Source organism: Aureimonas altamirensis (assembly GCF_001463885.1).
Lineage (GTDB): Bacteria > Pseudomonadota > Alphaproteobacteria > Rhizobiales > Rhizobiaceae > Aureimonas > Aureimonas altamirensis.
Genome location: NZ_BBWQ01000025.1, coordinates 114,218 through 169,099, shown reverse-complemented (window position 1 = coordinate 169,099; position 54,882 = coordinate 114,218). Strand labels below are relative to the sequence as shown.

Genomic DNA, 54,882 nt, shown 5'->3' with positions numbered 1-54,882 from the left:
ACCGTTCGGAAAAATTCTAAATTCGGCCAATCATTTCAAGGCGATGCTCAGCGCGCTTACGCGTCACCGTCCTGTCATCCGGACATTCTGGGGATGCCCGATTCTATCCAAACGCGGCCATCCAAGGCGAATCCCGGTGGAATCGGCCGGGTTGAGGCGGGAATCGCGCTGAGTGGCAGCTCATCACAATTCACATCGCAATTCGAAACCAGTATGAGAATCGGCATGAGTGCGTCGCAAACAGACAAGAGCCGCGCCTACGAGGCGATCCTGCGGGAAGCGGGCGTGCGTATCACGCGCCCGCGCAAGGTGATCCTGTCCATCGTCGGCGGGCATGCCGACCATCCGGATGCACTGGAAATCTATCGGCGCGCGGTGGCCATCGACCCGGCGATCTCGCTGTCGACGGTCTATCGGACCATGAAGCTTCTTGAGGAAAAGGGAGCGATCCACCGCCATGCCTTCGAGGGCGGGCCATCGCGCTTCGAGCATGCCGCGGCCGAGCACCATGATCATCTGATCGACATGGACACCGGAGAGGTGGTCGAGTTCCACTCCGAACGAATCGAGGCGCTACAGGAAGAGATCGCGCAGCGCCTCGGATATGAGATCGTCTTTCACCGCCTGGAGCTTTACGGGCGCAAGCGGCGGTCCGGCTGATCAGACCAGTTTGGCGTCCAGCGTCACCTCTATGGCGCCCAGCGCCTTGGAGATGGGGCAGTTCTCCTTGGCCTTGGTGGCCAGCTCCTGGAACTTCGAATCGTCGATGCCGGGAACCTTACCTTCCAGCGTGATCGCCGAAGACTTGACCTCGAAGCCACCGGCAGCCTGCTCGACGCTGACGACGGACCGTGCCTTCAACTCGTCGGCAGGGGTACCGTTCTCGGCCAGGAAGTGCGACAGTTGCATCGCGAAGCAGCCGGCATGCGCTGCGGCAAGGAGCTCTTCGGGATTGGTGCCGGATTTGCCGCTTTCGTCTTCGAAACGCGACTTGAACGAGTAGCCGTGATTGTCGAGAGCGCCCGACTGGGTCGTCAGCGCGCCCTTTCCATCGGCAAGGGCCCCGTTCCAGATCGCGGTTGCATGGCGTTTCATGCGTCGTCTCCCTTCTGGTCGCCGCGGGTCGCGGCGTTTGCTGCCCAAAGATGGTGTTGCGACGCTGCCCTTCCAGCCCGGCTTTCAAAAATGCGAAACCTTTTACCCGGATGCTGGCGCCCGAACGCGCAAGGATGGCGAGAATGACCGGCGAAATCCTGACCCATGCCGAGCCGGGCCTGCTGGACCGCAAGGCCGAATGGCTGAATTGCTTGGAAGGCCAGCGCGGCGTGAGCGCGAATACGATCGAGGCTTACGAGCGGGATGTGCGTCAGCTTCTGGTGTTCCTGACGCGTCATCACGGGCGCCCGGCCCGCCTGACCGATCTTGCCGATCTGCCGCAAGCCGACATCCGCAGCTTCCTGGCATCGCGGAAAGCCAATGGGGCCGGGGCCCGGAGCCTGGCGCGGGGCCTGGCCGGAGTGCGGTCCTTCATCCGCTTTCTGGAGCGTGACGGGCAGGCATCGAGCGCGTCGGTGCGCACTGCGCGCACGCCCCGCCTGCCGCGCCGCCTTCCGCGACCGCTGAGCCCGGCCGACGCCGTGACCGTGACGGACGAGGCCGGCGCCATGGCGACCGAACCGTGGATTTCCGCCCGCAACGTGGCCGTGCTGACGCTGCTCTACGGCTGCGGCCTGCGCATCTCGGAGGCGCTCGGCCTGCCGGGAGACAGCCTGACCGACGCAGGCGCCATATCCATGCGGATTGTCGGAAAGGGCGGACGGGAAAGGCTGGTGCCGCTGCTGCCGGCCGTCCATCAGGCCGTCCAGGCCTATCGCTCGTCCTGCCCATGGCATCTGGACGCATCCGGGCCGCTTTTTCGTGGTGCGCGCGGCGGCCCGCTACGGCCGCAGATCATCCAGGCCGAGATGCAGCGGCTGCGCGGACTGATCGGCCTGCCCGATTCGGCGACCCCGCACGCCCTGCGCCACTCCTTCGCGACGCACCTTCTGGCCGGCGGTGGCGACCTGCGCACCATCCAGGACCTGTTGGGGCACGCCTCGCTTTCGACCACCCAGGCCTATACAGGCGTGGACTCCGCCCGCCTGATGGCCGCACATGCGGCTGCCCACCCCCGTGCCCGGAGATCCCGCAATGTCCCCTCCCCGGAAGCCTAGCGCCGGTTTGCGCCGCATCGGCGCCATCGCGCTTATGGCAGGCCTTTTGACAGCATCGGGGCTCGCCGTCGCCGCCGAAGGCTGCCCCTCCGGAAGCGACCTGACGGCCGGGTTTTCGCCTGCCCAGCGTGCGGCGGTCGCCGCCGCGGCGGCCAAAGAGGCCAATGGCGAGGGCCGGCTGTACCGGCTGACCCGCAATGATGGCGCGGCGAACTTCCTGTTCGGCACGCTGCATGTCACCGATCCGCGCGTGCTGGCCTTGCCGACCGCCGCCCGGGAGGCTTTCGATTCGGCGACCACGATGGTGATCGAAACCACCGATCTGCTCGATGAGCGGAAGATGGCGGCGCTGATTCTGTCACGGCCCGACCTGATGAACCTTCCCGACGGCCAGACCCTGCCCGATCTTTTTTCCGGCAGCGATGCCACGCTTGTTCAAAACGGCCTGGAAGCGTCCGGCATGCCGGCCGCGACGGTGCGCACCATGCAGCCATGGTTTCTTGCGACCGGGCTAATGATGCCGGCCTGCGAGCAGCGAAGGATCGCCGATGGGGCGACGATCCTGGACATGGATCTTGCCGCCCGGGCACAGGCTGCGGGCAAACCCGTGCTAGGCCTCGAAACAGGAGCGGAGCAGTTGGAGGCACTGGCCTCCATGCCAATGCAGGATCAGGCCGACATGCTGCTATCGGTTCTGCAGAACCGCGACCGCATGGACGACCTGTTCGAGACGATGACGGCGATCTACCTGCGCGGGGAGATCGCCACCATCGTACCGGCCCTGGAGGAGATCGCGCCCACAAGCGAGGATTCGGCGCGTTCGGCCGAAATCTGGCAGGCGTTCGACGAGCGCATCGTGCGCCAGCGAAACCACCTTATGCGCCAGCGCGCCGAGCCGATCCTGGCCAAGGGCGGGGCGTTCGTGGCCGTCGGCGCCCAGCATCTGATCGGCGCGGAAGGGCTTGTCGAATTGTTTCGACAGGACGGCTGGACCTTCGAGCGCCTCGACTGACCCGAACATGAAAGGGCCCGGCCGCACGATGGCGGCCGGGCCCTGTTCAATCTGGATGAAGATCGATCCTTACATGTGGATCGGCTTGGCGAAGGTGGCGAAGGCCGCTTCGCGCACGGCTTCCGACATGGTCGGGTGAGCATGGCAGGTGCGTGCCAGATCCTCGGACGAGCCGCCGAACTCCATCAGGACGGCCGCCTCGGCGATCAGCTCGCCTGCGCCATAGCCGACGATATGGACACCCAGCACCCTATCGGTCGCCTTGTCGGCCAGAACCTTGACCAGACCGTCGGTGTGCTGCATGGCGCGCGCCCGGCCATTGGCCGTGAAGGGGAACTTGCCGACGCGATAGTCGACCCCGGCTGCCTTGAGCTCTTCCTCGGTCCGGCCGACGGAGGCAACTTCCGGCGCGGTGTAGACCACCGAAGGAATGACGGCGTAATTTACGTGGCCGGCCTGGCCCGCCAGGATTTCGGCCAGGGCAACGCCTTCGTCCTCGGCCTTGTGGGCCAGCATCGGGCCCTTCACCACGTCGCCGATCGCATAGATGCCCTTGACGTTGGTGGCATAGTGCCCGTCGATCTCGACGCGCCCCGCCTTGTCGAGTGCGACCCCGACCTCTTCCAGGCCAAGGCCGGCCGTGTAGGGGCGGCGTCCCGTCGACACCAGCACGACATCGGCCTCCAGCGTTACGGCATCGCCGCCATTGACCGGCTCGAACGTCACGCGGCCCTTGCCGCCCTCGGCCGAAACGCCCGTCACCTTCGAGCTGAGGTTGAATTCCAGTCCCTGCTTGGCCAGCAGCTTCTGCAGGGTCGAGGAGGCTTCCGCATCCATGGACCCGAGGATCTTGTCGAGATACTCGACCACGGTCACCTTGGCGCCGAGACGCGACCAGACCGACCCGAGTTCCAGCCCGATGACGCCGCCGCCGACGACGATCATCGTGCCGGGAACCTGCGGCAGCGCGATAGCGTCGTCCGAAGACACGACGACCTTGCCGTCATAGGACAGGTCGACGCCCGGGATACCCGCCACTTCCGAACCGGTTGCGATGACGATCGACTTCGTCTGCAGGGTCTCGGCCGTGCCGTCTTCCTTCGTCACCGAAACCTCGGTTGCGGAGACGATACGTCCGGCGCCGATATAACCGGTGATCTTGTTCTTCTTGAACAGGAAGGCGATGCCGTCGACATTGGCCTTAACGGTCTTGTCCTTGTGCGTCAGCATGGCACCGAGGTCGAGCTTGGGGTCCACGATGACACCCAAAGTGCCAAAGGAATGCTGCGCCTCGGCGAACATTTCCGACGCATGCAGCAACGCCTTGGACGGGATGCAGCCGACATTGAGGCAGGTGCCGCCATAGGTAGCGCGCTTTTCGACGACAGCGACCTTGAGGCCAAGCTGTGCGGCCTTGATGGCGCAGACATAGCCGCCGGGCCCGGAACCGATCACAACGAGATCGAAAGTTTCAGCCATAATGGAAAGTCCAGTCCGATGTTCAGAGGAAGCGAATGAGCATGAGGAACAGCCCGACGCAGGACGCCACGAAGGCGAGGCTGCGAAGATAGGGAATTCCGTAGATGTAAAGCGGCAGGTAAACGAGGCGGGCGATGAACCACAGCCACGCGCCGAAAGCCGCGACGCCGCCGCTGCGGGCGGTGACGGCAAGGCCCAGCGCAAGCGCGATGAAGGCGGGCCAGGTTTCCAGATAATTGCGAAGGGCGCGTTCGGCACGCCCGGCCTTGGGCCCCAAGGGCTTCATCTCCCCGTCGCGCGGGCCTGCGTTCCATTCCAGCCCACGCTCGCGTGTCGCCAGACGCCCCTGCAACAAAATATGCACGAACAGCAGCACGACCGAAAAGCCGAGCACGAGAAGCTCTGATGTCAGGGGAAGCTCGGTCATGTCCGCAACTCCTTGCCGACCCGTTCGGGACGGTCGATCTTCAGGGAAGTATGGCCCGTCCGCCGCTGACATCCAGAATGGTGCCGGTGGAATAGGACGCCGAGTCGGAAACGAGCCACAGGATCGCTTCCGCCACTTCGTCGGCCGTGCCGGGCCTGCGCATCGGCAGGTTGGGGGTCATCTGCGCCACCCGGTCGGGGCGCCCGCCGGACGCATGGATATCCGTATCGATGATGCCGGGGCGCACGGCCGTGACGCGGACGCCGTCGGCCGCAAGCTCGCGCGCCAGACCGATGGTGAACGTGTCGATTGCGCCCTTGCTGGCCGCATAGTCGATATTCTCGCCGCCGGCGCCCAGCTTGGCGGCTGCCGAGGTGAGATTGACGATCGACCCGCCCTGGCCGCCCCGCGACTGCGCCATGCGCCGTGCCGCTGCCCGGGCGCACAGGAAACTGCCGAGGATATTGATGCGGAACGTGCGCTCCAGCCGCTCGGCGGTCATATCGGCCAAAAGGCTGGGCTGGTCGAAGACACCGGCATTGTTGATCAGGGCCGAAAGCGGGCCCATCGCGTCGGCTGCGGCGAAGATGGCCTCGACGTCGGCCTCGCTGCCCACATCGCCCCTGACGCTGTCCGCCGTGCCGCCCGCCTGGCGGATCCGCTCGACGACCGAGCCGGCCGCCGCCGCGTTGCCCGCGTAATTGACCAGCACCGCGTAGCCGGCTGCGGCCGCCTTGAGGGCGACCGCGGCGCCAATGCCCCGCGATCCGCCCGTAACAACCATGACGCGCTCGACCATGATGTCGCCCCGATCAGAGATCGAGGACGAGGCGTTCCGGATCCTCAAGCGAATCCTTGACGCGCACGAGGAAGGTGACGGCTTCCTTGCCGTCCACGATGCGGTGATCGTAGGACAGCGCCAGATACATCATCGGCCGGATTTCCACCTTGCCGCCAATCGCCATCGGCCGCTCCTGGATCTTGTGCATGCCGAGAATGCCCGACTGCGGCGCATTCAGGATCGGCGTCGACATCAAGGACCCGTAGACGCCACCGTTGGAGATGGTGAAGGTACCGCCCTGCATGTCGGAGACCGACAGCTTGCCGTCGCGTGCCGCGATGCCCAGGCGGCCGATTTCCTTTTCGATCTCGGCGATGCCCATCTGGTCGGCATTCCGCACGACCGGCACGACGAGGCCCTTTTCGGTGCCGACCGCCACGCCGATATGGGCGAAGTTCTTGTAGATGAGGTCGGTGCCGTCGATCTCGGCGTTCACGGCCGGGATCTCCTTCAGGGCATGGCAGACGGCCTTGGTGAAGAAGCCCATGAAGCCAAGCTTCACGCCGTGCTTCTTCTCGAACAGGTCCTTGTACTTCTTGCGCAGCTCCATCACCGCGGTCATGTCGACCTCGTTGAAGGTGGTCAGCATGGCTGCCGTGTTCTGGGCATCCTTCAGACGCCGCGCGATCGTCTGCCGCAGGCGGGTCATCTTCACCCGCTCCTCGCGGGCGGCATCCGCCTCGCCCGAGGGCGCGCGCGCCGCTGCCGGGGCCGCGGCGACAGGAGCCGAAGACCCCTTCGCGATGGCATCCAGCACGTCGCCCTTCAAGACCTGGCCGCGCTTGCCGGAGCCCTGGACGTCGGCAGCCGCGATGCCCTTGTCGGCCATCATCTTCTGCGCCGACGGAGCGGCAGGCATGGCATCGCCATGGCTGGGGTTCGGCAGCGTGGTGTCGGAGCCGTCTTCGGCGCCTTCCTTGGGTGCCTTCTCGATGGTTTCGGCCGGCTTGCCGGAGGCCTTGGCCGGCGCGGCGGCGCCCGCACCGTCGCCTTCACCGATGACGCCGATCAGCGCGCCCACTGCAACGGTCTCGCCTTCCTGAACGACGATCTCCTGCAGGACGCCGGCCGACGGAGCCGGCACTTCGACGGTGACCTTGTCGGTTTCGAGCTCGGCGATGGTCTCGTCCTGCTCAACCCGGTCGCCCGCCTTCTTGAACCACTGGCCGATCGTGGCTTCCGTGACGCTTTCGCCAAGGGTCGGAACTTTGATTTCGGTGCTCATGGACGTTTCGTCTTCTCTTCCGGATTGACTTGATCTGTTCAGTTGCGGCCGGCCGGATCGCCGTTACCGAGTGCATCCTCGAGGAAGGCCCCGAGTTGCTCCATATGCTTGGACATGGTGCCCGCCGCCGGCGACGCCGCGGCCTGCCGGCCGGTGTAGCGTGCGCGGCGCTTGTCGGTGCCGATCCTGTCGAGAACCCATTCCAGATAGGGGTCGATGAAGCTCCAGGCACCCATGTTCTTGGGCTCTTCCTGGCACCACACGATCTCGGCCTGCTTGAAGCGCGACAATTCGTTGATCAGGGCCTTGGCCGGGAACGGATAGAGCTGCTCGACGCGCAACAGATAGATGTCGTCGATGCCGCGCTTCTCGCGTTCTTCGAGAAGGTCGTAATAGACCTTGCCGGAGCACAGAACGACCCGGCGGATCTTGGAATCCTTGACCAGCGAGATATCGCCGATGCCGCGCTGCGCATCGTCGTGCAGCAGGCGGTGGAAACTCGCCTCGCCCGAGAAATCGGCCAGCGACGAGACCGCCCGCTTGTGACGCAGCAGGGACTTGGGCGTCATCAGGATCAGCGGCTTGCGGAAATCGCGCTTCATCTGCCGACGCAGGATATGGAAGTAGTTGGCCGGCGTGGTGACGTTGGCCACCTGCATGTTGTCCTGCGCGCATTGCTGCAGGAAGCGCTCCAGCCTAGCCGACGAATGCTCCGGCCCCTGGCCCTCGTAGCCGTGCGGAAGCAGCATGACCAGACCGGACATGCGCAGCCACTTGGCCTCGCCGGACGAGATGAACTGGTCGATCACCACCTGTGCGCCGTTGACGAAGTCGCCGAACTGGGCTTCCCACAGCGTCAGCGCATTCGGCTCGGCCAGCGAGTAGCCGTACTCGAAGCCAAGGACCGCCTCTTCCGAGAGCATCGAGTTGATGACCTCGTACACCGCCTGGCCCTTGGCGATGTTCTGCAGCGGGATATAGCGGTTTTCGCTGTCCTGATCGTACAGCACCGAATGACGCTGGCTGAACGTGCCGCGCTCGGAGTCCTGCCCGGACAGGCGGACCGGATGCCCTTCGGCGACGAGGCTGCCGAAGGCCAGCGCCTCGCCCGTGGCCCAGTCGATACCCTCGCCCGTCTCGATGGATTTGGCGCGGTTGTCCAGGAAGCGCTGGATGGTGCGGTGAACCTGGAAATCCGACGGCACCTCGGTCAGGCGCTTGCCGATCTCCTTGAGCGTCTTGACGGGCAGTCCGGTCGTGCCGCTGCGCGGCTCGTCGTTGCTTTCGGCGCGGCGCAAGCCTGCCCACGCGCCGTCGAGCCAGTCGGCCTTGTTGGGCTTGTAGCTCTGCCCGGCGTCGAACTCGGAATCGAGCTGGGCGCGCCACTCGGCCTTGCGTGCGTCGACTTCCTCCTGCGAGATGACGCCCTCATCGATCAGCTTGCGGGAGTAGATCTCCAGCGTCGTCTGATGATTGCGGATCTGGCGGTACATGATCGGCTGGGTGAAGCCCGGCTCGTCGCCCTCGTTGTGGCCGAAGCGGCGATAGCAGAACATGTCGATGACCACCGGCTTGTGGAAGGTCATGCGGAATTCGGTCGCCACCTTGGCGGCATAGACGACCGCCTCCGGATCGTCGCCATTGACGTGGAAGATCGGCGCCTCGACGATCTTCGCCACATCCGACGGGTAGGGCGAAGACCGCGAAAAGCGGGGATTGGTCGTGAAGCCGATCTGGTTGTTGATGATCACGTGGATCGAGCCGCCGACGCGGTGCCCCTTCAGGCCCGACAAGCCGAAGCATTCGGCGACCACGCCCTGCCCCGCAAAGGCCGCATCGCCGTGGATCAGCAGCGGCAGAACCTGGTTGCGCACCTCGGGCGGCACCACCTCGGTGCGGGTACGGCCGCCACCGAGCTGGTCCTGCTTGGCGCGCGCCTTGCCCAGCACCACGGGATTGACGATTTCCAGATGCGACGGGTTGGCCGTCAGCGACAGGTGAACCTTGTTGCTGTCGAACTCGCGGTCCGAGGACGCGCCGAGGTGATACTTCACGTCGCCGGAGCCTTCCACGTCGTCCGGGGCGTAGGAGCCGCCCTTGAACTCGTGGAAGATGGCGCGGTGCGGCTTTGCCATGACCTGGGACAGCACGTTGAGGCGGCCGCGGTGCGCCATGCCCAGCACGATCTCCTTGAGGCCGAGCTGGCCGCCGCGCTTGATGATCTGCTCCAGCGCGGGGATCAGCGATTCGCCGCCATCCAGACCGAAACGCTTGGTGCCCTTGAACTTGACGTCCAGGAACTTCTCGAACCCTTCGGATTCGATGAGCTTGTTGAGGATGGCGCGCTTGCCCTCGCGGGTAAACTCAACGCCCTTGTCCGGCCCTTCGATGCGCTCCTGCAACCAGGCCTTCTCGGCTGGGTTGGAGATGTGCATGAACTCGATGCCGATCGTGGAGCAATAGGTGCGCGACAGGATATCGACGATCTCGCGCACGGTCGCGAATTCGAGGCCGAGCACGTTGTCGATGTAGATCTTGCGATCCATGTCGGCAGCGGTGAAGCCGTAGGCCTCCGGCGACAGTTCGTTGTAATCGTCTTCGGGCTGGGCCAAACCCAGCGGGTCCAGCTTGGCGTGCAGATGGCCACGGACGCGGAACGCGCGGATGAGCATCAGCGCGCGCACCGAATCGCGCGTTGCCTGGCTGACCTGCCCGTCGGAAAGCTCGACGCCGTCGGCCTTGGCCTTTTCGCGGACCTTCTTCTCGACGCGGATTTCGGCCTGGCCCCAATCGCCGTCCAGCGCCGAAACCAGATCGCCGTTCGCCGCGATCGGCCAGTTGCGCCGTGCCCACGAGGCGCCTTCCGCATTCTTGCGAACCGTCGCCTTGTCGTCCTTCAGCTCGCCGAAGAAAGCGCGCCATTCCTCGTCCACCGAGGCGGGGTTTTCTTCGTAAGCGGCGTACAGCTCCTCGATATAGTCGGCATTGCCGCCATACAGGAAGGAGGTAAGCGCGAAGGTTTCGTTCGCCGGATTGCGTGCCATCTCGTCTTCGCGGCGCATGCCTGGTGCGCCGTCTCCCAGATTGTATTGCGCTGAAGGGCCGTCATGGCCCTCTTTTCACGCTGACGCCGGCGTAGCCGCCGCCACGCCGGTTATGCTGAACATTCCGGCCGAAGATAGGTCTTCGGCCGGCGATTTTGAGGGGCGTGCCGTTTCAGCCCTTCAACACTTCGACAAGCGTCTTGCCGAGGCGGGCCGGAGAAGGCGACACGCGGATGCCTGCTGCCTCCATGGCCGCGATCTTGGATTCGGCGTCGCCCTTGCCGCCGGAAACCACCGCGCCGGCATGGCCCATGGTGCGGCCCTTGGGCGCCGTGCGGCCGGCGATGAACCCGACCATCGGCTTCTTGCGACCCTTCTTGGCCTCGTCGGCCAGGAACTGGGCGGCGTCTTCTTCGGCAGAGCCGCCGATCTCGCCGATCATGATGATCGAATGGGTCGCCTCGTCGGCCAGGAACATCTCCAGAACGTCGATGAACTCGGTGCCCTTGACCGGATCGCCGCCGATGCCCACCGCCGTCGTCTGCCCAAGGCCCTCATTGGAGGTCTGGAAAACGGCCTCGTAGGTCAGCGTGCCGGAGCGCGAGACGATGCCGACATTGCCCTTGCGGAAGATGGAGCCCGGCATGATGCCGATCTTGCATTCCTCGGGCGTCAGGACGCCCGGGCAGTTGGGGCCGAGCAGCCGCGACTTGGACTTTTCCAGGCGCGCCTTCACGCGCACCATGTCGAGAACGGGAATGCCCTCGGTGATGCAGACGATGAAGGGAACCTCAGCCTCGATCGCCTCGATGATCGCCTCGGCCGCGCCGGCCGGCGGCACATAGATGACGGAGGCATCGGCGCCGGTGCGCTCGCGCGCCTCGGCGACACTGGCGAAGATGGGCAGTTCCTCGCCCTTCGAGCCGTGCCAGGTTTCCCCGCCCTTCTTGGGATGGATGCCGGCGACCATCTGGGTGCCGTAATAGGCAAGCGCCTGTTCCGTATGGAAGGTGCCGGTCTTGCCGGTAAGGCCCTGAACCAGGACCTTGGTGTTCTTGTTGACGAGAATGGACATCGTGTTTCTTTCGAACTCCGGAGGGGTCGATGGGCTGGTTCAGGCGACAGCCGCGACGATCTTCTGGGCGGCGTCGTCCAGATCGTCTGCTGCGGTGATGGCAAGGCCCGATTCGTTCAGGATCTTCTTGCCCAGCTCGACATTGGTGCCTTCGAGCCGCACGACGAGCGGAACCTGCAGCCCCACCTCCTTGACGGCCGCGACCACGCCTTCGGCGATGATGTCGCACCGCATGATGCCGCCGAAGATGTTGACGAGGATGCCCTTCACGTTGGGATCGGCGGTGATAATCTTGAAGGCCGCCGTGACCTTCTCCTTGCTCGCGCCGCCGCCGACATCGAGGAAGTTGGCCGGCTCCTTGCCGTACAGCTTGATGATGTCCATCGTGGCCATGGCCAGGCCGGCGCCGTTGACCATGCAGCCGATATCGCCATCGAGGGCGACATAGGCGAGGTCGTACTTGGACGCCTCGATTTCCTTGGCGTCTTCCTCGGTCGTGTCGCGCAGCTCGCGGATGTCCTCATGACGGAACAGCGCGTTGCCGTCGAAGGACACCTTCGCGTCGAGGACGCGCAGGTGCCCGTCGGTCATGACGATCAGCGGGTTCACCTCCAGAAGGGACATGTCCTTCTCGACGAAGGCCTTGTACAGCGCCGGGAACAGCGTCTCGCCGTCGGTACGCGCGGCGCCTTCCAGGCCATAGGCATCGCTGATGCGGGCGGCATCCTCGGCCGTCACGCCCGTTGCCGGGTCGATGGCGACGGTGATGATCTTTTCGGGGGTGTCGTGCGCCACCGCCTCGATGTCCATGCCACCTTCCGTCGAGACGACGAAGGCGACCCGGCCGACCGAACGGTCGACGAGCAGCGAGAGATAGAGTTCGCGGTCGATGTCGGCGCCGTCTTCGATGTAGAGGCGGTTGACCTGCTTGCCGGCGTCGCCCGTCTGCGCCGTCACCAGCGTATTGCCGAGCATTTCGCCGACATTGGCGACGACGTCCTCGACGGACTTGGCCAGCCGCACGCCGCCCTTGGCCTCGGCGCCGAGTTCCTTGAACTTGCCCTTGCCGCGTCCGCCTGCGTGGATCTGGCTTTTCACGACATAGAGGGGGCCCGGCAGCTGACGGGTCGCTGCCTCGGCCTGCGAGGCTTCCGTTATGACCACGCCCTCGGCAACGGGCGCGCCGAAGCCCTTGAGAACCTGCTTGGCCTGATATTCGTGGATGTTCATTGAAGATGGTCCTCGTGTTTCGCCTGGCGGCGCAACGAATGGAAAAACCGCCGCCCGGTCCGGGCGGCGGCAAGGTCTTTACTTGAGGTTCGGCGCGATGCCCTGGCAGGCTTCCATCAGGCCCTTCACGGAGCCGACCGATTTTTCGAAGGCGGTCTTTTCGTCGCCGTTCAACTCGATCTCGATGATCCGCTCCACGCCTTCGGCGCCGATGACGACAGGCACACCGACATACAGATCGTTCTGGCCGTACTCGCCCTTCAGGGCCGCAGCCGCCGGCAGCACGCGCTTCTTGTCCTTCAGGTAGCTCTCGGCCATCACGATGGCCGATGCCGCCGGCGCATAATAGGCCGAGCCGGTCTTGAGCAGACCGACGATCTCGGCGCCGCCGTCACGCGTACGCTGGACGATCTCTTCCAGGCGCTCGGCCGTCAGCCAGCCCATCTTGACGAGGTCCGTCAGCGGAATGCCGGCAACGGTGGAGTAACGCGTCAGCGGCACCATCGTGTCGCCATGGCCGCCCAGCACGAAAGCGGTGACGTCTTCCACCGAAACCTTGAACTCTTCGGCCAGGAAGTGGCGGAAGCGCGCCGAATCGAGCACGCCGGCCATCCCGACGACCTTCGCCTTGGGCTGGCCCGAGAACTTCTGCAACGCCCACACCATGGCGTCGAGCGGGTTGGTGATGCAGATGACGAAGGCGTTCGGCGCATATTTGGCGATGCCCGCGCCGACCTGCTCCATGACCTTCAGGTTGATGCCAAGGAGGTCGTCACGGCTCATGCCGGGCTTGCGGGCCACGCCGGCCGTCACGATGCAGACATCCGCACCCTCGATGGCAGCGTAGTCGTTGGCGCCGGACAGGCGGGCATCGAAACCCTCGACCGGGGACGATTCCGCGATATCGAGGGCCTTGCCCTGCGGGGTCCCTTCGGCGATGTCGAAGAGGACGATGTCGCCCAGTTCCTTGAGGCCGGCCAGGTGAGCCAGCGTGCCACCGATCATGCCGGAGCCGATAAGAGCGATCTTAGAACGTGCCATGTTTCCCTTGTCCCTGCCGGTGATGCAGCGGGCCCAATACCGCCCGTGTGCCGGACGCAATAGACGTATGCGACGGCAAACACAATCTCTGAACCCCTGAACTCAATGCATTCAACCGTTTAGAAGATGTGGGGGTTACGTAAACGTAACTCGATTTCCCGTGCGCAGGGAATGCGCTGGCGCCGGATACCCCTTTGGAAAGTTTTTTGCGCTGCGGGACGCGTCAGGGCGCCATTCTGCGCCTGGCTGCATCGCCGGCATGCTCACGATAATCTTCCGAACGCATCTCGGTCAGGCGAGATACGGTCCGCGCAAATTCGAAGGCTTCCGTTCCGCCTTTCGCCTCGTAAAGGTCTTCCGCCGGGACGGCCGCCGATAATACGACATCCTTGCCGGCATCGTAGAAGGCGTCCACCAGGATGATGAACCGCTTGGCCTCGTTGCGCTCGGACCGCGTCAGACGCGGCACGTCTTCGATGATGATCGTATCGAAGCTCTTTGCCATCTCCAGATAATCACGCGGACCGAGAGGGCGTTCCATGAGATCGGCAAAGGAAAAGCGCGCCGCCCGGTTGCCCGACCGGGGCACCTCGATCGTCCGCCCGGTCACGGACAGCGAAGTTGCGCGTTCCGGCGTACCGGCAAGGATGCGTGTCCAGATGGCATCGACGGCCTTGTCAGCCTCGGGCCCGAGCGGCGTGACGTAAAGCTCGTCCCCGCCCAGCTTGGTCATGCGGTAATCCTGCGGCGCATCCAGCTCGAACAGGTCGGCATTGCGTTTCAGGATGTCGATGAAGGGAAGGAACAGGCTGCGATTGAGCCCATCCCGATACAGATCGTCCGGAGCGACGTTGGATGTCGCCACAAGGATGACGCCGGCGTCGAAGAGTGCCGTAAACAGCCGGGCCAGAATCATCGCATCGGCGATGTCGGTTACCGTGAACTCGTCGAAGCACAGGAGCTGCGCTTCGCGGGCAATCGCCTCCGCCACCGGCGGGATCGGATCGTCGCCCTTCGCCCTGCCGTCCTTGACGGATTGCCGGTGCGCCTTGATGCGGTCCTGCACGTCGGACATGAAGGCGTGGAAGTGCACGCGGCGTTTCGGCGTGCCGGACACGGTGTCGTAGAACATGTCCATCATCATGGACTTGCCACGACCGACCTGCCCGTAAATGTACAGACCCTTGACCGGCTCCGGGCGGCTGCGCCCGAAGAGCCAGCCGAGCGCGCTCTTTTTGGAAGAAAGCGAGCGGCTCTTGATCGCGCGGGCGAGCACGTCGAGCCTGTCGGCAAGGCGGCGCTGGATGTCGTCCGGCGCGATCGTCGCGTCGCGGATCCGGCGCTCGAGCTCGGCCCTGACCGGACCGCGCTCGCTGCCCGGTACCCCGTATCCGACGTTCTGCGGCATCTGCCCTCGCGGCTCATGCGGGCGTCGCGCACGGCGACGCCCTGCGGGTTCGCGTCAGCGGTAAAGGCTGATCTGCGTTCCGCTGGAGGTGCTGCCCTCGAAGCGCGTGCCACCCGTATTGTTGAGCGTCGCGACGGTGCCGCCCTGGTTGTCCTTCAGCACGACCTGGCTGCCGGACACGTCCCATGCGGAAATGTCGGCCACCTGGCCGGGGCAGCCGCGGGATGCGGCGCGGTAACCGCCCGTCCACTGCGTCAGCGCCATGAAGATCTGGCAATTGCCGCCGCCGGCCGAAACGCGCCAGGCGCCGACCAGGCCTTCCCGCGTCACGGGCGCGGTTGAGGCCGACTGCGCAGGCGCTGCGCCCGGCGTGGCCGAAGCGTCGGTCGGCAGCGTGCCGGCTGCCGGCGCCGGTGGCGCGGGGGGCGGCGGGAGCTGGTTGGAATAGACCTGTCCGGTAGGCGCGGGCGTCAACGGGGCCGGCTGGCCATAGCCACCGCCGCCGAGCGAAGGCCCGGCCGTCTGCGTGCAGCCGGCGAGCATCGCCAGAGCCAGAGTAGCCGCACCCATCTTGATCCATTGCGTCATACGCCGATCCCTCTCTATCGCGTCCGCCCGACCAGACCTTGGCCTGACCGGGACGTAACCCTTGCGTCGACCCTTCAAGATAATTTTTTCGCGGGCTTCGCAAGGGGCGGACACCCCAAACCCGAATCGACGAGCCGCATTTTGTTGCCCTGCCGCCACAAAAGATACACTCAGGGCTGTTCGGCCGCGACCGGTTCAGGGTCGACATCCACCAGTGGCCGATGGAAATCGCCGGTCTGGGCGTCCATCGCCCAGAGTTCCCCGGTGGAAATATCGAACCACGCGCCGTGCAGCGACAGGCGCCCCTTGCCTTCCAGAATGGAAACGCATGGGAAGGTGCGCAGATTGGCCAGCGACATCCGGATGGAGACGCGTTCCAGCGCGGTCTGCTTCTCGCTGTGGGTCAGCATATCGTTGCCGGCCACGCTTTGCGCCAGCGGTTCGATGAGGCTCATCCACTTGCCGATGAAGTCACCGGGCGACAACGGCTCGGTATCGGGATGGAGCGCCGCGTTGATGCCGCCGCAGCGGCCATGGCCCATGACGACGATATGCTTCACCTTCAGGGCCTGCACGGCAAACTCAAGTGCGGCCGAAGTGCCATGGAACTCTCCGGTTGGCGTATAGGGCGGCACGAGGTTGGCGACGTTACGCACCACGAACAGTTCGCCGGGCGCCGATCCGAAGATGGTTTCGGGCGCCGCGCGCGAGTCGCAGCAGGCGATGACCATGGTTTCGGGCGCCTGACCGTCCCTCGCCAAAGAGCGATAGCGCTGCGTTTCCTGGAGATAACGGCCTTCAATGAACTGGCGGTAGCCGTTCAGGAGGTGTTCGGGCAGAAGTGACATGAAAGGTGCTGCTCCCTGCATGGCGTCCGGCTTCGTCTACCTGCTTTTCGGGCGCAAACACAACCGTCCGCTTTCAGGCGCGGCGACCCCCCGCCCCTGCCAGACGCCGCATCTGCACCATCGCAAGCGGCGAGCGCAGCGCATCGGCGTCGGTTTCCAGGGTCAACTCGTCGGCGCCCCGCTTCGTCGTCCGGGCGAGGATCTCGTACACCGCCGCCGTGGTGGACTGCAGCGCCTTTTCAGGGGATGCACCGCCAAGCAGCCGGGCAAGGAAGACGGCCGACGTCAGGTCACCCGTACCGCTGGGCGCCCCCTCGATATGGCGATGCTCGGCCAGCGTTGCAGAGAACCCGTCCACGAGGAGGTTGGCGATCCCCCCGCGCAGGAGCGCGAAAGCGGAGGTAACCAACACCAGACGCGGCCCCAATGTGGCTGCTGCCTCGATCAGGTGCTGGTTCGTATTCAGCTCAAGCCCCGTCAGGAATTGAAGTTCGAAGCGGTTGGGTGTCGCGACATCGGCGAGTGGAATAAGCAGTTCGCGGATCGCCGCCAGCGTTTCTGCCGGTTGATAGAGGCGGCCACCCCCGCTTTGCCCGCCATCACCCAGCACTGGATCGCAGACGAAAAGCGCGTCCGGGCTTTGTGCCTTCACTGCCTGCACCAGCCGCGCCATATCCTCGACCTGGCCCGGTGCGCCGAAGTAGCCCGTGACCACGGCGCCGATTTCGCCGAGCTTGGGCGAGTTGCACAGATCCTCGATGAAAGCCGAGAATTGCTCCGGCCCGGGCACCAGCCGCGTCGCAGGGCCGTGTCCCGGGTGCCATGGCAATGTCACGGTCGGAACGGACCATACCGGATGCCCGAGCGATTCGAGCGCGAACACCATTGCGCGGTTGCCGACGGTGCCGCGGACGACATGGCTGGAGACGGCGATGACCGCAGCTTTATCGGTTCCGGAGCTTTCGGGATTCGAACGGAGCGCCATATGGACGTGTCACGGGATGAGATAGGTGACGATGAGGGACCCGGCGAGAAACAGGAAGAATGCCAGACCGGCCAGCCGGCCGATCCGCGTTCCCAGCACTTCCATCCTGTCGGACTGGTCCGCGTCGCCCGCGCCGAAATGCCGTCGCGCGTCGAGCACGATGCGCTCGATGCCGGCTCCGGCCTGGGGCTCGGTCTCCTGCCGGACACGGGTCAGGATAGCGTCGGACTGGCGCCGGCGCTCGTCTTCCGGATGCTGTTTCTCCATGCGCGCGAGCCTGACCGAAAACCCCGCCGAGGGCAATGGCCTTGCAGTCCGGTGGACTTTAGCCGGCGCGCGCCGTATGTGCCGCCCCAAAGAGCTGATTCCCATAACGTTCATGGGAATTCGCTTGAGGAAACAATAATACGAATGACCGGAAACGACCTATGATCACTTCCCAGAAGGCCCGGATAATCGAGGATGTCCTGAGAGAGACTCCGGAGGGGCCCGCAAGGCGGCTGGTTCCGATGCTGCTTTCGCGTCCACCCGCAGAGGATCTCGGTGCCTTTTCGGCCAAGGCCCTCGCCATCTCCGCGGAACGGGCCTTCGCCGCGCTCGACGCGCATCGCTCGGGCAGGCCGCTGGTGGTCACCGAACAGCCGGACGAGTTCGTTCTCGATGGGCGCAAGCTGCTCCTGATCACACTCGTCAACGACGACCGGCCGTTCCTCTTCGACAGTGCCGTCGCCGAGGTGGCGGATTCGGTCCCGGCCATCCACTACATCTCGCATCCGATCCTGGACATTCATCGCAATGGCGAGGGCCGGATCATTTCGTTCGAGGCGTCGCGACCAGAAGCGGCAAGCGACCAGGATTCCCGCGTCAGCCTGATCCAGTTCGCGCTGGAAATACCGCTGGAAGCTGCATCCATCACCGGGCTCAAGGACCGGCTCGAAGCGATCCTGAACCAGGTTCTCGTCGTCAACAGCGACTTCGATGCGATGCTGGCCCGCGTGCGCCATGCGGCGGTGGAACTGCAGGCGCGGGCAGACCAGATCGACAACCACGAAGACAAGGCGACCGCCGAGGAGGCCGTCAGGCTGCTCGAGTGGCTGCTCGACAACAATTTCAGCTTCTTCGGCATTCGGGAATTCACCTACCACCGCGATGCGGAGGGTGAAACCATGTCCCGCGTCGAAGGCTCGGAACTGGGCATTCTGCGGGATCGGGACGTACGGGTTCTGCGCAAAGAGCGTACGGCCCAGGTGACGAGCCCGGAAATGCACGCCTTTCTGGATGAAGCGAACCCGCTTCTGGTTGCCAAGGCCAATACGCGATCGCTGGTCCACCGCCGCGTTTACATGGATTATGTCGGGGTCAAGGAGTTCGACCGGGACGGCCGCATCGTCGGCGAAATGCGGATCGTGGGTCTGTTCACGTCAAGCGCCTACACGCAGTCGATCCGAACCATACCCTTCATCCGGCAGAAGGCCGAGCGTGTCATCAGGCGCTTCGACTTCCGCCCGCATTCGCATTCGGCCAAGGCGCTCCTGAACATATTGGAGACCTATCCGCGCGACGAACTCTTCCAGATCGACGTGGACACGCTGGAAAACTTCGTCGGCATCATGATGGAGTTGGGCGAGCGCCCGCGCGTCCGTCTGCTGCCGCGCATCGACCCGTTCGACCGGTTCGTCTCGGCCATCGTCTTCCTGCCGCGCCAGCGATACGATACCCGCCTGCGCGAAGCGGTTGGGCAGTTGCTGGCACAGGTCTATGAGGGCCATGTCTCGGCCTTCTATCCTTCGATTTCGGATGGTCCGCTGACATCGGTACACTTCATCATCGGCCGCTCAGGCCGGGAAGGCGTCATCCCGCGCCCCGATGTCGAGGCCTTGGAAGCCCAGATCGCCCAGCTCTCCCGCGATTGGGCCGCTGATGTCGAGACGGCGCTGGCCAGTACCGGCCGGGCGGGCGACTACCGGACGCTGCTGACGGCACTGCCGGACGGGTACCGCGAGGTGACATCGGCGGAAGATGCCGCGCGCGACCTCACACGCATTGCCGCATTGTCCGAGGCATCGCCCTTCACAATCGACTTCTACCGTCTGGACGGCGATGCCGACCACATCGTCCGGCTCAAGCTCTATACGCTCGGCGACACGCTGCCCTTGTCCACGCGCGTGCCCGTGCTTGAGAACATGGGCCTCTCGGCCCTGTCCGAGCGCAGCTTCACCGTGCACCGGCCGGACGGGCTTCTGGTGCATATCCACGATATGGACCTCACCCGCCGCAATGGCGGCACGATCGAGCTGATCGATGGCGGCCTGTCGCTGGAGGCGCTGTTCCAGGCGGTTTCCGACAGCCGCATCGAAAATGACGGCTTCAACCGGCTGGTTCTAGAAGCCGGGCTGGAATGGCGACAAGCCAACGTCCTGCGAGCCTATGCCCGCTACATGCGGCAGACCGGCCTGCCCTTCTCGCAGGAATTCATCGCCGATACGCTGGTGCGCTATCCAAGGATCGCCGCGCTACTGTTCGATCTCTTCGCCCGCTCCTTCGATCCAACGCTGCCGCGCGTGCCCGACAGCGCCGAGCCGGAGGCCGACCTTCTTGCCAAGGCCGCCAGCCAGCGCGGATGCGGCGCGATCCTTGCCGATCTGCGCGCCGCCCTCGACAAGGTCGATGCGCTCGAAGACGACCGCGTGCTGCAACGCTTCGTCACCATCGTGCTGGCGACGCTTCGGACCAACTATTTCAGCGTTACGGACGTCTCGGCCGCCCCCGACTCGGTACCCGGCCATGTCGAGCCGGCTTTGGCCTTCAAGTTCGATCCGCACCGCATCGAAGGGTTGCCGCAACCCGTTCCCTTTGCCGAAATCTTCGTGTTCGACGCGCGGGTCGAAGGCGTCCATCTGCGCTTTGGCAAGGTGGCACGTGGCGGCCTGCGCTGGTCGGATCGCAGCCAGGACTACCGCACCGAGGTTCTGGGGCTGGTGAAGGCGCAGCAGGTCAAGAATGCTGTGATCGTGCCTGTCGGGGCGAAAGGCGGGTTCTACCCCAAGAGGCTGCCCGATCCCGCCCAGCGCGAAGCCTGGTTCGAGGCCGGCCGGTCGGCCTATGTGGTGTTCATCGCTTCGCTGTTGTCGGTCACCGATACCGTCACGCCCGAAGGTACCGTCACCCCGGCGAACCTTGTTCGCCACGATGCCCAGGACCCCTATTTCGTCGTGGCCGCCGACAAGGGCACGGCGACATTCTCCGATACGGCGAACGCCATCGCCATGGCCGACGGCTTCTGGCTGGACGACGCCTTCGCCTCCGGCGGGTCGGCCGGCTACGACCACAAGGCAATGGGCATCACGGCGCGCGGCGCGTGGGAGGCGGTGAAACGCCATTTCCGCGAGATGGATCACGATATCCAGACAACGCCCTTCACGGCGGCGGGCTGCGGCGACATGTCGGGCGACGTGTTCGGCAACGGCATGCTGCTCTCGCCGGCCACACGCCTTATCGCCGCCTTCGACCATCGCGACATCTTCATCGATCCGTCACCGGACGCCGCCGCATCCTTTGCCGAGCGCCAGCGGCTGTTTCAGAAAGCGCGGTCGAGCTGGGCCGATTACGATCAAAGCCTGATCTCGGCCGGCGGCGGCGTCTTCTCGCGGCGCGAGAAACGCATAACCCTGTCCGACGCGGCCGCTGAGGCCATCGGCTGGGACAAGCGCACCGGTACGCCCTCAGAGGTTATCTCCGCCATCCTCAGGGCTCCGGTGGACCTTCTGTGGTTCGGTGGCATCGGAACCTACATTCGCGCCGATGCGGAAACCGCCGCGGATGTCGGCGACAAGGCCAATGACAGCGTGCGCGTTACGGGGCGCGAGGTACGGGCCGCCGTCGTGGGCGAAGGCGCCAATCTCGGCGTTACCCAGCGCGGCCGCATCGAATACGCCTTGCGCGGCGGCCGCATCAATACCGACGCCATCGACAATTCCGCCGGCGTCAACACCTCCGACGTGGAGGTGAACATCAAGATCGCGCTGAAAAGCGCCATGGCGGAGGGGCGACTGGCGCGGCCCGACCGCAATAGCTTGCTGGCCCGCATGACGCCGGATGTGGCCGACCTCGTTCTGGCCAACAATTACGAGCAGACGCTCGCTCTGTCCCTGGAGCAGATCGCCGGGGCCGACAGGCTGCCGCTGCAAGGCCGCCTGATGGCGCGCCTGGAAGGCGAGAAGCGGTTGGACAGGGCGGTGGAATATCTGCCGACCGACCGCGAGCTGGCCGATTTCAAGGCAGCCGGCCGTGGGCTGACGCGGCCGGAACTGGCCGTCCTGCTTGCCTATGCGAAGATCGATCTCTTCGACCAGCTCATCGCCAGCCCGCTGCCGGACGACCCGTATCTGGAGGAACGGCTGTTCGCCTATTTCCCGCCTGCCATGCGTGACAGCCATCGCGGCGACATCGAAAGCCACAGGCTGCGCCGCGAGATCATCGCAACCGATCTTGCCAACGCGCTCGCCAACCGTCTCGGACCCTGCTTCCCGACGGCGATGAGCGACGCGACGGGGGCGACGTCCGCACAGGTGACGCGCGCCTTCGTCGTCGCCTATGACGGCCTCGACATGGCTGCGCTGATCTCCCGGATCGACGCACAGGACAACAAGCTGCCCGGTTCCGTGCAGAACGACCTGTATCGCATGGTGACGCTGACCTTGCAGATCGTGACCGCATGGCTGGTGCGCAACATGCCTCCGGAAACGGAAACCTCGGTTGCCGTTGCGGCCTTGCAGCGCATGCAATCCACCATGAAGCCGAAGCTGCTGGAGCTTGCCAGTGACCGCGCACGGGAAAAGTATGCGGCCCGCCTGCAGGCACTGCTGGACAAGGAAATCCCCGAGCCTCTGGCCCACGAGGTAGCGCTGCTGCCGCTGATCGGCCTGATCCCGGACGCCGCCCGCGTTTCACGTGAAACGGGCAAGCCGGGCGATGCGGTCCTGTCCGCCTATTTCCAGATGACGAAGCGTCTGCGCATCGGCCGGCTGGAGACGGCGATCATGGGCATCCGGCCGCAGGACTATTTCGAGACCCTGACCCTGGAGCGTGCCGGCAGCCAGATATCGAATGCGCGTCGCAGACTGACCACCGATGTCCTGACGCGCTTCGGCCAGAGCGACGACCCGGTTGCCGCCTGGGCCGCCGAAGAGGGCGAGAAGATCGACCGGATCGCGGATCGCATCAGCGAACTCGTGGGCAGCGGCGAGACTTCGGTTGCGCGGCTGACGCTGGCGGCGGGCCTGCTGATGGACCTTGCAGGCTGAGACCATCGACAGACAAAAAGAAAGGGGCGCGCCATGCCGGGGCGCGCCCCTTTTTTATGATGCGCGCTTGCCCGCAATCAGTGGCGGAAGTGACGCATTCCGGTGAACACCATGGCAAGGCCGTTCTCGTCCGCCGCCTTGATGACGTCCTCGTCCCGCATCGAGCCGCCGGGCTGGATGACGGCGGTGGCGCCGGCCGCGACAGCCGACAGAAGACCATCGGCAAAGGGGAAGAACGCATCGGACGCTACAACCGAGCCCCTGGTCAACACGGGGCCGCCGGCTGCCTCGGCTGCGTCCTCGGCCTTGCGCGCGGCGATCCGCGCCGAATCCACGCGGCTCATCTGCCCGGCGCCGATGCCGACCGTTGCCAGGTCCTTCGCGTAGACGATGGCATTCGACTTCACGTGCTTGGCAACGCGGAAGGCGAATTTCAGGTCAGCCATCTCTTCGGCGGTGGGCTGGCGCTGCGTCACCACCTTCAAGGTTACATCGTCGACATTGCCGTTGTCGCGGCTCTGGACCAGCAGGCCTCCGGCAACCGACTTGACCATCAGACCCGGCATGCGCGGATCGGGCAGGCCCTCGGTCAGAAGCAGACGCAAATTCTTCTTTGCCGCAATGATCTGCATCGCTTCATCGTCGGCGCCCGGCGCGATGATGACTTCGGTGAAGATCTTGGTGATCTCACCGGCCGTTGCGGCGTCGAGACGGCGGTTGAGCGCGACGATCCCGCCGAAGGCGGACACCGTATCGCAGGCATAGGCACGCCGATACGCATCCAGCAGGGTTTCGCCCTCGGCCACGCCGCAGGGGTTGGCATGCTTGATGATGGCGACCGCGGCGGCCCGTGCCGGATCGAACTCGGCAACCAGCTCGAAGGCGGCGTCCGTATCGTTGAGATTGTTGTAGGACAGTTCCTTGCCCTGCACCTGCCGCGCGGTTGCGACGCCGGCGCGTATTTCGGACGTATGGTAGAAGCTGGCGTGCTGATGCGGGTTTTCGCCGTAGCGCAGGGTGCTGGCCAGCGTTCCGGCAAAGCTGCGCCGCTTCGGCGCCGTATCCTGCCCTGCCGCCGCAAACCAGTTCGATACGGCTGCGTCGTAACCTGCCGTCAGCGCGAACGCCTTGCCGGCCAATTTGCGCCGAAGCTCCAGGTCGGTCTGCCCACCGCCTGCCACCATGGTGTCCATGAGCGCCGCATAGTCGGCGGGATCGGTCATGACGGTGACATAGGGATGGTTCTTCGCACCGGCGCGGATCATCGCGGGTCCGCCGATGTCGATATTCTCGACGATGGCGGCTGCATCCGCCCCGGACGCGACCGTCTCCTCGAACGGATAGAGGTTGACCACCAGAAGATCGATGCCGCCGATGCCGTGGGCCTGCATCGCCTCGGCATGGGTGGGGTCGGCGCGAATGCCCAGAAGGCCGCCATGCACGCTCGGATGCAGCGTCTTCACACGCCCGTCCATGATTTCCGGAAAGCCCGTGATCTCGGACACGTCCTTGACGGTCAGGCCAAGCGCGGTCAGCGCACGCGCCGTCCCGCCCGTCGACAACAGTTCGACGCCCTGCCCGGCCAGGAAACGCGCCAGCTCCTCGATGCCGGTCTTGTCGAAGACGGACAGAAGGGCGCGCCGGATCGGAAGTCGGTCCGGGGCAGGATAGGTGTTTGCAGCAATGGCCATCATCATCTCCGGCTCGGCGCGCTTTCTGTCCGGTAGGGCGCGCGGGATAGCTCACATGCGGGCAGCGCCCGCCTTCGAGCCGGGGTGATAGGGCATTTTGCCGAAGAGTTAAATCGTCCGGTGGTGTCGAATGCAGGTCATTCGGCCGCGCGGCCGGCACGGAACGGCTCGGTCTGGCGCGCCAGATCGTCCATCGTCTGGGGCGCAACCGTTACAGCGCGGCTCATGCCGCAACCGCTGAGGGCCAGGCATGCGGCCAATGCGGCCAATGGAAGACGAGTTGCTGAAGCGGCCATGGCGATATCCCGGTGTTTGGAGGGTCGCCCCGGATATAGGGCGCACACGCCGTCCGGCTGCCTCTGCCCGATCACATCCGTCGTTCGAGACGCCAATGAAGCTCGGATTGGTTTTCGCCGAAGGTCAGGACGATCTGGCGTGTGCGCCGGGCACCGCGTGGATCGGCAAAGAAGATCGACTCCTCGAGCGCAGGTGCGCCATCGGCAAAGAACCACCAGACTTCGCCACCGGCAAACAGGCGAATGCCGCTGCCGGCGATCTCGGCTTCCACATCCGGGTGGAGATGGAAACGGACATGCGTTTCGGCAACCGCGTTTCCGGCGCGGCCACGGGCCGGGCGATTGGAGCGGAACAGGCGGTCCCACCCCTCCACCAAGCGGCCATCGCGCGAGAGGAACAGATCCCGCTCGTGAACCAGTCCGAAATTTGCGCGGTATCCATCATGCGCCATGGAAAGATGCAGGCCGTCGGCCTTTTCCTGCCGCTCGGCGACCACTTTGGTGGGGCCCGATACCAGCGGGCTTCCCAGGAAGCGGTCGATCAGCCGCGACCGCGCGAAGCGCGACGACGAATGGTCGGCGACCGTCAGCGTCGAATGGGCCGCCGTGCTGCGTGCCAGCCGCCGCCAGACGGCCTCGGCCTTCGGTGGCGCGCCGCAATTGACGATCAGGCGTCGTGCGCCGGAGGAAAACTCGAAGGCCAGCGTACCGGCATGGGCATCGACCGACAATGCGCCTTCGGGCGCGATGCCGGTATCGGCGATCAAGGTGCAGTTGGCCTGCGCCAGCCGGTGATAACCGGTCTGCCGCATGTGGGAAACCGGCTCGCCCAATGTCTCGTCGAACCGCAGAAGCGCCAGCATCAGTGCCTGGCTGCCGGACGTCGCCCCGTTGAACAAGGCGAGCGCGCCATCGGCATGCCGGAAGAAGCGCAATGCGGGCAGCATCCGGTCGATCGCCGCAAGCAGGCTGCGCGGCACCGGCTGCTGGCGTTGCGAAAACAACTGCCGCAGCGGCAGAAGAAGTGACAGGATCTCGACGATGGTTTCGGGGTTACGCGAGACATGTCCGCCATCGGGAAAGATCTGGCGATCCAGCTCGTCGGAGACGTTCTGCGCCGCGGTCTTCATTTGATGGGCGTGGGCCGGGACGCAGAGCGCGGCATAGGCCAGCGCGATGCGCACCATCAGGCGCGGCATGCCGTCGGTGACCTCCGGCGCGATGCGCCGCAAATAGCGCGCTTCGGCCGCGATGAGGTCCAGGAACCGTCCACGGAACTCGTCCTTGCCCTGCGCCATGACGATCGGGCAATGGGTCAGGAAGGAAATCACCCGGCGCGCCATCACCTCGGGTGCGGAGCTGACGGGCGACCGCCGCCGCCGGGGCAGGCCCATGAAATCGTCGACGAGGGCGCGCGCGTTTTCCGCTGCCAGGGCGTCCTGCATTTCCGAAAGGTGGCGCAGCCACGAGAAGCCATAAAGCTCGGCCTGCCAGGCCAGGGGGGCATCGCGCCGCTCGAAGGGCGACGTGTCGGTGATCTCCACCCGATGTCCCGCCAGATGGAAATCGCCGGCATAGATGGTTTCGGCGGTCGCCATGTCGCCGTGACGAAATTCGCGCGGCACCGCCAGGATGCGGTCCGGGCCCATGCCCGGCAGAATGGACAGCCAGGGCGCGCGCGCCACGCGCCGCACACGGCGCCACGCCTCTCTCAGCGCAAGACCTGCTAACCGTGGGTCGTCAACCAGTTCCGCAGCCATGATCGCCGGGCTCCCCTGCGCGGCTGCCCTCGCCGGGCGGCCGTCGCGATGATTCACTCATGCGGCATTTTCGTGAATCGAGGTAAAATTCTTCTTAACCGCCGGTCGCCGGCTGACGAAGAAGCCGCGCTGCGTAGAATCCGTCCATTCCGGCCAAAGCCGGATTGGCGTCCGGCGCCATTGCCGGCGTGGTGCGGACATCGCCCACCGGCGAGATGGCAGCCTCTAGCCCCGGCAGCTCGTCGGCCGCTATGGGCTTTCTGCGATACTCGGCATGCTCGGCCAGGAATGTCTCGACGACGTCTTCCCCTTCGGCGGGATCGAGCGAGCAGTTCGAAAAGACGAGGAGGCCGCCGGGCCGGACCGCCCGGGCCGCGTGGCGCAGCAGGTCGGCCTGCACTGCCGCCAGCTTGTCCACTTCTTCGGCGCTCTTCGTATAAGCGACGTCGGGGTGGCGGCGGATCGTGCCGGTCGAGGAGCAGGGTGCATCCAGGAGCACGCCGTCGAACGCCCCGCCGGAAACGATGTCGGCCTGCCGAATATCGCCCTGCACCGCCTGTATCGGCAAACGAAGCCGCTTGAAATTCTCTTCCAGGCGGGCCAGCCGGCTTGCGGATATATCCATCGCGGTGACCTCGGCTCCCGCCGCGGCCAGTTGCGCGGTCTTGCCGCCGGGCGCTGCGCACAGATCGGCGATCCGGGCGCCGGAGACGGAACCGAACAGTCTGGCCGGTATGGCTGCCGCGGCATCCTGCACCCACCAGGCTCCCTCTTCGAACCCCGGCATTTCCTGCACCGGGCGGGACGGGTCCGCCTCCAGGCGCACGGTACCGAAGGGCAGCAATTGCCCGCCCAGGCGCTCTGCCCACAGGGCTGCGTCGCCATCGCGGACGGTGATATCAACCGGTGCGATGGCGCGATGGGCGGCGGCGATGGATGCCAGCGCCTCGGCGCCGTAGGCCGGCAGAAGACGCATTTGCAGCCATTTCGGCATATCGACCAGCGGATCGGCCTGACGGGCGATCAAGTCGTCCCTCTCGCGGGCAACGCGTCGCAGGATCGCGTTGACCAGACCGGCAAACCGGCGAAGGCGGGGGTCGACATGGGTCTGCGAGACGGCAAGATCCACCGCAGCGGAATCCGGCACGTCCAGAAACAAGATCTGCGCCATGGCCGTATGGAGAAGGCTGTGCAGGGCGTCGGCATTCCCCGGCAGCGGACGCTCGAGGCACTGCGACAGGATCGCGTCCAGCGTCCCGCGCCGCCGCAGCGCCGACACGAGGATGGCGCGAACCAGGGATTGATCCCTGCCGTCCAGACGCCGGAAGGCCGGATGGCCGCTCTTGCGGTCGGTCAGGCCGTCCAGCGATGTCTGCGACACGACCACGGCCGACAACAGCCGCGTAGCCACCTGGCGTGCGGCCAGGCCCGGCTTGTCGTCCATCTCCGCGTCTGCGGGCTCCTGCCCGCTCCGCGGCCTTTTCTTCAACCCCATGGTCCTCGTCGTCCACCACCGCTATTGCTTCCGCCGCTCCATGGACCGCGCCGCCGGCCCTCGTCAAGGAAGCCGCCCTGTTGCGCCGTCGATGCGAACTGGCCGGAGCCGCCTGCCGCCGGCTGCATTTCCGCGGCCTGCGCCTTAAGGGCCGCGATCCGGTTGTTGGTATCGGGGTGTGTCGAGAAGAGATTATCCATCCGCTGGCCATTCAGCGGATTGATGATGAACATATGCGCGGTCGCCGGGTTGCGCTCGGCATCGACATTGACGGTCCGTCCGGCGGCGGAGGCGATCTTGGCCAGAGCCGATGCCAGCCAGATCGGGTTGCCGGCGATTTCCGCACCGCGCCGGTCTGCCGAGTATTCCCGCGTGCGGGAGATCGCCATCTGGACGATCATCGCAGCCAGCGGGGCGACGATGACCGCTGCGAGCACGCCGATGATGCCCAGCGGATTGCTGTTGTTCTCGCGGTTGCCACCGAAGAAAAACGCGAAATTGCCGAGCATCGAGATGGCGCCCGCCAGCGTGGCCGTGATGGTCATGATCAGCGTATCGCGGTTCTCCACATGAGCCAGCTCATGCGCCATGACCCCGGCCACCTCCTCGGGCGTCAGCTGCTGCAGCAGGCCGGTGGTTGCGGCGACTGCCGCATTCTGCGGGTTGCGGCCTGTCGCGAAAGCGTTGGGCTGGCTGTTTTCGATGATGTAGACGCGCGGCATCGGCAGGCCGGCATTGGCGGCCAACCCCTTCACCAGCCGGTAGTAATCCGGTGCGGTGCGCTCATCCACCTCGTGCGCGTGGTGCATGCGCAAGACCATCTTGTCGGCGTTCCAGTACGCGAAGAAGTTCATGGCAATGGCGATGAGAAGTGCGATCATCATGCCGCCACGGCCGCCGATCAACAAACCGACCCCCATGAAAAGGGCGGTCATCACCGCGATCAGCATGGCAGTCTTGAGCCTGTTCATGAGCGTCCATATCTCCAGCGATACAAGGCCGTACGGCCCGTGTACAATCTGGTAAGGCCGCGTGCCTCCTTCAATACAGGGGCGAACGGCAACACGCCATGGAGCAGGATCATGACGCAGGACAACGCAGCGCCGGCACGGCGGTTCGAGGATCTGCCGGCGGCGGCGCAACGGGCCCTTCTGGAAGCCCAAGAACGGCGCGCCGCCGAGCCGAAGGCAGACGACAAGCCGGTCGAGATCAACGGACGCAACGGCCCGGAGCCGGTCCGCTACGGCGATTGGGAAAAGAACGGCATCGCCTCGGATTTTTAGAGAATTCGCGCTTGATCCAAGGGCGTCCAGGGCCCATTTCATGCCCTGGGACACCGCCTGAAATGACGGATGTCGAAGGACGACCTTCCATAAGGCCATCACCGTAGGGACGACCCGCGCTACTCGGAGTTGTCGTCATGGCTTGGGCCTATCTTCTTATCGCTGGCATTCTGGAGGTCGTCTGGGCCTTCTCGATGAAGCAGTCTGCGGGCTTCACGCGTTTGGTGCCGAGCATCATCACCATCCTGTTCATGGGCGCGAGCTTCAGCCTTCTGTCGATCTCGATGCGCACGCTTCCGCTCGGAACCGCTTATGTCATCTGGACGGGCATCGGCGCTGTCGGGGCTTTCATCGTGGGCATCGTCGTCCTTGGCGAAGCCGCCAATCCGATGCGATTGCTGGCTGCCGCATTGATCGTTTCAGGCCTTATCCTGATGAAACTCGCGACGCCCGCCGGCTGAAAACACCGATCCTCTACACCGAAAAGTGATCATCATCGGGGCAGACCCTTCCTCTGCTGCCATGCCGTGCTATTCTCAGGCGGACTTATCATGCGGGGAGTGTTTCACGTGAGACACGAGATTGTTCGCGCCGAAGATGAGAATGCCCGGACCCTCGCCCGGTTGATCCGGCAGGGATATGACAGCTTCCAGCCCCAGATAGCTGTTCGCCTGTGGACGGGCGAGCGCCTCGGTCCGGTCGATGGACCGGTCGTGGTGCTTCATGATCCGGTGGCTCTGTCGCGTCTCGCCTTTCGGCCGACGATCACGACCCTTGTCGAGCTGTGGATGGAAAAGGCCTTCGATGTCGAGGACGGCACCCTGTTCGACATCGCCGGGGTCAAGAGCCGGGTCAAGACCAAGCAGGCCCTGAAGCAGATCGGCAAGTGGCAGGTGGCCCGCGCGCTGCCTGCGCTGCTGCGGCTACGGCGTCAGGGAAAGGTCGTTCACCAGACCGTCGGGAACGGCGCTGGCGCCAGCGGTTCGACCCGGCAGGCGATCCAGTATCATTACGATGTCTCGAACGACTTCTATCGCCTGTTCCTCGATCAGCGCATGCTCTACTCCTGCGCCTACTTCGATGGCTGGCACGACGACATCGACAAGGCGCAGCGCGACAAGCTGGACATGATCTGCCGCAAGCTGCGCCTGCAGCCCGGCGAGCGGATGCTCGATATCGGCAGCGGCTGGGGCGCCCTGCTGATCCATGCGGTTTCCCACTACGGGGTCGTGGGCCATGGCGTGACGCTGAGCCAGGCCCAGTTCGACCTGTCGCGCGAGCGGATCGCCGAGGCAGGGCTGTCCGACCGGATCACGATCGAGCTGAAACCGTTTCAGGATCTGTCCGGCAGCTTCGACAAGATATCGTCCATCGGAATGTTCGAGCATGTCGGCTTTGCCCATCACGACGAATATTTCGCGGCGGTGCATCGCCTTCTCGAACCGGGCGGGCTTTACCTGCACCATGCGATCACGCGCCCCGCAAAGAAGACGGTGCGGCAGTTCCATCGCAAGTCGGCGGAGTACAAGGCTTTGACGCAATTCATCTTTCCGGGCGGAGAGCTGGATTACATCGGCCACTCGCTCCAGAAGCTCGAGGCGTTCCGCTTCGAGGTGCATGACGTGGAAGGCTGGAGAGAGCATTACGCCCGAACGCTCAGGTTGTGGGCCAATCGCCTGCACGACAAATTCGACGCCGCGATCGGCATGATCGGCGAACCGCGCGCCCGGCTCTGGCTGGCCTATCTGGTGGGATGCGCCATCAGCTTCGAGCGCGGTGATGCGTTGATCCAGCAGACGCTGGCCTCTCGCAAGGTCAAAGGGCCCAGCAAGCTGCCGCCCACGCGCCGCGATCTGTATAGCTGAACGAAAAAAGGGCCGCCCCGTCGAAGGAGCGGCCCCGTGATTGCGAGCTCTTGCCGTCAGGCCGTGCCTGATTGGCCGAAAACCATCGTCAGAAAGAAGGCTGCCCCTTCCCGTCGACGCACATTTCCGATCCTGTCGGCAATTGCAAACCACTCGACATTGGATCACCTCCTTCCGTTTCGTTGAACACAACTGAAATATTGGGGGCGACCGACGGCCATTGCAAGGCAGGTGCGCGTTATTTTGTGCGCCGCCCCGTCTCGATCCGTCCCGTAGCCTGCTCCAGAATATCCAGAAGCTGCCGGATATCCGCCTGGCTGAGAGATCCGATCGTTTCCGCCAGGCGATTGGCAAGCACGGTCGCCTCGGGGGCAAGACCGCCGGTTTCCACCGTCACCCGTGGGTGAGACAATTCGGCCAGCCGCTCCAGCTCTTCCGCATCGTCCCAGATCACACCCAGATAGCCGATCATCCGCTGCAGCAGATACCAGCTCGGACGGCCCCGCCGGCCATGCTCCAGCGCCGAAAGATACGCCCCGGACACGCCGAGCGCCTCCGCCATCTGACCCTGGCTGACCCCCTTTTCGCGGCGAAGCGCGCGAACCTTCTCGCCGAATGGTGTCATGTCTTGCGCAGCCTGACATAGAAGGCGCCCTCCCCGCCGTGGCTCCGTTCGGCGGTGTCGAACCCGGAGACGAGGCGGCGGAACGCATCCGTGGCGATCCAATGCGGGAAGGCGCGGCGCAAGGCGCCGGTGGATCCGGAAGAGGACCCCCGGCCGGTAATCACCAGGACATGGCGCAGCCCCATGCCATGGGCTGACCGAAGGAAACCCAGCAGCGCATAATGCGCTACTGCCTCGGTCTTGCCGTGAAGGTCTATGCGTGCGTCGATCTCGAGCCGGCCGCGGCCCAGCTTGCGCCGCACCGGCCGGTCGATCCGCTCCTGCACGATCTGGGAACGCGGCGGTTGGCCGGGCGCATGATCCGGCCGCAGGGCCATGGCCGGCCGCATCGCCTCTGACGGGGCCTTGCCGGCGGCGGCAGCGCTGTCTTCAGGCAGTGCCGGCAGGACATCCCGTCCGGGCAGCGGGCGCGCCGTGCGGGCGACGGCCGACCACAGGCGCTTGTCTTCCTCGGTCAGGACGCCGCGTCGCTTCATGCCTCAAGAGAGCCTCAGCTTTCTTCGGATTCGGTCTCGACCAGTTTCCAGTTCGGATCGCGCGAGCGGGTGTCGCGGGCGAAGGTCCAGACGTCCCGGACCTCGACCACCGTTTCGGGATCGCCATCCGCAACCGTGCCATCGGGCTTCAGCACCGCCGAGATGAGCTGAGAGACGATGCGCAGGGTCACGTAGGCTTCGGTGCCCTTCAACTCGGCCGATACGACCCGGGCATCGTCGATCCCGACGAACGAGGATTGCATGCGCTCGCCGCGCTTTTCGCGGTCGGTGATGGCCGTGTCGAAGCCCTGGTAGACTTCCGGGGACAGGAGGTTGCGCAGCAGCTTCCGGTCGCCGTCCGCAAAGGCGGTCACGATCATTTCATAAGCGACCTTCGCCCCGTCCACGAAGGTGGGCGCGTCGAAAGAAGGATCGGCATCCTTGATTCGCCTCAGTTCGGTATTGGTTGTCGTACCGGGCTCCGCCAGCTTGTCGATGGCCTCGTAGCTGCTTGCGACCGGCTCGGCATCGGGCATCCGGCGGCTGGGCAGGGTTACGACATTGCCGGGGTTTGCGGCCCCGTTCTGCTCGTTGCGCGTGTAGGGATCGTAGGGCGGGCGCTCGTTCCCGGTGCGGCGGCCCAACACCGTCCACAACTGGTAGAGGACGATCACCGTCACCACGATAAAAAAGATCGTCCCGAAACCCATGCTCTCCGCATCCCCTGAATCCGTGTAAAAGCTATTTCTCGCATATAGACATGGTGCGCCCGGCATTCAAATCACGCCGCGCGATACCTATGTGCCCTAAATTCAATCTGCCTCGACGGCATCCGACCGGGAAAGACACCGCCTGCCCATGCCCGCACTCCTCGTCCTGATCGCAATTCTTGCTCTTCCGATGGTCGAGATCGGCGTCTTCATCGCCGTCGGCAGCCAGATCGGTATCGGCTGGACCCTGGCCCTGGTGGTGATCTCGTTCCTGCTCGGCATCGTCCTGTTTCGCAGGCAGGGCTTCTCCACGCTGAAGGCCGCCCAGACCGAAGCACGCGCCGGCGTCGTTCCGGAGCGCCCGATCGTGCATGGCGCGATGATCGTCATGGGGTCCATCCTCCTGATGATCCCGGGCTTCGTCACCGACTTCTTCGGACTGCTGCTCTTCATTCCGCCGGTGCGCGACATGATCTGGAACGCCATGCGTTCGCGCATCACCGTACGCGCCTACGGTCCCGGCCACCGCACCTACACCACCGGCACCGCGCACCGCGTCGGCCCTGAGGTAATCGACCTGCCGGAGGACGATTTCGCACGCCGCGACGGCGATCCGGATTCTCCCTGGTCGGACGGCCAGGCTGGCGGCAACCGTACGTTGCCGCCAGACCGGTCTTAGGTTCGCTTGTCTCCCCGGACCCGGCATGCTAGCGCAACACCAGCCTGACGCATCGATATCACGAGGAAATTGGATGTCCGACACCGAAATGGCCAATGGCCAGACTGCTACGGCCGCGGCCCCCAGCCTGAACGTGCTGACGCAGTACATCAAGGATCTCTCCTTCGAGAGCCCGAATGCGCCCGGCGTTCTCCGTGGCCAGTCAAAGCCGCCGGCCATCAACATCGGCGTCAACGTCTCGGCCCTGCCGGTCAACGGCTCCGACGGCGAATACGATGTCAAGCTGACGCTCAACGCCCGTGCCGGCGAAGGCGCCGAAGCGATGTTCCTGGTCGAGCTGCAGTATGGCGGCATCTTCCGGGTACAGAACTTCCCGCAGGAGCATCTCCTGCCGGTCCTGTTCATCGAGTGCCCGCGCCTTCTGTTCCCCTTCGCACGTCAGGTCATCGCCGACGTCACGCGGAACGGCGGCTTCCCGCCGCTGATGGTCGACCCGATCGACTTCGCTGCACTGTTCCAGCAGCGCATGGCCGAAGAGCGCGCCCGCCAGCAGGTGCAGCCTTCCTGATACCGGTTTCATTGCAGTCATCGTTACGGGGGCGCCATTCTGTGGCGCCCCTTTTTCATGGCTATGTTCCGGGGTTTACTCGACGGGCAGATAGGTGCGCCAGATAGCCTCCTCGCCGAGGGTGGCGACGAAAGCGGCATGGCGGGCGCGCTGCGCATCGTCCAACCGGGGTGGCAGGGGGGCCGGCCGCTGCCGGGTGGGTTGCAGCACGATGTCGCCAGGCGTGTCGTTGCCCTGGGACCGCCCTTCTTCCGGGTTCAGCAGCAGTGCCGCCTGCCGGCCGCCGATCAGTTCGATATAGACCTGCGCCAGCAGCTCGGAGTCCACCAGCGCCCCATGCTTATCGCGGCGCGAAGTATCGATCTGGAAACGCGAGCACAAGGCATCCAGCGTCGCGGGCGCCATCGGAAACTTGCGCCGTGCCATGGGCAGCGTATCGATGATCGACGACAGGGGGATTTCCGCTCGCCCGATCCGCTTCAACTCGGCATTCAGGAAACGCACGTCGAATGCGGCATTATGGGCGATCAGCATCGCATCGCTGAAGAAGGCGACGAAATCGTCCGCCACCTCTTCGAACAGGGGTTTGTCCTTCAGGAAATCGTCGGAAATGCCGTGGATGTCGAACGCCCCCGGATCGACCCGCCGGCCCGCCGGCCGGATGAAGCAATGGAACTCCCGGCCCGTCGGAATATGGTTCCACAACTCGACGCCGCCGATCTCGATGACCCGGTCGGCCTCGAAATCGAGACCGGTCGTTTCCGTATCGAAGACGATTTCGCGCATGGAACAACCCCCGAAACTCCAGCCTGTCCCCTCTTCGCCCATCGGCGCGCGCGCCTCAACCCCGGTCGACGAATTATCCAAGGTGCCGGACGATCGCCTCCACAGCTGTCCTCGCCGCATCGAGGCCCGATGCGGTATCGATCACGAAATCCGCCCTTGCCCGCTTGTCCGCATCGGGCATCTGCCGCGCCAGGATCGCGTCCAGCTTCTGCGCCGTCATTCCGGGCCTTGCCAGCACCCGCTGGCGCTGGACGGCCTCCGGTGCGGTCACGACAAGAACCGCGTCCATATCCGCCTCGCGTCCCGTTTCGAACAGCAGTGGAATGTCGAGGACAACGAGCGGGTGGCCGTCGCGGCGCGCTGTTTCCAGAAAGTCGGCCTCCGCCCGGCGCACCAAAGGATGGACGATCGCCTCCAGCCGCCGCAGCGCATCCGGATTGCCCACGACCGCCCTGGACAGCGCCGCGCGGTCGATGACGCCATCGCGCAGGGTGCCTGGAAAGGCCTCGTCCACCAATGGCGCCTGGGGTCCGGCATAGATGCCGTGCACGGCCGCGTCGGAGCTGTGCACCGGCACGCCCAGCGCCTCGAACATGGCTGCCGTCGTGCTTTTGCCCATGCCGATGGACCCGGTCAGGCCAAGAATTTTCACGCCGTCAGTCCGTGACGGTGCTGGCGATGCGGAAGGCATGGTCGTGGCCGTCCCGCACCAGAAGATATCGGCACGAGAATTCCAGCGCCACCTCGCCGTCGGCGCGCTCCTGACGCCAATGAACGACGGCATTGGCGCTTTCGGCTCCGCCCGTCAGCTCCAGGATTTCGAAGCGCGTGTGCACGATTTCCTCACGCTCGAAGATGTCCAGCAGCGCCTCGATGTTTTCCAGGAGTTCGTCTTCGTCGGCAAAGGTATTGCCGCGTCCGCCCTGCCACAAGGTTGCGGGGAAGGCAAAGCAGGCGGCCACGGCGTCGCAGTCGAAATCGTCGAACCCTTCCGCGTAGTCGGTGAACAGGCTCATCGCCTCGTCCCGCGTCGTCGCTGTGCCCTGCCCTGCCGTATCCATCGTCAAACTCCCTTTTCGATATCGCTGAGGACAAGGCTGCGAAGCGCCTCGTCCACCTGCGGCGTCACACCGAACCATCGCTCGAAACCCGGCACGGCCTGATGCAGGAGCATGCCCAGCCCATCGGCCGTCCTCAAACCACGCGCCCGCGCCGCCGCCAGCAGAGGCGTCTCGACGGGCACATAGACGATGTCTGTCACCAGGGCGGCATCGGCAAGGCCCGCAAGGTCGGTTACCGGCAAGGCCTCGCCGTCCGGCGCGTGTGCCGGGCGCGTATTGACGAGCAGATCCGCGGCACTCATCAAACGCGCCTCATCCTCGATCCCGTGGGCACTGACGCGCTCGCCGAACCCTTGCGCAACCGTTACGGCGCGCGCCGGATTGCGGTTCACGATATGCACGCTGCGTGCACCGGCCGAAAGGACGGCGTGAACCACCGCCCGTGCTGCGCCCCCGGCTCCCAGCACCACGACCGTCTCGGCATCGCGCCAGCCCGCCAGGCGGTCATCCAGATTGGCGGCAAAGCCGTGGGCGTCGGTGTTGCCGCCGATTAGAACATCGTCCTCGAACCACAGCGTGTTGACCGCACCGATGGCCGTGGCCGCGGCATCCAGCCGGCCGGCGGCACGCAAGGCCGCTTCCTTGTGGGGAATGGTCACGTTGCCGCCGATAAACCCGGCGGATCTGAGATCCGACAGGAACTGCTCGATCTCTTCGGGTGGCACGCCTGCGCGCTGGTAACTGCCGGGCAGGCCGTGCCGCTGCAACCAGGCTCCGTGGATCAACGGCGAACGCGAGTGCCATACCGGCCAACCCGTAACGAAGGCGCGTGGTATGGTCTTGTCAGTCATCGAGGGCGCCTTCCGCCTGCAGATCCTTCACCAACGGCAGAAGCGGCAGGCCGACGATGGTGAAGAAATCACCCTCGATCCGATCCATCAGGAGAATGCCCGGGCCTTCGATCTGGTAGGCTCCGACACTGCCCAGAACCGCCTCTCCGGCCTTGGCAAGATACTGGCCGATCTCGGCCGGCGTCAGCGGACGCAAGGTGATGGAGGCCGTCTCAACATGCCGCTTCAGCACCACGCCGCTTCTGACCAGCGCGTAGGCGCTGTGCAGCCTGTGCGTACGCCCGGACAGGGCCAGAAGCGCGCGGCGCGCCTCTTCCATGGACGCCGGCTTGTGCAGGAGGACGCCATCCAGCTCGAGCGTCTGGTCGGCTCCCACCACGAAGCGCCCCGCAAACCCCTCCGAAACGTCGGTGGCCTTCGCCTCCGCCAGGATCGAGGCAAGGTCTTCCGCCGTCACCTCCGCATCTCCGAACGACTCCTCTACGGCCCGTTCATCGATGCTGGAGGCGACCGCCTCGACCGCGATCCCGGCCTGTTCGAGAAGGCGTCGCCGATGCACGCTGCCCGACGCGAGAATGATGGGTTCCGCCACGCGAACCTCCCCTGGAACTGTCCCAATATCCCTTCTAGCCAGCCTCGCGCCTGCGTTCCAGACGGCGGACTCGATTCTTCATGGCGGCGCAAGGGGAACCAACCCGCCGCCCCCGACATTCTGGCACGTCTGTGGGAATCACTGGACGGCTTGGGGGCGTGCTGGAGCCTTGGCTGGACGCGGTGGGAAACAGCCATGCTTTTCCACACACGTAGCCGGGAGAACGCTTGTGCCCGGGGCAATCTGAATATCGGGGACAACCCGTCATGCCATGCTGCGTTTCGCACCCATCATCCACAGGCGGCAGCCGCGCCTTGTTCGAAACAACACTTTGATATCGAACGATTATTTCAGATATCCCGCTAAATCCACAGGGTGCCGTCGATCGGGTTTCGCACAGGCGTCTGTCAGAGCCGCCAAAACATGGCTAACGATCCGTGACCATGAATTCCTGCAATCCACGGCCATAAAGAATAAGAATCCTTTTCTATAGGGATTCTATACTTAGGGGATAAATGCGATCGCCGGGTCCGACGATCGATCGACGAGGAATGGAAGCCATCATGCCAAGACGCCGATTGCTGAGGGCCATCGACGGAGAAACGCTCGACACGCCGCCGATCTGGTTGATGCGCCAGGCGGGGCGCTATCTGCCCGAGTATCGCGCTACGCGCGCCGAGGCCGGCTCGTTCCTCGATCTCTGCTACAATCCGGAACTGGCGACGGAAGTCACGCTGCAGCCCATAAGGCGCTTCGGGTTCGACGCGGCCATCCTGTTCTCGGATATCCTCGTCATTCCGGACGCCTTGCGGCGCAATGTCCGTTTCGTGGCCGGCGAAGGGCCGCAGATGGACCCGCTGCTGCCCCGTGAAGTCGAGACGCTGGATCCGTCCATGGCCGAGACGCATCTGGCACCGGTCATCGCGGCAGTCGCCCGCATCCGCGAGGCCCTGCCCGACGAGACGGCGTTGATCGGTTTCTGTGGTGCGCCCTTCACGGTCGCCACCTACATGATCGCCGGCCACGGCACACCGGACCAGGCCCCTGCCCGGCTGTTCGCCTATCGCCATCCGGACGAGATGGATGCGCTGCTGGCGCTGCTGGCCGACATGTCGGCGCAGTATCTTATCCGCCAGCTTCGTGCCGGTGCCGATTGCGTGCAGATTTTCGACAGCTGGGCCGGAATCCTCGACGAGGCCGGTTTCCGCCGCTTCGCCATTGCCCCGGTCAAAAGGATCGTCGCGCAGGTCAGGGCTGCCGAGCCCGGTGCGCGGATCATCGGCTTTGCCAAGGGCGCTGGGGCCTATCTCGACTTCTATCGCGCCGAAACGGGCGTCGACGTCGTTGGGCTGGACTGGACCGTTCCGGTGGCTCAGGGACGCCGCCTGCAGGCGGATGGCGCGGTGCAGGGTAATCTGGACCCGCTGCGCCTGATCGCCGGCGGCGCTGCCCTGGAGGACGGCGTAGACGCCATCCTGGCCGGGCTGGGCGATGGTCCGCTGATCTTCAACCTTGGACATGGCATCACCCCGGATACGCCGATCGCGCATGTCGAGGCGCTCGTGCGCCGCGTTCGCGCTCGCTGACATCAACTTCCCCTTCAGGAGATCCGCATGAAATCCAACCGCGCCCTCTGGATCGCCCTTGCAGTGGGCGCCCTTTTGATGATCGCCCTGTTCGCTCTGGTTCCGCCTGAAGCGATGCCGTGGGTCAAATCCCTGCATATCGTGGCGGTGATCTCGTGGATGGCCGGAATGCTCTATCTGCCGCGCCTGTTCGTCTACCACGCGGAATCGGCGGTGGGCTCCCAGCAGGCCGAGACCTTCAAGATCATGGAGCGCCGGCTCCTGAAGGGCATACTCAACCCTGCCATGGTGGTGACCTGGGCCGCCGGCCTGTGGCTGGCATGGATGTTCAGCTTCCAGGGTGGCTGGCTGCACGCCAAGATCGCTCTCGTGCTTGTCCTGTCGGGCATGCACGGCTATCTCTCCGCCTCGCAGCGCCGTTTCGCGCGCGACGAAAACAGGAAGAGCGCCAAATTCTGGCGTAGCGTGAACGAAATTCCGGCCGTGCTGATGGTGCTGATCGTCATTCTGGTGGTGGTCAAGCCGTTCTGACCCCGATGGGGCACCCGGCGGACGAAGGAAAAGGATATCGCATGTCCGACAGCAGCCGGCCTTTCGCCGCAATCGTCATGGGCCCGTCGGGGGTCGGAAAGACCACCACCGCCAAGGGTGTTGCGGACCGGCTGGGATGGGAGTTCGCCGAAGGGGACGAGTTTCACCCCAAGGCCAACATCGACAAGATGTCGGCCGGCATCCCCCTTGATGACGACGACCGGGCACCGTGGCTGCGCTCTATTCGCGACTGGATGTCCGAGCAATCGGATGCCGGCCTAAACTGCGTTCTGACCTGCTCGGCCCTCAAGAAGCGCTATCGCGATATCCTGCGCGAGGCACGGTCGCAGGTTCTGTTTATCGAACTCGATGCGCCCATGGACCTCGTGGGCGAGCGTATGGCCCACCGCAAGGGCCACTATATGCCGACGTCGCTCCTCAAGTCGCAGTTCGACACGCTCGAGCCGCTCGATGCGGAGGAGGGCGGAATCATCGTCAGCGTCCGCGATACGCCGGAAAAAGTGATCGATGATGCCGTCGCAGCCCTCGAGAAGGCGGGCGCGAAGCCAGCCGGCTGTACGGTGGCCTGACCATCGAACCTCTTGCCCTGAGGCAGAGAGCGGTTTATATGCGGTCCATCCCGCCTTTCGGCCGGTGCCTGCAAGGCACTGGCCCTGCAGTTTAGCCGAACCCGCTTTTTTCAAGTTTACGGCCTGCGTCCCATCCCCCTACAGCATGCACCCACCGGCTCTTTCAGGTCCGCGATGGGTCGGAGCCATAGAATTCATGCCTGAGATCAAACTCCAGGACCTCAAAAATAAAAGCGCCCCCGAGCTGATCGCTTTCGCCGAAGAGACCGGCGTCGAGAACGCATCCGTCCTGCGCAAGCAGGAATTGCTGTTCGCGATCCTCAAGCAACTGGCAGCCCAGGATGTCGAAATCATCGGCGAGGGCGTGGTCGAGGTGCTGCAGGACGGCTTCGGTTTCCTGCGCTCGCCCGAGGCGAACTACTTGCCGGGCCCGGACGACATCTACATTTCGCCGTCGCAGCTTCGGCGTTTTTCTTTGAAGACCGGCGATACGGTCGAAGGGCCCATTCGCGGCCCCAAGGACGGCGAACGGTATTTCGCGCTTCTCAAGGTCAATACGATCAATTTCGATGACCCGGAGAAGATCCGGCACAAGAGCCATTTCGACAATCTGACGCCGCTCTATCCGAACGAGCGCTTCAAGATGGAAATCGCCGATCCGACCCGCAAGGATCTGTCGGCTCGGGTGATCGATCTGGTGGCGCCGCTCGGCAAGGGCCAGCGCGCCCTGATCGTCGCGCCGCCGCGCACCGGCAAGACCGTGCTGCTGCAGAACATTGCCCATTCCATCACGGCCAATCATCCGGAATGCTACCTCATCGTTCTTCTGATCGACGAGCGTCCGGAAGAAGTGACCGACATGCAGCGGTCGGTGAAGGGCGAGGTCGTTTCCTCGACCTTCGACGAACCCGCCACCCGCCACGTGCAGGTTGCCGAAATGGTGATCGAGAAGGCCAAGCGCCTCGTGGAGCATGGACGCGATGTCGTCATCCTTCTGGACTCGATCACCCGTCTCGGCCGCGCCTACAACACCGTCGTGCCGTCATCCGGCAAGGTGCTGACGGGCGGTGTCGACGCCAATGCGTTGCAGCGTCCGAAGCGCTTCTTCGGTGCCGCCCGCAATATCGAGGAGGGCGGCTCGCTGACGATCATCGCGACCGCGCTGATCGATACCGGATCGCGCATGGATGAAGTCATCTTCGAAGAGTTCAAGGGAACCGGCAACTCCGAGCTGGTGCTCGACCGCAAGGTTGCCGACAAGCGCATCTTCCCGTCCATGGACATTCTCAAGTCCGGCACGCGCAAGGAAGACCTGCTCGTACCGCGCCAGGACCTGCAGAAGATATTCGTGCTGCGCCGTATTCTTGCGCCGATGGGCACAACCGACGCGATCGAGTTCCTGATCGACAAGTTGAAGCAGACGAAGACGAATTCGGACTTCTTCGACTCCATGAATACTTGACGGTTGAGCAACCGCTAACGACAGGGGCGCCGGCGCTGTGAAGCATCGGCGCCTTTTTAGTTTCCGGTCCTGTACGCGGCCTGAAATGACCCGTTGACGATGCCGCGCCGTCATGCGACCGCATCGCGCATGTTAGACGCAACCGATACGATCGTGGCCCTGTCCAGCGGCAGCCTGCCGGCTGGCATCGCCGTATTGCGGATCAGCGGTCCCAAGGCCATTGCCACCGTAAACCGCCACGTTACCCGGTTGCCGGAGCCACGGCATGCCGGCCTCAGAACGATCCGTGATGTCGATGGGGCCATTGTGGACAGGGGACTGGTCATCCTGTTCCCAGGTCCGGACAGCGTGACGGGCGAAGATCTGGTGGAGTTGCATTTGCACGGCGGCAAGGCCGTCGTGGCGGCCTGTCTGGAAGCCCTGACGGGCCATCCGGGCGTGCGCCTGGCCGAGGCGGGAGAGTTCACGCGGCGTGCCTTCGTAAACGGTCGCATGGACCTGACGGAAGCTGAAGGGCTCGCCGATCTGCTGGCCGCGGAAACGGAATTCCAGCGCAAGCTCGCAATAGCCCAGACCGGCGGTGCCATGCGCCAGGCCTGTGAGGGGTGGATGCGACGGCTGACCCATATCCGGGCGATGCTGGAGGCCGATTTCGACTTTTCCGACGAAGACGATGTCGCGGACGATGTCGCGGCCGGCGTTTCACGTGAAATAATCGCTTTGCGTGCCGAGCTCCAGGCGGCCCTGGCAGATGCGAGGCGGGGCGAAATCCTGAAGGATGGTTTCAAGGTCGCGATCATCGGCGCACCGAATGCCGGTAAGTCGAGCCTCCTCAACTGCCTTGCCGAGCGCGACGTCGCTATCGTATCGGACATCCCCGGGACCACGCGGGACCGGATCGAGGTTACGCTCGATCTCGGGGGACTTGCGGTCCGCCTGATCGATACTGCGGGCCTGCGCGACACGGCAGACCCGATCGAGCGCCTTGGTATCGAACGTGCCATCGACGCTGCCCGTCAAGCCGATCTGGTTCTTCATCTGTGTCCTGTCGGTGAGACAGCCGACACCTTCGATGCCGGATCGGATGGCCCGCCGACCTGGATCGTCACGACCAAGGCCGATATGAGCACCGAAGCGCTTTCGGGGCTTGCCGTCTCGGTGCGTAGTGGCGCCGGCATCGACCGTCTAGTCGAGCTTGTGCGCGGTCTGGCAAGCGAAGCGGCGGGCAGCCCGGAAGGCGGCATCCCGACGCGAAGCCGCCACCGCGACGCTATCGGCATGGCCGTCGGCTATCTCGGCGAATGCGACGTCGAGACTCTGCCGCCAGAGGTGGCGGCGGAACTGCTGCGGATGGCGTCCGACGCGCTCGGCCGGATCGTCGGCAAGCGGGACGTGGAAGACCTGCTGGATGTCATCTTCTCGCAGTTCTGTATCGGCAAATAAGCCGAAACGGCCGGTGCCGCCGACCGGCGATTGACATGCGTCGCCGGACTTGGCTTAACCACCCGCATGAAGGATGTCCTGAACTTCGATGTCGTGGTTATCGGTGGTGGCCATGCCGGCTGCGAAGCGGCCGATGCGGCCGCGCGCCTCGGTGCGCGCACGGCTCTGGTGACGCATCGTTTCGAGACCATAGGCGCGATGAGCTGCAATCCGGCCATTGGCGGCATCGGCAAAGGGCATCTCGTGCGCGAGGTGGACGCGCTCGATGGGCTGATGGGCCGTGTTGCGGACCGGGCAGGCATACAGTTTCGTCTTCTCAACCGACGCAAGGGGCCTGCCGTTCGCGGGCCACGGACCCAGGCCGATCGCAAGCTGTATGCCAACGCCATGCAGCAGGCGATCCGCAGCCGACAGGGGCTGACTGTCATCGAGGGCGATGCATTCGATATCGCCATCAATGACGGTGGCATTGAAGCCGTCATCATGGCGGACGGACGCAGGCTTGCCACGGCCAATGTCGTTGTCACTACCGGGACCTTTCTGCGCGGACTGATCCACCTCGGCGAGCGGCAGATCCCGGCCGGGCGGGTAGGGGAGGCGGCAACGCTTGGCCTGTCCGCAACATTCGAGCGGATGGGGCTGCGCCTTGGCCGCTTGAAGACGGGCACCCCGGCGCGCCTGGACGGGCGCACCATCGACTGGGCTTCGCTGGAGATGCAGAAGCCGGATGAGACGCCCTATGCCTTTTCCTATCTGACCCGCCGGATAGAAAACCCACAGATCGATTGCGGCATCACACGCACCACACAGCGGACGCACCAGCTTATCCGCGACAATCTCCATCGCTCGGCCCTCTATGGTGGCCGGATCGAGGGGACGGGCCCGCGCTACTGTCCGTCCATCGAAGACAAGATCGTCAGGTTCGGCGACCGGGAAGGGCATCAGATTTTTCTGGAGCCGGAGGGGCTGGACGACGACACGGTCTACCCGAACGGCCTGTCCACCTCGCTGCCGGAAGACGTTCAGGATGCGTTCCTCAGGTCCATTCCTGGGCTGGAGGCGGTTCGTATCATCAAGCCCGGCTACGCCATCGAGTACGACCATGTCGATCCAACCGAGCTGAGCCGTGGGCTGGAGGTGCGGAAGGCACCGGGCCTGTTCCTGGCAGGGCAGATCAACGGCACGACCGGTTACGAAGAGGCCGCTGCGCAGGGTCTGGTGGCCGGGCTTAACGCGGCCCGCCGGGCGTCCGGCCAGGAGGCCGTCCTGTTCGGCCGGGAAGAAGCCTATATCGGCGTCATGGTCGATGACCTGACGCGGACCGGCGTTACCGAGCCCTATCGCATGTTTACCTCGCGCGCGGAATATCGCCTGTCGCTGCGCGCCGACAATGCCGATCGGCGACTGACGCCGAAGGGCATCGAACTTGGCCTGGTCGGACGCGAACGCCGGTCCGTCTTCGAAGCCAGCGAAGCCCAACTGGTCGATGCGGAAAAGCGGTTGAAGGCCTTGTCTTTGACGCCCGCCGAGGCACAGCGAGAGGGGCTTCACGTTAACCAGGATGGGCGCCGCCGCACCGCCTGGCAGCTTCTGGCACAGGACGGTGTCGATCTTGATCGGCTGTCGGCGGTATGGGCCGATGCAATCCTGCCGCTTCCGGCCCAGATCCGAGAGCGGGTAGAGATCGAAGCCAGCTACGATGTCTACCTTGACCGCCAGCGGCGGGACCAGGCAAACCTGAGGCGCGACGAGCAGAAAGCGATCCCGGACGGGTTCGACTTCGCGGCATTGAAGGGTCTGTCCACCGAGATCGTCCAGAAGCTTTCGGCGCGCCGCCCGAGTTCGCTTGCCGAGGCGGAGCGTATCGACGGAATGACGCCCGCCGCCATGGCCATCCTTCTCGTAGCCTTGAGGCGTCATGAGTTCAGCAAAGCCGCAGCCTAAAACCGACGACGATATGAAGGCAGTTCTGGAACGCTGGCCTGTTTCACGTGAAACGCAGGACAGGCTGGCGGCCTATGCCGCTCTCGTCCGTACGTGGCAGAAGCACATCAACCTCGTTGCGCCATCGACCGTGCCGACGTTGTGGAGCCGCCATATCGAAGATGGCCTTTGGCTGGACGAGGTTGCCGGGCCCGTGCAGCACTGGGTCGACATCGGGTCGGGGGGTGGATTTCCCGGACTTGTTCTGGCCTGCTTTGCTGCAGAACGGGCGGGGCATCACGTCGATCTGGTGGAGGCGAACGCCAAGAAATCAGCCTTCCTCCGCACAGTGATCCGCGAGCTGGCGCTGCCGGCAACCGTGCATTGCCAGCGGATCGAGGCGGCAGGCCCGGTACTGGGGCGGGCCGATGCCATCAGCGCCCGGGCGCTTGCATCCCTGGACAGCCTCTTGGGGCTCGTCTCGCCGTCGATACAGCCAAAAACTGTGTGTTACTTCCTGAAGGGGCGGGCGCATGAAGGCGAAGTTGCCGACGCCACTGCCCATTGGCACTTCGACATGGTAAAGCATCCGTCAAGAACGGAAGCCGAATCCGTTATCCTAGAGATCGGAAATTGCCGGCCCATGGCTGCATAACCTGTCTCACGTGAAACATTCGGGCCGGTCGAACGAGGCGACAGGAGCATCCTGTGGATAGTTTGTCATCAGGGCGCATGCGGGTCATAACGATCGCCAATCAAAAGGGCGGCGTCGGCAAGACGACGACGGCAATCAATCTCGCAACGGCCTTGGCTGCGGTGGGCAAAAAGACGCTGCTGATCGATCTGGACCCGCAGGGCAATGCCTCGACGGGCCTCGGTGTCGAGAAGGCGGTTCGGGACCGCTCTTCCTATGACGTGCTGCTTGGCTACGCGTCGGTGGCCCAGGCGGCCATGCAGACGGTGGTGCCCAACCTTTCGCTGATCCCCTCGACGCTCGACCTCCTGGGCGTCGAAATGGAGATCGCCTCGGCCGCCGAGCGCGCCTATCGTCTCCGGGATGCGCTCCACGAGCATAGCCTGACGCGATCCCAGTTCGATTTCGTGCTGGTCGATTGCCCTCCCTCCCTGAACCTCCTGACCATCAACGCCATGGCAGCGGCGGATTCGATCCTTGTGCCGCTTCAATGCGAGTTCTTCGCCCTCGAGGGGCTCAGCCAGTTGCTTGAAACCGTCGAGCAGGTTCGCGATACGCTGAACCCGACACTGGCGCTGCACGGCATCGTGCTGACCATGTATGACGGCCGCAACAATCTGGCGGAGCAGGTGGTGGCCGACGTGCGCACATACATGGGCGACCATGTCTACCAGACGGTCATACCGCGCAATGTCCGTGTTTCGGAGGCGCCGTCCTTCGGCAAGCCGGCGATCCTGTACGATATGAAATGCCCCGGCAGCCAGGCTTATATCCGCCTGGCGTCCGAAGTGATCCAGCGTGAACGCGAAATGCTCGCCGCATGAAGAGGGACCAGATGAAGGAAGACAAGTCGCGCGCCCGTCTTGGACGTGGTCTGGCGTCGCTGATCGGTGGGGCAGGCGATGCTGGTCGGGAGACTTCGACCGGGCTTCCTGCGCGCCCGTTCATTGCCCAGCCGCAAGCCGGGGGAGAACGTAAGGTGCCGGTGTCGGCCCTGACGCCGAACCCGAAGAACCCGCGCCGAACCTTCGAAGATGCCGATCATTCGGAACTGGTGGCGTCCGTGCGCAATCACGGTGTCGTTCAGCCGATCCTTGTGCGCAAGGTACCCGGCCAGACCGAGCTGGAGATCGTCGCCGGCGAACGGCGCTGGCGGGCGGCGCGTGCTGCGGGCTTGAGTGACGTTCCCGTCGTCATCCGGGACATCAGCGACCGGGAGTCGCTGGAAATCGCCCTGATCGAAAACGTCCAGCGCGCCGACTTGAACGCCATCGAAGAAGCGCTCGGTTACGAGATGCTGATCGACGAGCACGGCTACACCCAGGCCGATCTTGCCGACATTCTTGGCAAGAGCCGAAGCCATGTCGCCAATACGCTGCGGCTTCTGAAGCTTCCAGATGCCGTCCGCACCATGGTTGTGAAGGGCGAATTGTCGCCCGGCGCCGCGCGTACGGCGATCTCCATGGACGATCCGGAAGGTTTCGCCCGGCAGGTGGTGGGGCGCGGGTTGAGTGTCCGTGAGGCCGAAAAGCTTGCGCGCGGGGACGACGTCTCTCCGGCGCGGCGTGCGCGAAAGTCTGGTCCGGCTGCGGCTGCAAAGCCGGTGGAGGCAGATGCTCCGCAGGATGCCGATACGGCTGCGCTCGAGAAGTTGTTGACCGAGGCGTTGCAGATGCCGGTCAGCGTCCGCCTGAAAGGCGAGGGAGGCATGCTGACCCTCGAATTCGGCAATCTGGAGCAGCTCGACGACCTATGCCGTCTGTTGCAAGGCGGCAGCGTCGACGCCTGAGGATCAACCTCGACGGGTGCGTGCGGCTTCCACGCCTATGTCCATCAGCAGGCGAAAGGTGATGACCTGCTGAAGGGCCGCTTCCTTGCGGCTTTTCAGGATGTCGGTCTCCATGCGTCGCAGCATCGTTGCGATAGCGTCCTGCGACCAGAGCGAAAGCGCCGCTTCCAGGGCGCCTTGCCGGCTGAAATGAACACGACGCCGCGCAACGATGTCCTTTACCGATTTGCCATCGCGATCCAATTCCTGCCGCATGAGCTGCAGTTGCTGGAAATGACGCAGCATCGGGTTCTGGATCTGGAAGGCACTCACCCCCGATCCCATCAGGCGGTCGATCAGATGGGGAAGCCGGCGAACCTCTCCCGAGGCGGCCGCATCGATGGCCTCGTCGACCGTTTCCGACGATACGTCACCGACGATGGACAGGATGTCGGTGCTGGTGATCGTGGCCTGACCGCGCGCGTAGAGGCACAGCTTCTGAATCTCCCCGCGGGAGGCAAGCCTGTCAGCGCCGAGACGGCTTTTCAGAAGGTCTCGCCCGGCCCGGTCGATGGACAGGCCGGCGGCCGACAATTCTTCATCGATGAGACGGTCGAGCCCACGCTGCTCGTCCGGGTAGCAGGGCAAAGCGAGGGCGGCGCGACCGCGCTCCACATTGACGCGGAGCGCCGATGATTTTCTCAGCTCGCCGGCCTCGATGATGATGGTGGTTTCGGCCGGAGGCTTGGCGGCAAGGTCTGCCACGGCATCCGCCAGGGCCTTGCCGTTGCCGGCATTGCGGATCCGGATCAAGCGGCGGCCGCCGAACATCGAGACGGTGTTGGCCTCGTCGAACAGGCGGCCGATGGATTTTTCAAGCTCGTCGGCCGACAGCGTGATGCTGGCGAAAGGGTCGCTCAGGTCGACGCCGGACAAGGCGGCGACACGCGCCGAGCGCTCCGACACGAGCCCGGTATCGGGCCCGTACAGCAGAAGGACCGGAAACGAGGTGTCCGGCCGCGACAGGAATGCGTCAACCTCGCCGGCCTTCTTCTGAGCCATGCCCGTTGCGTCAGCTTTGCGGCGCTTCGCGCTTCAGAACAGGCAGGACGGCCATACCCACGCGGTCGGCCAGTTCCCGCGCCGCACGAGCCCGCGCGTCTTCCACGGCGCTCTGCGAGGCGTAGAGCTGCGAATTGCGGTCGTAGGGCACGGTGCTGAACCGCGACCCTGCGCCGATCGTCTCGCCATCCGACAGGCGGATCAGCGTGTAATCGGCCTGCATCCGGTAGGAGGCCGCCGACGGAACGCCCGTGCCACTTTCGACCGACGTGACCTGGTCCAGCGCGGTTACGACGTAGCGCACCTCGTACAGGGGGCTGGATACAGGGTCCGCACCGTTGAGACGATAGACAAGCGCGTTGCGGAAAAGCTGGTCGGTGCGTGTCGCGGCGGCCGCCACGGACACGCGTCCGCGCATGTCGGTCAACAAAGCAGGGCCATCGAAAGCCGGTCCCGTCGATGTCTGTGGCGGTGCGTAGGCTGGGCCGGACGTGCAGGCCGCCAGGAGGGCGAGGCCGGCCAGCGCGCCGGCGGTGCAGATGCTGCGCAGCCGCGCGTGATCAGATAACGACATTGACAATCCTTCCGGGTACGACGACGACGCGCCTGGGGCTGGCGCCCGCAAGTGCGTCAACCACGACATCTAGGGCGAGAACCGCCGCTTCAATCTCTTCGACGGGGCTGTCCTTGGCAACGCGCAGATCGGCTCGCTTCTTGCCGTTGATCTGCACCGGCAGCACGATTTCGTCATCCACCAGCAAAGCCGGATCGACGTTGGGCCATGGTTGCGAGGCCACGAGGCCGTCCTGGCCGGCGGCCTGCCAGCACTCTTCCGCAAGGTGCGGCATCATCGGCGCCACAAGCCGGATGAGGATGGACAACGCCTCCGAGCCTGCGTCACGGACGGCAGGGTCAGCGGCAAAGGCGGGCGTGGAGAATGCCGCCGACAGTGTGTTGACCAGCTCGTACAGGCGCGCCACAGCCTTGTTGAAGGCCAGCCGCTCGATATCGTCGGCCACGCCGGCCGCGGCCCGATGCGCCGCACGCCGGACTTCCATCGCCAGGGCCGGATCGGTGACGCCGCCCACAGGCGCGGCGCGCAGCGTTTCCGCCGCTTCGTTGACGACGCGCCACAGGCGCTGGACGAAGCGGAAGGCGCCCTCGACGCCGGCCTCCGTCCAGATGACGTCGCGATCGGGCGGGGAATCCGACAACATGAACCATCGTGCGGTATCCGCCCCGTACGAGGCGATGATGTCATCCGGGTCCACGACGTTCTTCTTGGACTTGGACATCTTCTCGATGGGGCCGATCTCGATCTCCTGCCCGGTGGACAGCCGGCGGGCGATGCGGCGACCATCGGCTTCCTCCAGCGCGATATCCGCCGGTGCCACCCACTCCCGCCCGTCGCGATAGGTTTCGTGCACCACCATGCCCTGCGTGAACAAGCCCTTGAAGGGTTCGTCGACGGCCATGTGCGCGCAGGCGCTCATGGCACGGGTGAAGAAGCGGGAATACAGAAGGTGCAGGATCGCGTGCTCGACGCCGCCGATATACTGGTCGACCGGCAGCCAGGCATTGGCCAGCGCGGGTATGGTCGGCTGGGCGGCATGCGGCGCGGTGAAGCGCGCGAAATACCAGGACGAGTCGACAAAGGTGTCCATCGTATCCGTTTCGCGCAGGGCCGCGCCGCCACACTGCGGACAGGTGGCCTTCCGCCACGTAGGATGCCGGTCGAGCGGATTTCCGGGCGTGTCGAAATCGATATCGTCGGGCAATACGACAGGCAGGTTCTCTGGAGCCTCGGGCACGATCCCGCAGGCATCGCAGTGGAGGACGGGTATCGGGCAACCCCAATAGCGCTGGCGCGAGATACCCCAGTCGCGCAGGCGGAAGTTGACGCGCCGCTCGGCCTGCGGACGTCCGTTGAGCTCTGTTCCGGCCAGGCGTTCGGCGACCGCGTCGAAGGCGTCGTCCGGGGCCATCCCATCGAGAAAGCCAGAATGGAACAAGGTGCCGTCGCCCACATAGGCCTCGGCGCCGATGGCAAAGCCGGTGGGCTCGGCGCCGGCGGGCAAGACCACGGGCTTGACCGGCAGGTCGTAGGCGCGGGCAAACTCCAGGTCGCGTTGATCGTGGGCCGGGCAGCCGAAGACGGCGCCGGTGCCATACTCCATCAGCACGAAATTGGCGACATAGACCGGCACCGTCCACGATGCGTCCAGCGGGTGGATGGCGCGCAGGCCGGTATCGTAGCCCCGCTTCTCGGCCGTTTCGATGGATTCCGTGCTGGTTCCGCCGCGCCGGATTTCGGCGATGAAGGCGGCCAGCTTCGAGTCCGTCGCGGCTGCCGCACGCGCCAGCGGGTGGTCGGCCGCCACCGCGATGAAGGAGGCGCCGAACAGCGTGTCGGGACGCGTGGTGAAGACTTCGACCTCGCGGCCGACCCCTTCGCCGGACATCTCGGCAACGGACAGACGCTCGTTACCCGCGAGGGCCCAGCGCAGCAGAAGACCCTCGGACCGACCGATCCAGTTCTTCTGCATGACGCGGACCTTTTCCGGCCATCCGGGCAGCGTATCCAGCGCATGCAGCAACTCGTCGGCATATTGCGTGATGCGGAAGAACCATTGCGTCAGTTCGCGCTGCTCGACCTCGGCACCGGAGCGCCAGCCGCGCCCATCGATGACCTGTTCGTTGGCCAGCACGGTCTGGTCGACCGGATCCCAGTTGACCTTGCTCTTGCGGCGATAGGCCAGCCCTTCCTTGAGTAGGTCGAGGAACAGGATCTGCTGGCGATGATAGTAGTCGACATCGCAGGTTGCGAATTCGCGCGACCAGTCGAGCGACAGGCCCATCGATTTGAGCTGTTCGCGCATGGCGGCGATGTTGGCGTAGGTCCACTCGCGCGGATGGACCTTGTTCTGCATGGCGGCGTTTTCCGCCGGCATGCCGAAGGCGTCCCACCCCATGGGATGCAGCACGTTGAAGCCCTTGGCGCGCTTGTAGCGCGCGACGACGTCCCCCATCGCATAGTTGCGAACATGGCCGATATGGATGCGTCCCGACGGGTAGGGGAACATCTCCAGCACGTAGTATTTCTCACCCGGCGCGTCGTCTTGCGTTTCGAAGAGCTTCGCGCTCGACCACGCCTCCTGCCAGCGGGGTTCGGAGGCGCGCGGGTTGTAACGTTCTGTGGCCATGGTGACGCGGCGATCTTTCGGCGGTGCTGTTATGTTTATGGGATGCTTCACCATGCCCCGTCCGCTCCGTCAACAGCGCAGGGTGTCGGATCCGGCCAAACTGGGGTACAGCCGACGCCGGTGGAACGAAATGGAGATCGCTTTCGATGATCGACGTGGCCGGGCAACTCGCTGAAGTCCTGGGGCATCTGCGCAAGGCAGAGCAGGAGGCCGGGCGGCCGGACGGTTCGGTCGACCTCGTTGCCGTGTCCAAGACCTACGACGCGGAGCATATCCGCCCGACGCTGCAGGCCGGACACCGCATCTTCGGCGAAAACCGGGTGCAGGAGGCGCAAGGCAAATTCCCCGCGCTGCGTTCGGAGTTTCCCGATATCCGCCTGCATCTGATCGGGCCGCTACAGTCCAACAAGGCCGCCGATGCGGTTGCGCTCTTCGATGTCATCGAGACAGTGGACCGGGAGAAGATCGCCCGGGAACTGGCAAAGGAGATCGAGCGGCAGGGGCGTGCGCCATCGCTCTACGTGCAGGTCAATACGGGCGAGGAAGAGCAGAAGGCCGGTATCGCGCCCCAGGAAGCAGTCGAATTCGTCACACGATGCCGACAGGTCCATGGCTTGGCGATCGACGGGCTCATGTGCATTCCGCCGGCCGGCGAAAACCCCGGTCCGCACTTCGCGCTTCTGCGCAAGCTGGCGCGTGAAGCCGGCTTGGCAAAGCTTTCCATGGGAATGTCGGGCGATTACGAAATCGCCGTCGCCTTTGGGGCGACGGGCGTTCGCGTGGGCAGTGCGATCTTCGGCGCGCGGAACGCTAGCGCCTGATCCGGTTTCACGTGAAACAAATGCCCGGCACCCTGTGAATGATGGGGGCGGGTCCTACTTGTCGAGTGGCCTGCAACCGCCCGAAAGTTCCTCATCGTGTTTCGCCAAGCCTCTTCGCCGGACCTCGCCCGGCAGACCGTCACGGTTACCGCGATCGTGCTGGCCATGGTCGTCGGCCTGCTGACGCTGTATGTCGGCTCGTCCGCCGTCTTCATACTGTTCGCCAGTTTCATCCTGGCCGCCATTTTCGATGGTTGCTCCAAACTGTTCCAGTGGATCGGCATCCCGAGGCCGGTGGCGCTGCTTCTGTCCTACCTGGCGATCTTCGCCCTTGTCGCAACGCCGGTCGCCCTGGGCGGCGTCGCGCTGGTGCAGCAGTGGAACGAGTTGTTCGCTGCCGTCGAGCAGCAGTTCGGACGGGCATTGGAAGCGCTCCGCGATAGCGGTCTTCCGGTCGGGGGAGGATCGGACGGGGATACGCTGAGCCAGCTTCTGCCCGATCCCTCGGGCGTATTCTCGTCGGCGTCGCAGGCCGTGTTTTCCGTTCTTGGCGGGTTCGGCAACATCTTCGTGATGCTGTTCCTGGCCATCTTTATATCCTGGCAGCCCGGGTTGTACCGCCGTGGGCTGGTCAGCCTTGTGCCGAAGGACAAGCGAGCCCGGTTCGACGACGTGTTGCGCAAAAGCGCGCACTCGCTTCGCCTGTGGCTGGCTGGTGTCGGCATTTCGATGGTGATCGTCTTCGTCGTATCGTGGATCGGCCTGTGGGCGATCGGGATGCCTTATGCCTTCCTGCTGGCTTTGCAAGCCGGCTTCCTGGCCTTCATCCCGACCATCGGGCCGTTCGCCGCCGGCGTCATCATCGTGCTGGCCGCCTGGTCGGAAGGGATGGAGATGGCCCTGTGGGCGCTTGGCGTCTATCTGCTGATCCAGGGTGTCGAAAGCAATGTCGCCGAACCGATCGCCCAACGCTTCACCTCTTCCATCGCGCCGGCGCTGATGGTCGGCGCGCAGCTTCTGTTCGGCGTGCTGTTCGGCCTTCTTGGCCTGATCCTTGTGGTGCCCATGCTGGCCGTTGCCCAGACCCTCGTGAGCGAGCTGTACGTCAAGGATGTTCTGGGCGGGCCCGTGGAGGAGGGCGATGGGTCGTGACGCCGACCCTGTCGCAGAATTGCGGCATGCCGGGCGGCAATTAGGCACCGGCGGTAATTCCCTTTGCGCCCGGGGCTGACTAGATTGCATGCAGGGCAGCCGCGTCTGCTGCCGAAATGAAATGCTGGGAGGAATGGAATGGAGACTCCGGTCGTCGCCATCAAGGACGAATGGAAGAAGGGCGCCCGCCTGAGCGAGAGTACCTACGCCGACTGGTACGCGCGCAGTATCGAAGACCCTGACGGTTTCTGGGCCGAGCACGGCCGGCGGATCGACTGGATCAAGCCCTTCGAAACGGTCAAGAACACATCCTTCGCGCCCGGCAATGTGTCCATCCGCTGGTTCGAGGATGGTACGCTGAATGTCGCGGCAAACTGCATCGACCGCCACCTTGAAACCCGCGGCAACCAGACCGCAATCCTCTGGGAGGGCGACGACCCCGGCGAAAGCCGGTCGATAACCTATCGAGAGCTTCACGGCGAAGTCTGCCGGATGGCGAACGTGCTCAAGGGCCGCGGCGTCAAGCGCGGAGACCGCGTCACCATCTACATGCCGATGATCCCGGAGGCGGCCTATGCCATGCTGGCCTGCGCGCGGATCGGGGCGATCCACTCCGTCGTCTTCGGCGGCTTTTCGCCGGACGCCCTGGGCGGTCGTATCGAAGGGGCGGGCTCATCGGTCCTGATCACCGCCGACGAGGGCCTGCGCGGCGGGCGTACGATACCCCTCAAGAAGAACGCCGATCGCGCGGTGGATATCGCCGCAAAGGCCGGCCAGGCGGTCGAGACCGTGCTGGTGGTGCGGCGCACCGGCGGCGATGTCGACACCGTCGAGGGCCGCGATATCTGGTGGCACGAAGCGCGCGAGACCGTTTCCGAAGATTGCCCGCCCGAAGAGATGAACGCCGAGGATCCGCTGTTCATCCTCTATACCTCCGGCTCGACGGGCAAGCCCAAGGGCGTGCTGCATACGACCGGCGGTTACCTCGTCTATGCCTCCATGACGCATGCCCATGTATTCGACTATCGCGACGGCGAGGTCTACTGGTGTACCGCCGACGTCGGATGGGTGACCGGGCACAGCTACATCGTCTATGGGCCGCTGGCCAACGGCGCAACGACGCTGATGTT

General features: G+C 64.7%; 50 protein-coding genes (1 of these 50 running past the window's edge). 21 read left to right on the top strand and 29 right to left on the bottom strand.

What is annotated here, in order from left to right; all coding sequences use genetic code 11:
- Window positions 1–225: 225 nt before the first annotated feature.
- The gene (locus AUL31_RS19435; protein ID WP_060610698.1) at window positions 226–660 is read left to right on the top strand and encodes a Fur family transcriptional regulator; all 435 of its coding nucleotides are present in this window, start codon (window positions 226–228) and stop codon (window positions 658–660) included.
- On the opposite strand, the gene AUL31_RS19430 is transcribed toward AUL31_RS19435, so the two are convergent.
- Window positions 661–1,095: an OsmC family protein gene (locus AUL31_RS19430; protein ID WP_060610642.1), complete on the bottom strand. Its 435-nt coding sequence runs from the start codon at window positions 1,093–1,095 to the stop codon at window positions 661–663.
- Window positions 1,096–1,238: 143 nt separating this feature from the next.
- Here AUL31_RS19430 and AUL31_RS19425 point away from each other — a divergent pair, with 143 nt between their 5' ends.
- Together AUL31_RS19425 and AUL31_RS19420 are read left to right on the top strand one after the other, a co-directional pair.
- Window positions 1,239–2,213 carry a tyrosine recombinase XerC gene (locus tag AUL31_RS19425; RefSeq protein WP_060610639.1) on the top strand — a complete coding sequence of 325 codons (975 nt, stop codon included), beginning with the start codon at window positions 1,239–1,241 and terminating at the stop codon, window positions 2,211–2,213.
- Complete coding sequence (locus AUL31_RS19420) at window positions 2,191–3,225, top strand: TraB/GumN family protein (protein ID WP_073469505.1); 1,035 nt, start codon at window positions 2,191–2,193, stop codon at window positions 3,223–3,225. Before AUL31_RS19425 ends, AUL31_RS19420 begins: the two co-directional genes overlap by 23 nt.
- 69 nt (window positions 3,226–3,294) lie before the next feature.
- Here the strand turns inward: AUL31_RS19420 and lpdA are convergent, their stop codons facing one another.
- The 13 genes from lpdA to AUL31_RS19355 form a co-directional block, all read right to left on the bottom strand.
- Window positions 3,295–4,704 (bottom strand): dihydrolipoyl dehydrogenase, encoded by a 1,410-nt coding sequence (gene lpdA / locus AUL31_RS19415; RefSeq protein ID WP_060610632.1) that lies wholly within the window; start codon window positions 4,702–4,704, stop codon window positions 3,295–3,297.
- 22 nt (window positions 4,705–4,726) lie between these two features.
- Complete coding sequence (locus tag AUL31_RS19410) at window positions 4,727–5,131, bottom strand: MAPEG family protein (protein ID WP_060610626.1); 405 nt, start codon at window positions 5,129–5,131, stop codon at window positions 4,727–4,729.
- A 40-nt stretch (window positions 5,132–5,171) separates the two neighbouring features.
- A complete protein-coding gene (locus AUL31_RS19405; RefSeq protein ID WP_060610623.1) occupies window positions 5,172–5,930 on the bottom strand; it encodes an SDR family oxidoreductase in 759 nt (252 codons plus the stop codon).
- Between the two features lie 13 nt (window positions 5,931–5,943).
- On the bottom strand, window positions 5,944–7,197 hold the full coding sequence (gene odhB, locus AUL31_RS19400; protein WP_060610619.1) for a 2-oxoglutarate dehydrogenase complex dihydrolipoyllysine-residue succinyltransferase: 1,254 nt from the start codon (window positions 7,195–7,197) through the stop codon (window positions 5,944–5,946).
- 38 nt (window positions 7,198–7,235) lie between these two features.
- Complete coding sequence (locus tag AUL31_RS19395; protein ID WP_060610695.1) at window positions 7,236–10,241, bottom strand: 2-oxoglutarate dehydrogenase E1 component; 3,006 nt, start codon at window positions 10,239–10,241, stop codon at window positions 7,236–7,238.
- A 172-nt stretch (window positions 10,242–10,413) separates the two neighbouring features.
- Window positions 10,414–11,316, bottom strand: coding sequence for a succinate--CoA ligase subunit alpha (gene sucD, locus AUL31_RS19390; protein WP_060610616.1), 903 nt, complete (start codon window positions 11,314–11,316; stop codon window positions 10,414–10,416).
- A gap of 39 nt (window positions 11,317–11,355) precedes the next feature.
- On the bottom strand, window positions 11,356–12,546 hold the full coding sequence (gene sucC / locus AUL31_RS19385; RefSeq protein ID WP_060610612.1) for an ADP-forming succinate--CoA ligase subunit beta: 1,191 nt from the start codon (window positions 12,544–12,546) through the stop codon (window positions 11,356–11,358).
- 78 nt (window positions 12,547–12,624) lie between these two features.
- A complete protein-coding gene (gene mdh / locus AUL31_RS19380; protein ID WP_060610609.1) occupies window positions 12,625–13,587 on the bottom strand; it encodes a malate dehydrogenase in 963 nt (320 codons plus the stop codon).
- Between the two features lie 223 nt (window positions 13,588–13,810).
- Entirely contained in the window at window positions 13,811–14,995 is a 1,185-nt protein-coding gene (gene zapE, locus AUL31_RS19375) for a cell division protein ZapE (RefSeq protein ID WP_060610605.1), read from the bottom strand.
- Window positions 14,996–15,049: 54 nt separating this feature from the next.
- Window positions 15,050–15,583 (bottom strand): protease inhibitor Inh/omp19 family protein, encoded by a 534-nt coding sequence (locus tag AUL31_RS19370; RefSeq protein WP_060610601.1) that lies wholly within the window; start codon window positions 15,581–15,583, stop codon window positions 15,050–15,052.
- Between the two features lie 170 nt (window positions 15,584–15,753).
- On the bottom strand, window positions 15,754–16,431 hold the full coding sequence (locus tag AUL31_RS19365; protein WP_060610596.1) for a carbonic anhydrase: 678 nt from the start codon (window positions 16,429–16,431) through the stop codon (window positions 15,754–15,756).
- A gap of 73 nt (window positions 16,432–16,504) precedes the next feature.
- Complete coding sequence (gene pdxY, locus AUL31_RS19360; RefSeq protein WP_060610593.1) at window positions 16,505–17,416, bottom strand: pyridoxal kinase PdxY; 912 nt, start codon at window positions 17,414–17,416, stop codon at window positions 16,505–16,507.
- A 9-nt stretch (window positions 17,417–17,425) separates the two neighbouring features.
- Window positions 17,426–17,683, bottom strand: coding sequence for a hypothetical protein (locus AUL31_RS19355; protein ID WP_073469518.1), 258 nt, complete (start codon window positions 17,681–17,683; stop codon window positions 17,426–17,428).
- 161 nt (window positions 17,684–17,844) lie between these two features.
- Between AUL31_RS19355 and AUL31_RS19350 the strand changes: the two genes are divergently transcribed.
- On the top strand, window positions 17,845–22,719 hold the full coding sequence (locus AUL31_RS19350) for an NAD-glutamate dehydrogenase (protein ID WP_060610587.1): 4,875 nt from the start codon (window positions 17,845–17,847) through the stop codon (window positions 22,717–22,719).
- A 77-nt stretch (window positions 22,720–22,796) separates the two neighbouring features.
- On the opposite strand, the gene purH is transcribed toward AUL31_RS19350, so the two are convergent.
- The 4 genes from purH to htpX all read right to left on the bottom strand — a co-directional run bounded on the left by purH (window position 22,797) and on the right by htpX (window position 28,932).
- Window positions 22,797–24,410: a bifunctional phosphoribosylaminoimidazolecarboxamide formyltransferase/IMP cyclohydrolase gene (purH, locus tag AUL31_RS19345; protein ID WP_060610693.1), complete on the bottom strand. Its 1,614-nt coding sequence runs from the start codon at window positions 24,408–24,410 to the stop codon at window positions 22,797–22,799.
- 367 nt (window positions 24,411–24,777) lie between these two features.
- Window positions 24,778–26,466: a heparinase II/III family protein gene (locus AUL31_RS19340; RefSeq protein ID WP_073469503.1), complete on the bottom strand. Its 1,689-nt coding sequence runs from the start codon at window positions 26,464–26,466 to the stop codon at window positions 24,778–24,780.
- A 94-nt stretch (window positions 26,467–26,560) separates the two neighbouring features.
- The gene (locus tag AUL31_RS19335; RefSeq protein ID WP_060610583.1) at window positions 26,561–27,961 is read right to left on the bottom strand and encodes an RsmB/NOP family class I SAM-dependent RNA methyltransferase; all 1,401 of its coding nucleotides are present in this window, start codon (window positions 27,959–27,961) and stop codon (window positions 26,561–26,563) included.
- On the bottom strand, window positions 27,952–28,932 hold the full coding sequence (gene htpX, locus AUL31_RS19330) for a zinc metalloprotease HtpX (protein WP_060610580.1): 981 nt from the start codon (window positions 28,930–28,932) through the stop codon (window positions 27,952–27,954). The genes AUL31_RS19335 and htpX overlap by 10 nt, the downstream gene beginning before the upstream one ends.
- A gap of 111 nt (window positions 28,933–29,043) precedes the next feature.
- Between htpX and AUL31_RS19325 the strand changes: the two genes are divergently transcribed.
- From AUL31_RS19325 to AUL31_RS19315, 3 genes are all read left to right on the top strand, one after another.
- Window positions 29,044–29,244, top strand: coding sequence for a DUF1674 domain-containing protein (locus AUL31_RS19325; RefSeq protein ID WP_060610577.1), 201 nt, complete (start codon window positions 29,044–29,046; stop codon window positions 29,242–29,244).
- 137 nt (window positions 29,245–29,381) lie between these two features.
- Window positions 29,382–29,705, top strand: coding sequence for a DMT family transporter (locus AUL31_RS19320; RefSeq protein WP_060610574.1), 324 nt, complete (start codon window positions 29,382–29,384; stop codon window positions 29,703–29,705).
- Between the two features lie 108 nt (window positions 29,706–29,813).
- Entirely contained in the window at window positions 29,814–31,109 is a 1,296-nt protein-coding gene (locus AUL31_RS19315) for an SAM-dependent methyltransferase (RefSeq protein ID WP_244489463.1), read from the top strand.
- 238 nt (window positions 31,110–31,347) lie between these two features.
- Here AUL31_RS19315 and AUL31_RS19310 read toward each other — a convergent pair whose 3' ends face one another.
- From AUL31_RS19310 to AUL31_RS19300, 3 genes are read right to left on the bottom strand one after another with little or no spacing between them, the layout of a single operon-like run.
- Window positions 31,348–31,734 (bottom strand): helix-turn-helix domain-containing protein, encoded by a 387-nt coding sequence (locus AUL31_RS19310; protein WP_060610571.1) that lies wholly within the window; start codon window positions 31,732–31,734, stop codon window positions 31,348–31,350.
- Window positions 31,731–32,270, bottom strand: a complete 540-nt coding sequence (locus tag AUL31_RS19305) for a Smr/MutS family protein (protein ID WP_060610568.1) — start codon at window positions 32,268–32,270, stop codon at window positions 31,731–31,733. Before AUL31_RS19305 ends, AUL31_RS19310 begins: the two co-directional genes overlap by 4 nt.
- Before the next feature lie 14 nt (window positions 32,271–32,284).
- Complete coding sequence (locus tag AUL31_RS19300) at window positions 32,285–32,980, bottom strand: Tim44/TimA family putative adaptor protein (RefSeq protein ID WP_060610565.1); 696 nt, start codon at window positions 32,978–32,980, stop codon at window positions 32,285–32,287.
- Between the two features lie 148 nt (window positions 32,981–33,128).
- Between AUL31_RS19300 and AUL31_RS19295 the strand changes: the two genes are divergently transcribed.
- Window positions 33,129–33,659, top strand: a complete 531-nt coding sequence (locus AUL31_RS19295) for an FxsA family protein (RefSeq protein ID WP_060610563.1) — start codon at window positions 33,129–33,131, stop codon at window positions 33,657–33,659.
- Between the two features lie 73 nt (window positions 33,660–33,732).
- Window positions 33,733–34,227: a protein-export chaperone SecB gene (gene secB, locus AUL31_RS19290; protein ID WP_143190307.1), complete on the top strand. Its 495-nt coding sequence runs from the start codon at window positions 33,733–33,735 to the stop codon at window positions 34,225–34,227.
- Between the two features lie 75 nt (window positions 34,228–34,302).
- Here the strand turns inward: secB and dnaQ are convergent, their stop codons facing one another.
- The 5 genes from dnaQ to AUL31_RS19265 all read right to left on the bottom strand — a co-directional run bounded on the left by dnaQ (window position 34,303) and on the right by AUL31_RS19265 (window position 37,517).
- A complete protein-coding gene (dnaQ, locus tag AUL31_RS19285) occupies window positions 34,303–35,013 on the bottom strand; it encodes a DNA polymerase III subunit epsilon (RefSeq protein ID WP_060610560.1) in 711 nt (236 codons plus the stop codon).
- A gap of 73 nt (window positions 35,014–35,086) precedes the next feature.
- A complete protein-coding gene (gene coaE / locus AUL31_RS19280; RefSeq protein ID WP_073469501.1) occupies window positions 35,087–35,665 on the bottom strand; it encodes a dephospho-CoA kinase in 579 nt (192 codons plus the stop codon).
- Between the two features lie 4 nt (window positions 35,666–35,669).
- Window positions 35,670–36,074: a hypothetical protein gene (locus tag AUL31_RS19275; RefSeq protein ID WP_060610554.1), complete on the bottom strand. Its 405-nt coding sequence runs from the start codon at window positions 36,072–36,074 to the stop codon at window positions 35,670–35,672.
- A gap of 2 nt (window positions 36,075–36,076) precedes the next feature.
- Window positions 36,077–36,925, bottom strand: coding sequence for a shikimate dehydrogenase (locus AUL31_RS19270; protein WP_060610551.1), 849 nt, complete (start codon window positions 36,923–36,925; stop codon window positions 36,077–36,079).
- Window positions 36,918–37,517: a Maf family protein gene (locus AUL31_RS19265; RefSeq protein WP_060610546.1), complete on the bottom strand. Its 600-nt coding sequence runs from the start codon at window positions 37,515–37,517 to the stop codon at window positions 36,918–36,920. Before AUL31_RS19265 ends, AUL31_RS19270 begins: the two co-directional genes overlap by 8 nt.
- 563 nt (window positions 37,518–38,080) lie before the next feature.
- Between AUL31_RS19265 and hemE the strand changes: the two genes are divergently transcribed.
- From hemE to AUL31_RS19220, 9 genes are all read left to right on the top strand, one after another.
- A complete protein-coding gene (gene hemE / locus AUL31_RS19260) occupies window positions 38,081–39,103 on the top strand; it encodes a uroporphyrinogen decarboxylase (RefSeq protein ID WP_060610684.1) in 1,023 nt (340 codons plus the stop codon).
- Between the two features lie 27 nt (window positions 39,104–39,130).
- Complete coding sequence (gene hemJ, locus AUL31_RS19255; RefSeq protein ID WP_060610541.1) at window positions 39,131–39,634, top strand: protoporphyrinogen oxidase HemJ; 504 nt, start codon at window positions 39,131–39,133, stop codon at window positions 39,632–39,634.
- 41 nt (window positions 39,635–39,675) lie between these two features.
- Complete coding sequence (locus AUL31_RS19250) at window positions 39,676–40,224, top strand: gluconokinase (protein WP_060610537.1); 549 nt, start codon at window positions 39,676–39,678, stop codon at window positions 40,222–40,224.
- A gap of 196 nt (window positions 40,225–40,420) precedes the next feature.
- Window positions 40,421–41,686, top strand: coding sequence for a transcription termination factor Rho (gene rho, locus AUL31_RS19245; RefSeq protein WP_060610534.1), 1,266 nt, complete (start codon window positions 40,421–40,423; stop codon window positions 41,684–41,686).
- A gap of 129 nt (window positions 41,687–41,815) precedes the next feature.
- Window positions 41,816–43,129 carry a tRNA uridine-5-carboxymethylaminomethyl(34) synthesis GTPase MnmE gene (gene mnmE / locus AUL31_RS19240; protein WP_060610681.1) on the top strand — a complete coding sequence of 438 codons (1,314 nt, stop codon included), beginning with the start codon at window positions 41,816–41,818 and terminating at the stop codon, window positions 43,127–43,129.
- A 66-nt stretch (window positions 43,130–43,195) separates the two neighbouring features.
- Complete coding sequence (gene mnmG, locus AUL31_RS19235) at window positions 43,196–45,073, top strand: tRNA uridine-5-carboxymethylaminomethyl(34) synthesis enzyme MnmG (protein WP_060610531.1); 1,878 nt, start codon at window positions 43,196–43,198, stop codon at window positions 45,071–45,073.
- Window positions 45,048–45,707: a 16S rRNA (guanine(527)-N(7))-methyltransferase RsmG gene (gene rsmG, locus AUL31_RS19230; protein ID WP_073469499.1), complete on the top strand. Its 660-nt coding sequence runs from the start codon at window positions 45,048–45,050 to the stop codon at window positions 45,705–45,707. Before mnmG ends, rsmG begins: the two co-directional genes overlap by 26 nt.
- Before the next feature lie 77 nt (window positions 45,708–45,784).
- Window positions 45,785–46,570, top strand: coding sequence for a ParA family protein (locus AUL31_RS19225; protein ID WP_060610525.1), 786 nt, complete (start codon window positions 45,785–45,787; stop codon window positions 46,568–46,570).
- Window positions 46,571–46,581: 11 nt separating this feature from the next.
- Window positions 46,582–47,535: a ParB/RepB/Spo0J family partition protein gene (locus AUL31_RS19220; RefSeq protein ID WP_060610678.1), complete on the top strand. Its 954-nt coding sequence runs from the start codon at window positions 46,582–46,584 to the stop codon at window positions 47,533–47,535.
- A 3-nt stretch (window positions 47,536–47,538) separates the two neighbouring features.
- On the opposite strand, the gene holA is transcribed toward AUL31_RS19220, so the two are convergent.
- Genes holA through leuS form a run of 3 tightly spaced genes read right to left on the bottom strand, consistent with a single transcriptional unit; the run spans window position 47,539 to window position 51,779 of the window.
- Window positions 47,539–48,576, bottom strand: a complete 1,038-nt coding sequence (gene holA / locus AUL31_RS19215) for a DNA polymerase III subunit delta (RefSeq protein ID WP_060610524.1) — start codon at window positions 48,574–48,576, stop codon at window positions 47,539–47,541.
- Window positions 48,577–48,586: 10 nt separating this feature from the next.
- Window positions 48,587–49,150 carry an LPS assembly lipoprotein LptE gene (lptE, locus tag AUL31_RS19210; RefSeq protein ID WP_060610521.1) on the bottom strand — a complete coding sequence of 188 codons (564 nt, stop codon included), beginning with the start codon at window positions 49,148–49,150 and terminating at the stop codon, window positions 48,587–48,589.
- The gene (gene leuS, locus AUL31_RS19205) at window positions 49,137–51,779 is read right to left on the bottom strand and encodes a leucine--tRNA ligase (RefSeq protein ID WP_060610518.1); all 2,643 of its coding nucleotides are present in this window, start codon (window positions 51,777–51,779) and stop codon (window positions 49,137–49,139) included. Before leuS ends, lptE begins: the two co-directional genes overlap by 14 nt.
- A 146-nt stretch (window positions 51,780–51,925) precedes the next feature.
- Between leuS and AUL31_RS19200 the strand changes: the two genes are divergently transcribed.
- From AUL31_RS19200 to acs, 3 genes are all read left to right on the top strand, one after another.
- Window positions 51,926–52,600: a YggS family pyridoxal phosphate-dependent enzyme gene (locus AUL31_RS19200; RefSeq protein WP_060610515.1), complete on the top strand. Its 675-nt coding sequence runs from the start codon at window positions 51,926–51,928 to the stop codon at window positions 52,598–52,600.
- A 96-nt stretch (window positions 52,601–52,696) separates the two neighbouring features.
- Window positions 52,697–53,752, top strand: a complete 1,056-nt coding sequence (locus AUL31_RS19195; protein ID WP_060610511.1) for an AI-2E family transporter — start codon at window positions 52,697–52,699, stop codon at window positions 53,750–53,752.
- A gap of 138 nt (window positions 53,753–53,890) precedes the next feature.
- On the top strand, window positions 53,891–54,882 hold the 5' portion of the coding sequence (acs, locus tag AUL31_RS19190; RefSeq protein WP_060610508.1) for an acetate--CoA ligase. 967 nt of this gene lie beyond the right edge of the window; only the first 992 of its 1,959 coding nucleotides appear in the window; its start codon is at window positions 53,891–53,893; its stop codon lies beyond the right edge, outside the window.

What these genes read in the sequence shown, in the direction of transcription:
- AUL31_RS19435 (WP_060610698.1), top strand. Translation starts at nt 226, where the DNA reads ATGAGTGCGTCGCAAACAGACAAGAGCCGCGCCTACGAGGCGATCCTG.
- AUL31_RS19430 (WP_060610642.1), bottom strand. Translation starts at nt 1,095, where the DNA reads ATGAAACGCCATGCAACCGCGATCTGGAACGGGGCCCTTGCCGATGGA.
- AUL31_RS19425 (WP_060610639.1), top strand. Translation starts at nt 1,239, where the DNA reads ATGACCGGCGAAATCCTGACCCATGCCGAGCCGGGCCTGCTGGACCGC.
- AUL31_RS19420 (WP_073469505.1), top strand. Translation starts at nt 2,191, where the DNA reads ATGTCCCCTCCCCGGAAGCCTAGCGCCGGTTTGCGCCGCATCGGCGCC.
- lpdA (WP_060610632.1), bottom strand. Translation starts at nt 4,704, where the DNA reads ATGGCTGAAACTTTCGATCTCGTTGTGATCGGTTCCGGGCCCGGCGGC.
- AUL31_RS19410 (WP_060610626.1), bottom strand. Translation starts at nt 5,131, where the DNA reads ATGACCGAGCTTCCCCTGACATCAGAGCTTCTCGTGCTCGGCTTTTCG.
- AUL31_RS19405 (WP_060610623.1), bottom strand. Translation starts at nt 5,930, where the DNA reads ATGGTCGAGCGCGTCATGGTTGTTACGGGCGGATCGCGGGGCATTGGC.
- odhB (WP_060610619.1), bottom strand. Translation starts at nt 7,197, where the DNA reads ATGAGCACCGAAATCAAAGTTCCGACCCTTGGCGAAAGCGTCACGGAA.
- AUL31_RS19395 (WP_060610695.1), bottom strand. Translation starts at nt 10,241, where the DNA reads ATGGCACGCAATCCGGCGAACGAAACCTTCGCGCTTACCTCCTTCCTG.
- sucD (WP_060610616.1), bottom strand. Translation starts at nt 11,316, where the DNA reads ATGTCCATTCTCGTCAACAAGAACACCAAGGTCCTGGTTCAGGGCCTT.
- sucC (WP_060610612.1), bottom strand. Translation starts at nt 12,546, where the DNA reads ATGAACATCCACGAATATCAGGCCAAGCAGGTTCTCAAGGGCTTCGGC.
- mdh (WP_060610609.1), bottom strand. Translation starts at nt 13,587, where the DNA reads ATGGCACGTTCTAAGATCGCTCTTATCGGCTCCGGCATGATCGGTGGC.
- zapE (WP_060610605.1), bottom strand. Translation starts at nt 14,995, where the DNA reads ATGCCGCAGAACGTCGGATACGGGGTACCGGGCAGCGAGCGCGGTCCG.
- AUL31_RS19370 (WP_060610601.1), bottom strand. Translation starts at nt 15,583, where the DNA reads ATGACGCAATGGATCAAGATGGGTGCGGCTACTCTGGCTCTGGCGATG.
- AUL31_RS19365 (WP_060610596.1), bottom strand. Translation starts at nt 16,431, where the DNA reads ATGTCACTTCTGCCCGAACACCTCCTGAACGGCTACCGCCAGTTCATT.
- pdxY (WP_060610593.1), bottom strand. Translation starts at nt 17,416, where the DNA reads ATGGCGCTCCGTTCGAATCCCGAAAGCTCCGGAACCGATAAAGCTGCG.
- AUL31_RS19355 (WP_073469518.1), bottom strand. Translation starts at nt 17,683, where the DNA reads ATGGAGAAACAGCATCCGGAAGACGAGCGCCGGCGCCAGTCCGACGCT.
- AUL31_RS19350 (WP_060610587.1), top strand. Translation starts at nt 17,845, where the DNA reads ATGATCACTTCCCAGAAGGCCCGGATAATCGAGGATGTCCTGAGAGAG.
- purH (WP_060610693.1), bottom strand. Translation starts at nt 24,410, where the DNA reads ATGGCCATTGCTGCAAACACCTATCCTGCCCCGGACCGACTTCCGATC.
- AUL31_RS19340 (WP_073469503.1), bottom strand. Translation starts at nt 26,466, where the DNA reads ATGGCTGCGGAACTGGTTGACGACCCACGGTTAGCAGGTCTTGCGCTG.
- AUL31_RS19335 (WP_060610583.1), bottom strand. Translation starts at nt 27,961, where the DNA reads ATGGGGTTGAAGAAAAGGCCGCGGAGCGGGCAGGAGCCCGCAGACGCG.
- htpX (WP_060610580.1), bottom strand. Translation starts at nt 28,932, where the DNA reads ATGAACAGGCTCAAGACTGCCATGCTGATCGCGGTGATGACCGCCCTT.
- AUL31_RS19325 (WP_060610577.1), top strand. Translation starts at nt 29,044, where the DNA reads ATGACGCAGGACAACGCAGCGCCGGCACGGCGGTTCGAGGATCTGCCG.
- AUL31_RS19320 (WP_060610574.1), top strand. Translation starts at nt 29,382, where the DNA reads ATGGCTTGGGCCTATCTTCTTATCGCTGGCATTCTGGAGGTCGTCTGG.
- AUL31_RS19310 (WP_060610571.1), bottom strand. Translation starts at nt 31,734, where the DNA reads ATGACACCATTCGGCGAGAAGGTTCGCGCGCTTCGCCGCGAAAAGGGG.
- AUL31_RS19305 (WP_060610568.1), bottom strand. Translation starts at nt 32,270, where the DNA reads ATGAAGCGACGCGGCGTCCTGACCGAGGAAGACAAGCGCCTGTGGTCG.
- AUL31_RS19300 (WP_060610565.1), bottom strand. Translation starts at nt 32,980, where the DNA reads ATGGGTTTCGGGACGATCTTTTTTATCGTGGTGACGGTGATCGTCCTC.
- AUL31_RS19295 (WP_060610563.1), top strand. Translation starts at nt 33,129, where the DNA reads ATGCCCGCACTCCTCGTCCTGATCGCAATTCTTGCTCTTCCGATGGTC.
- secB (WP_143190307.1), top strand. Translation starts at nt 33,733, where the DNA reads ATGTCCGACACCGAAATGGCCAATGGCCAGACTGCTACGGCCGCGGCC.
- dnaQ (WP_060610560.1), bottom strand. Translation starts at nt 35,013, where the DNA reads ATGCGCGAAATCGTCTTCGATACGGAAACGACCGGTCTCGATTTCGAG.
- AUL31_RS19275 (WP_060610554.1), bottom strand. Translation starts at nt 36,074, where the DNA reads ATGGATACGGCAGGGCAGGGCACAGCGACGACGCGGGACGAGGCGATG.
- AUL31_RS19270 (WP_060610551.1), bottom strand. Translation starts at nt 36,925, where the DNA reads ATGACTGACAAGACCATACCACGCGCCTTCGTTACGGGTTGGCCGGTA.
- hemE (WP_060610684.1), top strand. Translation starts at nt 38,081, where the DNA reads ATGCCAAGACGCCGATTGCTGAGGGCCATCGACGGAGAAACGCTCGAC.
- hemJ (WP_060610541.1), top strand. Translation starts at nt 39,131, where the DNA reads ATGAAATCCAACCGCGCCCTCTGGATCGCCCTTGCAGTGGGCGCCCTT.
- AUL31_RS19250 (WP_060610537.1), top strand. Translation starts at nt 39,676, where the DNA reads ATGTCCGACAGCAGCCGGCCTTTCGCCGCAATCGTCATGGGCCCGTCG.
- rho (WP_060610534.1), top strand. Translation starts at nt 40,421, where the DNA reads ATGCCTGAGATCAAACTCCAGGACCTCAAAAATAAAAGCGCCCCCGAG.
- mnmE (WP_060610681.1), top strand. Translation starts at nt 41,816, where the DNA reads ATGTTAGACGCAACCGATACGATCGTGGCCCTGTCCAGCGGCAGCCTG.
- mnmG (WP_060610531.1), top strand. Translation starts at nt 43,196, where the DNA reads ATGAAGGATGTCCTGAACTTCGATGTCGTGGTTATCGGTGGTGGCCAT.
- rsmG (WP_073469499.1), top strand. Translation starts at nt 45,048, where the DNA reads ATGAGTTCAGCAAAGCCGCAGCCTAAAACCGACGACGATATGAAGGCA.
- AUL31_RS19225 (WP_060610525.1), top strand. Translation starts at nt 45,785, where the DNA reads ATGCGGGTCATAACGATCGCCAATCAAAAGGGCGGCGTCGGCAAGACG.
- AUL31_RS19220 (WP_060610678.1), top strand. Translation starts at nt 46,582, where the DNA reads ATGAAGGAAGACAAGTCGCGCGCCCGTCTTGGACGTGGTCTGGCGTCG.
- holA (WP_060610524.1), bottom strand. Translation starts at nt 48,576, where the DNA reads ATGGCTCAGAAGAAGGCCGGCGAGGTTGACGCATTCCTGTCGCGGCCG.
- lptE (WP_060610521.1), bottom strand. Translation starts at nt 49,150, where the DNA reads ATGTCGTTATCTGATCACGCGCGGCTGCGCAGCATCTGCACCGCCGGC.
- leuS (WP_060610518.1), bottom strand. Translation starts at nt 51,779, where the DNA reads ATGGCCACAGAACGTTACAACCCGCGCGCCTCCGAACCCCGCTGGCAG.
- AUL31_RS19200 (WP_060610515.1), top strand. Translation starts at nt 51,926, where the DNA reads ATGATCGACGTGGCCGGGCAACTCGCTGAAGTCCTGGGGCATCTGCGC.